Source organism: Streptomyces sp. NPDC056373, assembly GCF_042262425.1.
Lineage (GTDB): Bacteria > Actinomycetota > Actinomycetes > Streptomycetales > Streptomycetaceae > Streptomyces.
Window position 1 is genome coordinate 53,993 of the sequence record NZ_JBHJPX010000023.1, and the last position, 55,126, is coordinate 109,118.

A 55,126-nucleotide genomic window follows, 5' to 3' on the forward strand; every position below is an offset into this window, starting at 1 on the left:
GGCCCCGTCTCATTGTTGCCCGCGGGGCCCCCCGGGGGGCGGGGGGGGGCGCCCCCGCCCCCCCCCCGCCGCCCCCGCCCCCCCCCCCCACGACGAGCTGGTCGGAGGAGCCGAGCTCGGCGACGGCCTGCTGCACGTCGGCACGCCGGGTGGTCAGGGCGAGCACCGGGGACAGGGCGGCCGCCCGCTGCTCGGTGGCGGTGGTGGCCCGGTCCCGTGCCTGTTCGCGTACGAGGAGGGCGAGGGGGATGAGGAAGGACAGGGCCACCATCGAGGTGACGGCCAGTGCGATTCCGGCGAGTGCGCGTCTCATGGCGAGCTGACCAGCTTGATGCCCAGGCCGCGAACTGTGCGTAGATAGCGGGGGTTTCGCGCCTTCTCGCCCATCTTGCGGCGTAGTGCGGAGAGGTGGACATCGACCGTCTGGTCCTCGACGTAGGGCTGCTGCCACACCTCGGCGAGTATGCGCCGGCGTGTGACGACCTGGTCGGCGTGGGCGGCGAGGTAGGCGAGCAGGTCGAACTCGCGGCGGGTCAGCGGAAGTTCCCGGCCGGCCAGGTGCGCGGTGCGCGCCACCGGGTCGATGCGCAGGTCTGCCACCTGCAGAACGGGCGGCCGGGCCGCCTCGACGTCGGCGGGCACCGACCGGCGCAGCACGGCGGCGAGCCGGGCGGCGAGCTGGCCGCCGGAGAACGGCTTGACCAGGTAGTCGTCGGCCCCCGCGTTGAGCAGTCGGATGATCTCGCTCTCGTCGTCGCGGGCGGTCGCGACCAGGACCGGCACGCGGGAGATGCCGCGGATCATGCGCAGCACGTCGAGGCCGTCCAGATCGGGCAGCCCCAGGTCCAGCACGACGATGTCCGGCGGGCTCTGGGTGATCTCGCGCAGCGCCTCGAATCCCTGGTGGGTGGTCCTGACCGCGTAGCCGTGCCCGGTCAGGACATCGATCAGCGCGGCCCGGATGACGGGGTCGTCCTCGACGACAAGTACGCAGGCCATGAGCAGGCACGGTAGCCGGTCCGTCACTATGGTGCCGTGTCCCGCCTCCTTCGCTACCTGATCATATGGCTGGCCTGCACGGCAGCCAGCGTCACCGCGGTCATCCTCACGATCCACTTCGTGGTGGGGTCGACCCGGCCGACCGCGCCGGTCGCGCAGTCGGCGCCGAGTCAGCCCCTGGAGTCCCCGCGGCCCGGCCCCACCTCCGCCCAGGCCTCCCCGAGCCCCTCGGCGAGCAGCCGCAGACCCGGCCCGCCGCCCCGCAGCAGCACGCCGGCGGCAGATCCCCGCCCGACGCCCACGCCGACGCCCACCGCCCGCACCAGCACCCCGCCTCCGGCCGGCGCGGACGACCCGGGTTGCCAGGAAGGCGGCGCCGGCGTCTACACGGTGCCCTCAGAGGGCGGAAAGGCCACCGTGCGGTTCGGCGACGACGCGGTGTGCCTGATCTCCGCGGTGCCCAACCAGGGGTTCACGGTGAGTACGAGCCGGACCCGGGCGCAGACACTCACGGTGACGTTCTCGGCGAGCCATCACCGCTCTGAGATCACCGCCACGACCCAGCCGCAGAGCCGGGCGGGCGTCCGCGAGGTGTCATGGTGACGCCCCTTGTCGAGCTCGTCCCGACTGGTCAGCGGTGGTGCTCGAGGGGTACGGGCTCGGTGTCCGGCCGAAGGGCGGCGTGTGCAGACGTGAAGTGGTCGTACGCCACCTGCGCCGCGGCGAGGACCTGGGCGTAGATCTGGTCCATGTACGGGCCGGCGCAGACGGTCGAGGACCAGTGGTGGTGGTAGAAGAGGTTGCTCTCACTGGGGCGTTCGTTGATCACCTCGGCGAACAGCCAGCCGGCGAGACGTGCGGCGTTCTTCCAGGTGGTATCGCCGACCGTCCAGTTGGGCGCGAGGGTCGCGTTCGCCATTTCGATGCTGATCGAGCCCTGGTTGCCGGTCGTGTTGCCGACGGCCCAGGCGTACTCGTGCACCTTGACGTACTGAGCGACGGCGCCGGCGGCGTCCACGTCGAAGTGGGCCGAAGCCGGACGTACCTTCCAGACCTCGAGCACACCCTGGTGCGAAAGCCTGCCGGCGTTGTGGTGCAGTGTGACCGACGTCTTCTTGTACGACGTGTGCGTGACGTGGCCCGTCGCGCTGAGCTCGTCGATGAAATCCGCGACGGGGTAGTCGTACGGGATGGTGGCGGTGGCTCGGGGGCCGGTCTGGGCGTTGCCCCCGGTGGAGTCGAAGAAGTCGCTCTCCGGAAGGTCGTCAAGGTTGTCGGTGCCGGGTCCATCGCCGGTGTCGGGTCTCTCGATGGCCGCCCTCACGTCGTCGTCGTAGTTCTCGGACATGACGCCGTCCTTTCAGTTACGCGACTTCGCCTGACAGGTAATCCCGGTGTCCGGGCTCAACCAGGAGGAGACACGCCACGACGGTCGTGAACCGGGCCGGGTACGGCCCGTGCATGCGAGTCTCCTCCCGGGCGCGGCCGGAGATGACGAACGCAAGTCTGGTCGCCTCACAGACTGGTGAGGGGCCGTTCAAGGGCATCTATTTCCAGATTCGCCCTGCGTACAAACCCTGTCAACTCGGGTCGGGCGTGGGTTCGCGACGCCCAGCGCCCCCGGCCGCACGCGCCCCTCCGCGTGCCTCGGCGAGGGCTCGCTCCCTGCTGTCGGTGTCACCAAGGCCCCCGCTTCAGCGGAGGCTCCGTCTTCCCCTCATCCTCCGGCGAAGCCGGACCCGGTCAAGGGCCTTTCGGGCACATCCATGGGCGGGCGCCGCGGCTGGGCCGGTGACCTCTACTTGAGGCTGCCCATGAGGATTCCGCTGCGCCAGTACTTCTGGAGGGCGAACACGAAGACTGCGAGCGGGATGATCGACAGCAGGGAGCCGGTCAGGACGAGCGTGTTCATGTCGCGGGAGTTCTGAGCCTGTTGCACCCAGGAGAAGAGCCCCAGGGTCACCGGGAAGGTGTGCTCGCCGTTGAGCATGAACAGGGGCAGGAAGAAGTTGTTCCAGATGCCGACGAAGTCGAGCATGAAGATGGTGATGCCGCCCGTGCTCATCAACCGCAGCGCGATCGACGCGAAGATCCGCGCCTCGCCCGCCCCGTCGATGCGGGCCGCCTCCATGAGTTCGGCGGGTACCGAGGTGTCGGCGTAGACCTTGCCGAGGTAGACCCCGAACGGGTTGATGAAACAGGGGATCAGCACCGCCCAGATGGTGTTGGTGAGGTGGATGTCGGCGAACACCAGGTAGAGCGGGAATGCCAGCAGGGTGCTCGGCAGCAGGGAGGCACCGACGATGACACCGAAGAGGGCGCCCCGGCCGCGGAAGCCGAACTTGGCCAGGCCGTATCCGGCGGCGAGGGAGATCAGCGTGGAGCCGGCCGCGCCGAGGGTGGAACAGAGGACCGAGTTGAGGATCCAGCGGCCGAACACGCCGTCGTGGTACTCCCAGACCGCCCGCATGTTGCCGGCGAAGTGGTTCCCGGAGAACCACAGACCGAAGGTGGAGTACAGGTCCGGCTGGTTCTTCGTCGAGGCCACCAGCAGGAACCAGGTCGGGGCGAGGGAGTACAGCAGGAAGACGATCAGAAGGGCGGTGGTGAGGGCGACCGCGCGCCTGCTGGGGCGCGCACCGCCCCCGGAGGCGACACTGCTCATGACATCTTCCTGTTCGTGACGCGGTAGAAGACGAACGCCAGGATGCCGGTGATCGCGGCCAGGACCAGCGACTCGGCGGCGGCGTACTGGTAGTCGCCGGTCTTGAAGGCGCGGTCGAAGATCTCCAGCATCGGTGTGAAGTCCGTGCCGATGGACTCGGGCGCGACGTACCGCAGGAACAGCGGCTCGTAGAACAGCTGGAGACGTCCGATCAGGGAGAACATGCCGGTCATCACCAGGATCCCGGTGATGTTCGGCACCTTGATCGACCAGGCGATCCGCCACTCCTTCGCCCCGTCCAGCCGCGCCGCCTCGGAAGGCCGCGTCAGGGTGGACACGAGTGGCTCCAGGTTGGGTACGTCGGCGGGGTGTGTGCCGGGGAGCTGCCAGGTGGAGGTGGTCATCAGGACGGTCTTGCCGAGGTCCCAGGTCTTGAAGACGCCGGGGGCGGCGTAGGAGGCGTTGGAGGCGAGGTTGCCGTCGATCAGTTGCTGGACGACATCGCCCGCCTTGAGCGCCTCGGGCGAGGTGAAGTCGATCACCCAGTGGTCTCCGTCGATCTTGTACCACTGGGCGCCGGCCTGCCAGGAAAGGTCGACCAGGGTGCTGGGGTCCTCGCCCGCCATGTAGAAGATCTTGACGTTCTTGTTCTTCTTCTGCGCGGCCCTGCCCGCCGCGATGACGTCGTCCCAGGTGGTGGGGGCCTTGATGCCGTACTTCTGGAACAGGTCGGCCCGGTAGGCCGTGAACAGCGGCGAGGAGCCGGTGGGGATGCCGTAGGTGGCACCGCCGGGGCTGACCGCGTTCCAGGCGGGGACCGTGTAGCGGGGCTTGTACGGGGCGGCGACCTCGGTGATGTCGGTGAGCAGCCCGTCGGCGGCGAAGGTCGCCAGGTTCATCCCGTCCATCTTCGACAGGCACGGTGCGTCGCCCGATGTGATCGCGGCGCGCAGCTTCTGGTAGACGGTGTCGCCGGCCGCGTTGACGAAGGTCACCTGGGTCTCGCCACCATGCGGGTCCCCTACGAGGAGCTGGGAAGGACCGCTGTGCGCCTCTCGCTCGACCGGGAGGAGAGCATCGCGGGCGACAACCACGTGGTGCTGAGCACCCAGCTGGTCATCCGGGAATCGGTACGGCCACGCAAGTGACCACGCCCCGAAGCGACGCCCCGTCCACAGCAGCGAGGTCCCTCTGATGTCGTGGGCTGAAGCCGCTCTCGGCCGAGCCTCTTCCCGGCTTCGGTGGTGTGGCCTCCGCTCGGCGACCAACGCGGTGCGCCACGCCGGGACGCCATGACGTGGTCGTGGGCTCCTTCGCCGGGGCGGTCATCGCTGCCCAGGGGCTCAACGCGCCGGCCTACGCGGCGTCGTGGATGACGAGCTTGAACTCGGCGAGGGTCAGCAGACGCGGGGCGGCGTCGTTGTGCGTGACACGGAGCGCGAGCGGAGTACCGGGGACGACGAAGACGCCATGGTTCTTGACGTAGTACTGGCCCCCGGGCGTCGGCGTGCGGTGCTCGGTCGCCGTGGTGTCGTTGGGGGTCTGGGTCAGGCCCAGCGGGTCACGGACGTACTGGTCGCGCAGCTCCGTGTAACCGGCCGAGCCGCTGGCGGGCTCCCACTGGATCATCGCGTGCAGATGGCCCCAACCGGCCTTGGACGGCCAGATCAGGCCGCTCCGGTCGTCCGTCGACCAGTCACTCACCACGTAGCCGTCGGGCTGGACGGCCTGGTGCATCTCGAACCGGTCCGTCGGCTCCGCCGTCCCGAAGGCAAACCGGACGATCTTGTACGTGGCCCCCGGCGAGATCAGCTGAGGTGTATCGACCTTGAGAGAGCAGACCTGCACTCCGGCCGCAACGCCGTCATCCGTAGACATGGTTCAGCACTGCCCGCGGCCGGCCGACGGTATGCCTACGCCGCTGCCTGTCTGCGAAGACCGCCGGGGTTTCATCCCGCTGTGGTCGGCAGGGCTGAACCGGACGAAGTCAGACCGCGGCATCACCCTGCGACTCGGACCCGTTCCGGCTGCCGTGTCCGCGGACCGCCCTGCGGAATGCGATCGGGGACTGTCCCGTGCGGTGCATGAAGTACTTGCTGAACTGGGAGGGGTTGACGAAGCCGAGCTGGTCCGAGATCTGGGCCGCGCTCCGGTCGCCGTGGGCCAGCAGACGCTTCGCCTCCAGCTCGACCCGGCGGTCGACGAACTCCTTCGCACTGAGCCCGGCGCTTGCCGCCGTCGCCCGGGAGAGGGTGCGCGCCGAGTAGCCGAGCATGCGGGCGTAGTCCTCCACTCTCCGAGTGCGGGTGAAGTCCCGTTCGACCGCGTCCCGGAACCGCAGGTACGTCTCGCCCCGTTCCGGCGGAGGGCCGTCGGCCGGGGCGGTGAGGTGGGCGAGCCGCAGCAGGAGGACCGCCAGCAGGTGACGCAGGGCCTCCCTGTGGATCTCCAGTGGCAGCCGTCCGAGCGCCTGGAACTCGTGGCGCAAGTGCTCCGACGCCATGATCAAGGCCTGGGCGTCGTCGGCCTCCGGCGTGGTGACGACGGGTGCGTGCGGGTCGTCGACGAGAGCGGCCGTCGCGGTGGCCGCGTCCAGTACGTCCTGCCGGAAGAGGATCAGCATGCCCTCGGCCCGGTCGACGTCGCCCCACTGGTGCACCTGTCCCGGACGCACCCACAGCCAGGAGCCCGGCCGCAGCACGTGACCATGGAAGTCGACGGTTTGCCGGAGGTTGCCGGTCGTGAGGGTGAGCAGGTGGTGGAAGCCGGGACGCTGAGGGCGGGCCAGAGTGCTCCCTGGAACGCGACGGCGCAGTTCGGCAAGGGACATGACCTCGACGCCCGCGGGGGTTCCCGCGGGCGCGGCGAAGGGGATTTCAGGGATCCCCTTCGACGAACCGTGTCGGATTTTGGCCATCATCAGTCAGAAGTTTATCGGTATTTATGCAGGTGTGGCCCTACGTTGGTCGTAGAGGCGAGGAACGGGCTTGTCTCTCGTGACGGAAACCGGAAAGGACGGCGAAGGGTGATGGTGCCGGTGGGTGATGACCTCCAACGTCGATGCCCTCTTCGCCCGCAGCGGTTTCGCAACGGACCGGATCTTCACCCCCCGCCCAGGGCGCGCATCGACCGGATCGGCCTCTGACGGGCCCCGGTGGAGCGTCCTGGTCACCACCGGAAGGAGACACACACATCATGTCCGAGCTGCCGATGGGATCCGCGGGTTCCGCGGGATACACGAGCCCTCCGGGATCCGCGAACCCTGCTGGTTCTGAGGGGAGCGTTCCCCTGGTCGCCGTCACCGGCTCCACCGGCCGTCTCGGTGGGCGCGTCGCCCGCCGTCTCGCCGAGCGGGGCATGCCGCAGCGACTGGTGGTCCGCCGCCCCGACCGTGCCCCGCGGCTCCCCGGTGCGGTGGCCGTGCGCGGCGACTACGCCGACCGGGCCGCGGTGCTCGAGGCCCTCGCGGGCATCCGGACCGTGTTCATGGTGTCCGCCTCCGAGAGCGCCGAACGGCTCGCCCAGCACAAGGCGTTCGTGGACGCCGCCGCGGAGGCGGGGGTCCGGCATATCGTCTACGTTTCCTTCTACGGCGCCGGTCCGGAGGCCACCTTCACTCTGGCGCGCGACCACTTCCACACCGAGCAGCACATCCGGGCCAGCGGCCTGGCGTACACCTTCCTCCGGGACAGCTTCTACGCGGAGTTCGTCCCCGACCTCGTCGGCGAGGACGACGTCATCCGCGGCCCGGCCGGACAGGGACGTGCCGCGTTCGTCGGCCAGGACGACATCGCCGACGCGGCCACCACGGTGCTCTCCCGCCCGGACGACCACGCGGGCCTCGCCTACGACCTGACCGGGCCCGAGTCCCTGACGCTGGACGAGGCGGCCGTGATCCTTTCCGAGCAGCTCGGACGCACCGTCACCTACCAGCCGGAGACGATCGAGGAGGCCTATGCCTCCCGCGCCTCCTACGGCGTTCCGCCGTGGCAGCTGGAGGCCTGGGTGTCCACCTACACGGCCATCGCGTCCGGTGAACTCGACGGTGTCAGCGACGCGGTGCCCCGCCTCACCGGCCGCTCAGCCACGTCCCTCGCCGACGTCGTACGCACCACCCGGGGCTGAACCGCGCCACCCCGGAAGTGAAGGTGTCGGTTTTTGAACATCACAGGTCGCCCGAGGCGTCGGTCCGCCTCACCGTTCAGGCCTAGTTTGAACATACCGCCGCTGACCGTCGGCGGATCCCGCGCTGGTCCTCCAGCGCACGTGCACAAGCGAGGAAGACCGTCATGAGCAACGCGAAGAACACCGTTCTCCAGGCCGTCGCCGAACTGTTCGGCGACAAGGATCCATCCGCCGTGAACCGTTGGGTGGCCGCGGGCTACACGCAGCACAGCGCCCTCGCCGCCGACGGCCCCGAAGCCCTGCGCGAACTCGTCGCCGGCCTCGGTGACGACTTCCGCTACGAGGGCGCCCGGGTCATCGCCGACGGCGACCTGGTAGTCCTGCACGGCACGTACCGCGGCTTCGGGCCCGACCCGCTCGTCGGCTTCGACATCTTCCGCGTCGACGCCGACGGCAAGCTGGCAGAGCACTGGGACGCCCTCACTCCGCGAGTGGCGGACACCGTGTCCGGCCGCTCCCAGACCGACGGCCCTGCCGCTGTCACCGAGACCGTCAGGACCGAAGCCAACCGCGCCCTGGTGGCCGAGTTCGCCGAGAGGGTCTTCGTCGGCGCCGACTACTCGGTGCTGACCGACTACATCTCCCCCGAGTCCTACCACCAGCACAACCCCGAGGCCGCCGACGGCCTCGACGGCTTCGGCGCGGCCGCGGCCCGGTGGGCCGAGCAGGGCAAGAACCTCGTCTACAAGAAGGTCCACAAAGTCATCGCCGAGGGCGAGTTCGTCCTGACGCAGTCCGAGGGCGAGTTCGGCGTGCCGGTCGCCTACTACGACCTGTTCCGCGTGGCAGACGGCAAGATCGTCGAGCACTGGGACGTCGTTGCGCCGGTTCCGGCCGAACTGCCCCACGGCAACGGGCTGTTCTGAGAGGTTCGCCCCCGGCCGGGCGCAGAGGACGCACACGTGCGAAGGGCGCTGCGCCCGCTCAACGCCGATGCGGCCGTATCCCGACCGGGGCTGCCGGCGGATACGGCGGATACGGCGGATACGGCGGATACGGCGGATACGGCGGATACGGCGGATACGGCGGATACGGCGAGGAACGCTGCCAGCATGGCCGCGGCAACGGCCCGCCGGGGTCTTCGCGCTGTGGCCGGAGGAGGCGAGTGCCCGCGCGTCGTCGGCCCGGGGCGTCGGACCGGCTCGAAGCCTGCCCCGGCCGTTTCGACCGCATCGTGTTCGCCGCTTTCGGGGAGGACGACGCACTGGCCTGCCGGCAGGCTCTCGGCGACGGCACTCGGCGTTGATCCGATGGCCGCCGTCGCAGCTGTGGGTGCTCGTTCATCGGCACCCGAACGGGGGACGCTCGGCGGTCGACCGCATCCGGTAGCGCTCCGGTGGGCGAAATCTCATCGCCCGTACGCATGCCCCACCCCGGCGGAAGGCTCCCTGCCATGTCCACCCCGCACTGGCTCTTCGGTGACCAGCTCGGCCCGCATTTCCTCACTCCCGCCGGTGAGCTGGGCCCCCGGCACGGGGCGCCTGTGGTGATGATCGAGGCGAAGTCGGTCTTCCGGCGCAGGCGTTTTCACCGCGCCAAAGCCCATCTGGTGCTCTCGGCGATGCGGCACCGCGCGGCGGAGCTGGGTGAGCGGGTGACGTACGTGCGGGCGGAGACCTACTCCGAGGGTCTGCGCCGGGCGGTGGGCGATGCCCGGGTGACCGTGTGTCACCCCACCTCGTTCGCGGCGCTGCGGCTGGTGCGGTCCTTGCCGGGAGTGCGGGTGCTGCCCGCCCGAGGCTTCCTCGTCACGCACGAGGAGTTCGCCGAATGGGCGGGGGAGCTCGGTGGGCGGCGGCTGCTCCAGGAGAACTTCTACCGCTGGGTGCGGGAGCGGCACGACCTGCTGATGGACGGCGGCAGCCCGGCCGGGGGCCGGTTCAACCACGACCACGCCAACCGTGAGCCGCCGCCGCGCGGTGCCACCGCGCTGGAGGTGCCCGGGCCCTACCGGCCGCGGGAGGACGACATCGACGCCGAGGTGCGTCAGGACCTCGACCGGTGGGAGCGTGAGGACGGGGTACGGTTCGTCGGGCGGGACGGCCCCCGCCGCTTCCCGGCCACCCGGCGCGAGGCCCTGTCGGCGCTGCGCCGCTTCGTGGCGCACCGGCTGTCCGCCTTCGGACCGTACGAGGACGCGATGCTGGCCGGCGACCCGGTGATGGCCCACAGTCTGCTGTCGTCCTCGATGAATCTGGGGCTGCTGCACCCCGCCGAGTGCGTGGAACGCGCCGAGCGCGCCTGGCGGCAGGGCACCGTCCCGGTGAACAGCGCCGAGGGGTTCGTCCGGCAGGTCGCCGGCTGGCGGGAGTACGTCTGGCACCTGTACTGGCATTTCGGCGAGGACTACCGGCACGGCAACGCTCTCGGGCACACGCGGGAACTGCCGGCCTACTTCGGCGAACTCGACGCGGACGCGGTCACCGCGCGCTGTCTGGCCGAGGCGCTCGCCCAGGTCCGGGACACCGGGTGGACGCACCACATTCCCCGTCTGATGGTGCTGGGCAGCCACGCGCTGCAGCGCGGGTGGGATCCGGCCGCCGTCACCGACTGGTTCCACCGCTGCTTCGTCGACGGCTATGACTGGGTGATGGTGCCCAACGTGGTCGGCATGTCCCAGTACGCGGACGGCGGGCGGATGACCACCAAGCCGTACACCTCCGGAGGCGCCTACATCCACCGCATGAGCGATCTGTGCGACGGCTGCGCCTTCCGGCCGACCGACCGCACGGGCCCGCGCGCGTGCCCTTTCACCTCCGGGTACTGGGCTTTTCTGCACCGTCACCGGCACCGGTTGTCCGGCAACGCCCGCATGCGGCGCGCGGTACAGAATCTTGACCGGCTCGGCGACCTCGACGAAGTGCTGCGTCAGGAGCGGCGCCGAGAGGACGAGGAGCCGTGACGGGGCCGGGGCGATGGGTCCGCGGCGACGGCACGGACAGGCGTTGCCCTGACATGTGTCAGGAGCTCGGCAACCGCTCCCCCGCTAGGTTCTGACCACGGCGCTTGCCGTAGGTCAGCGCCTTCACTTTTCGAGACGAGGGGGATTCATGAGTCACTCCATGAACCGCAGGGCGCTGCTGAGGTCGGCCGGTTCCGCGGCGGTGGCGGGATCGCTGGGTGCGTTGGGTGTCACGGCGCTCGCCACACCCGCGCAGGCCGCACCCGCAACGATCAACACCGACCAGGTGATGGCCACCACCGATCGCGTGACCCATGCCCCGAACCAGCGCGGAACGATCGGCATCGAACTCCGCTCCGGCTACTACAACGGCTACCAGTACGGCTGGGGCCGGCTCGTCGGCTCCGGCTGGGACCTGCGTGGCTGGATCTGGCTGGACATCAGCAGGGACGGCGGCAGAAGCTGGTCCTTCGCCGACGGCACCTATCTGTCGGACGGCACCGGCTACGCGCACACGTCCGGCTGGCTCACCCAGTCCGACGCGAACTATGTGTTCCGGGCCAGCTACGACCCCAACTTCAGGGCCGTCAACCCGTACCTCCAGAGCGGAATCTGGTAGGAGCGGCCCGGCCGGCTCGGGATCGGCGGCGAGGTCGTGGCCGCCGGTCCGGTTCGGGCTTCCGCAGCGTCGTGGGGCCCGAGTTCGAGGGCACTCGTCAGGGCCGAGGTTTCCTGTGGAAACCTGAACCTGATCGTCGAGGGAGCCCGGCATGCCCACCGCCCCGCGCATCGCACTCGACTCGCCCGCGGCCGTCGACGGGCGTCATATCCGTGCGGTGACCTTCCAGTCCGTACGGATGGAGTACCTGCGGCGCGTGCTCGGGGAGCTGAGCCTCACGGCGGACGGCGGCCGGGCGCTCGTGGTCGGCAGCGGGCGTGGCCTTCTCGCCCGCGGTCTCGCCCGGCTCGGGTTCGAGGCCGTGGGAGCCGATCCGTCCCCCGCCGCGACAGCCCTGGCGCTGGGCGCGGACGGCGGACCCGGCGTCACGTACCTGACGACGCCCGCGGAGGAACTCGACCTCCCGGACCGTTCTTTCGACCTGGTGTACTGCGCCGACACCCTCGAGATCACCGAACGGCCGGATGCGGTCCTCAGGGAGGCCGCACGCGTGCTGCGCCCCGGCGGTGCTCTCGTCTACGACACGGTGAACCGCACCCCCGTGTCCCGCCTCGTCTACCTCGGCGCCTTCCAGACCTTCCCCAGCACACGGATCATGCCCCGGCGCCGCTACGCCGCTCACCGGCTGCGCCGCCCCGTCGAGCTGGCCGAGTCCCTGGACAGGGCAGGGATGTCGGCGAAGGACGTCTCGTCCTTCAAGCCGCGCGACGTACGCAGTCTGGTGCGCGCGACGCGTGGGCGCCGGCGAGGCACGCTGACCGATGATCAACTGCCGGAGCTGGTCGGAATGGTGCTCGAGCCGGAGAACCGCCCGCTCGTGACGTACCTGGGGTACGCGGTCCGCCGGGCATGAGCCACGCTCCCGGGCCCTCGAAGGTTCATGGCACGAAAGCGCAGCGGTCAGGGCACCGGCGAGCGGAAGCGCCTGAGTACGCGTACTCAAACCGTCCGGGCATTCCGCCCCTGCTGCCCGCGGGCCGGTCGTGGCCACACTGGACCCCCTGTCCCCGTCCGAAGAGGTTCCGATGGCCCGTGCCCTCAGTCTGCGTTCCGCCACAGCCGGCGACATGTCCTGGATTCACGAACTGCGCCACCGCGTCTACGCCGAGGAGTTGGGGCAGCACGTGCCCAATGCCGAGGGGCGGCTGGTCGACGGGCTGGACGGCGACAACGTCTACCTGGTCGCGGAACGGGGTGCGGATCGTGTCGGGTTCGTGAGCGTGACGCCGCCATGGGCCGGCAGGTACGGGCTGGACAAGTACCTGACCCGGGCGGAGCTCCCGCTCCTCGACGAGGCCGACGTCTTCGAGGTGCGGCTGCTCACCGTCGAGCCCGACGCACGGGCAGGCGCGGCAGGCGCACTGCTGATGTACGCGGCGCTGCGCTGGATCGCCTCCCGGGGCGGGCGGCGGGTGGTGGCGATGGGCCGTGCCGACCTGCTCGGCATGTACAGGGCGGCGGGTCTGCGTCCCGTCGGCCGTACCGTCCGCAGCGGGGCGGTCGACTTCGACGTGCTGACGGGGGAAGTGGCTGAGCTGTCGCGGTGTGCCGCAGGCCGGCATGCTGCGACCCTGGCCCGGCTGGCGGCCGGAGTGGACTGGCAGTTGGACACGCCGTTCGCACCCCGGCCGGACGGTTGCGAGCACGGAGGGGCCTCGTTCGCCGCTGTGGGCACGGATTTCCGCACTCTTGGACGGCGTCACGAGGTGGTGACGGCCGACGTGCTCGACGCCTGGTTCGCACCGGCCCCCGGGGCGCGCGCCGCGCTCGCCGAGGACGTGGGGTGGGTCGCCCGCACCTCACCGCCGACCGGTGCGGAGGGTCTGCTCGCGGAGCTCGCCGCGGTCCGCGGCCTGCCCCCGGGGACGCTCGCGGTCGGTGCCGGTTCCTCCGACCTGATCTTCCGGGCCTTCGGCCGGTGGCTGACATCGACGAGCCGGGTCCTGCTGATGGACCCCGGATACGGCGAGTACGCCCATGTCACGGAGCGGGTGATCGGCTGCCGCGTGGACCGGTTTCGGCTGCGGCGCGACGAAGGCTGGCGCATCGATCCGGTCCGGCTGTCGGCGGCCGTCGCCGAGGGAGCGTACGACCTTGTGGTCGTGGTCAATCCGAACAACCCGACCGGCCGTCACGCACCGGCCGCCGAGCTGCGCGAGGTGATCACCGCCGCCCCGGCCCGGACGCGGTGGTGGATCGACGAGGCGTACCTCGGCTACGTCGATCCCGCCGAGTCGCTCGCCCCGTTCGCCGCGCGGGACCCGCGCGTGATGGTCTGCACCTCGATGTCGAAGACGTATGCCCTGTCCGGTGTGCGGGCCGCGTACCTGGTGGCCGAGCCGGGTACGGCGGCGGAGCTGAACCGGTGGACGCCGCCCTGGGCGGTGGGGCTTCCGGCCCAGCTGGCGGCCGTGGCGGCACTGCGCGACCCCGCGTACTACGCAACCGCCCTGCGGCGCACGCACGAACTGCGCCGTCGGCTCGCCGCCGACCTGGCCGCGGAGGACGCCTCGGTCACGGTCGAGGAATCGGTGGCCAACTTCCTGTCCCTGACCCTGCCAAGGGGCGGACCGAGCGCCGCCGCTCTGGTAGCGGAGTGCCGGCACCACGGTGTGTACCTGCGGGACCTGTCACCACTGTCGACGGCCTACGAGGGCCGCACGGTGCGCGTCGCGGTCCGCGACACCGGCGAGAACGCCCGCATCGTGGACGCCTACCGGGCCGCCCTCGGTGAACTGCGGGCGCGTCCCGCCGTGGTGCCGGGCGTCGGGGCGGCACGGTGACCTCAGTGGCCGCGCTGGCGCCGTGGCTGGGCGGCGCGCTGCTGATGAGCGGCGTGGCCGTGGGGGCGGCGCGGCGGCGGGAGTTGCTGGTCCGGTGGTGTGCGTGGGCCGTGGGTGTGCCGCTGGTGACCGCCGCGTTCTGGTGGGGGCGGCCCGGGATCGCCCTCCTCGCCGGAGTCGTCGCGGTGGTCGCGGTGCTGGAGTTCGGGGCGCTGGCCCGACTCCCCCGCGTCGACCGGGCCGTGCTCGCCGGGGCCGTCACCGCGTTGATCGTCGCCGCGGCGTGGACGCCGGACCAGGTCTGGCGGGTGGGCGCGGTCGCGGTGCTCGCTCTGGTCGCCCTACCGCTGGTGGCCGGCGATGCCGAGGACGGACTGCGACGGCTCGGCACCGGTCTGCTCGGCTTGGTCTGGCTGGGCGTGCTGGCCGTGCTGGCGCCGTTGGGGACGCTCGGGCTGGCGCTCTTCGCCGCGGTGTCGATCGCCGACGTGGTGGCCTATTTCGCGGGCAGCCGGCTGGGCGGCCCCCGGTTGTCACCACTGTCCCCGGCCAAGCGGTGGAGCGGAACGCTGTGCGGGGCGGCGGCGGGCCTCGCCGTACTCGCGCTGCTGTCGGCATGGAGCTGGCCTGCGGCTGCCGCGGTGGCCGTCGGCGGGCCGGCGGGCGATCTGGTGGAGTCCCTCGTCAAGCGCGGTGCCGGGGTCAAGGACTCGGGCCGGTGGCTGGCGGGAGCGGGAGGGCTGCTGGACCGGATCGACTCACTTGTGGGGGCGTTGGCGGTGGCCGTGGTGCTGGGGTGAGCCGAGGGGGACAGGTCAAGGCTGAGGATTCGGCCAGGTGACCGCCCCATACTCTGCCGGGGTGGATGTGGAGCCGGTTTGTCCGTGCACCCCTGCGGAATTGTCCGAGATCCGTAACGGAGGGATCCCGCAGCCGTCGTCCCTCGTCCTGTCAGGTGGCCGCAAGGTGGCCGGGGTCGGGCGAGGAACTTCGAGGAAGCGGGGCGGACATGGCGCGGCACGGTGGTGGGCGGGGCTGGTACGGCAAGGTCGTCGGGGCGGCGCTCGGGGTGACGGTGCTCGCCACCGGCGCGTCGGTGTGGACCGCGCAGGCCGGCGCCACCGGTACGCCGGCACCGAATGCATCGGCGTCCGCCTCACCCGCCGGTGACACCGAGCCGGTGGCCGTCGGCATCGCGCACGCCTCGGACAAGGGGGCGCGTGGCGTCAACATCACCATCGACGACGGCCCCGACCCCGTGTGGACCCCTCAAGTGCTGGACGTGCTGCGAGAGTACGGGGTGAAGGCCACGTTCTGCATGGTGGGGACGCAGGCGCAGGCGCACCCGGACCTCGTGAAGAAGGTCGTCGCGGACGGGCATCGGCTGTGCGACCACACCGTGTCGCACGACACCTCCATGGACAAGAAATCCGAGGCCTACCAGTCGAGGCAGATCCTCGACGCCGAACGCATGATCACCAAGGCGTCCGGAGGTGTCCGGCCGATGTACTACCGGGCGCCCGGCGGAGCGTTCACCCCGTACAGCCGCAAGTTCGCCGCGTCCCGGGGGATGCGGCCGCTGGGCTGGAACGTGGACACGAAGGACTTCGAGCGGCCCGGCACGGACACCATCGTCGCCACCGTGGAGCGGGAACTGCCCAACGGGCCGACGCTTCTCTTCCACGACGCCGGCGGCGACCGGTCCCAGACCGTCGAGGCGCTGCGGCGGATCCTCCCCTGGCTCAAGGACCAGGGCTACTCCTGCGGCTTCCCGGTGCGTTGAGTGGGCCCTGCTCGCACGGGCCGTGGCCGGTGAGCCCGTCAGTACGGGGCGCCTCCACGTTTCGCGAAGCGCCCCCTGGGAGGTGCTTCACGCCGCTCGGGCGTTGTCCCGCTGCAGCGCCGCGCGCAACCAGTCGTCCGCGGAGCCCGGGGTCGGCTGCGGGTGGGTGCCGGGCGGGGTGAGGACGATGGTGGCGAGTTCCCAGTACTTATCCAGCCGTGCCTCGGCCGCCAGACGGGTCGCCAGCACGCGGCGGAACTCGTCGGTGTCACGGCTGCGGTAGGCACCGGCGTACGCCGCGACGTAGGCGTCCAGAGCCTCGCCCGGTTGCGGGTCCTTGGTCCGGCGCAGGTGTGGTGCTGCGAGTTCGAAGGCTTCTATGAGGCCCGCGTACAGCAGGACGGCACCGTCGGCCCCTGCTACGCGGTGTACCTCCGGCTGGGGCTGCCGACCCCCCGGGCAGGGAGCCGTCGTCATCGCATGCAGCCGGGCGAAGGCGAGCACCTGGGACGCGTGCGGTTCGTCGGGCGGCTGGGGAACGGCCGCCTCCAGGAATGCCGCGGTTGCCCGGCGTGGCATCCGTGCCGGCAGCCAGGCGCGCCAGAACCTGGCCAGCGGTGCGGTGCTGGGTGGGGTGTTCAGCGAGCTGAGCAGCCTCAGCCGGCCGGCGCGCTGAGCCGGCGGGCAGTCCCGCACCAGTTGGAGTGCCGCTTCCCTCCAGCGCAGTGCCTTCAGCTCACTGCCGAGTTCACGCAGGCGGCTGTCGAGGGCGCCCTCCAGTGCCCGGCCTGCCGCCTCCTCGTCCTCGAGGATGCGGCGTACCTCGGGCAGGGGCAGGTCGAGGGTGCGCAGGGAGCGGATCAACTGGAGTCGCTCCAGTGCCTGGTGGCCGTAGCGGCGGTGTCCGCCACTGGTGCGGGCGGCTTCGGGCAGCAGGCCCTGGTCGGAATAGAAGCGGACGGTCTTCACGGTGGCACCGGCACGCTCGGCGAGCTCCCCGATGCTCCACAACACCTCATGTGAAGTGAACAGTTGAACCTCCCTCAGGGGGAGTTCCTACGGTACCGGTGCGCGGGCCGGCGGACGCCGTTGCCCGCGGACGACGGCGTACGCGACCGGCGCGCCGTCACGGACGAGTCCGGGAGGGCTTTGTGCAGGTGTTCATCATGGTGGCGGGTGTCTTCACCGGGGCTCATGTCTGGCAGGAGACGGCCGCGCGACTGGTCACAGCGGGCACCACGGTGCGCGCGGTCCCGCTGACGGGCGTCGACCCGGCCCGCCCCGCCATGCCGGCGGACGTCGGTCTGGAGACGCACATCGAGGACGTGATCGCGGCCATCGACGCGGTGGACGTGACGTCCGGGCAGGAGATCGTGCTCGTGGGTCACGACTACGGGATCCATCCGGTGCTCGGCGCCGCCGACCGGCGGGCGGAGCGCATCGCCCGCGTCGTGTACCTGGACAGCGGGATGCCGCAGAACGGTGTTCCGGCGCTGGCCGCCGTGCCGGATCAGGCGCTGCGCGCGCAGCTGGCCGAACGTGCAGAGGCAGGCGAGCGGGAGGGCGTGCTTGCGCCACCGGCTCACGACGAGTGGGAACGCTGGGGCAGCACCGATGGTGTCGACGAGGCGTCCCTGGAGCGGCTGACCGCCCTGGCGGCGCCGCAGCCGCTGGGCACCCTGCTGCAGCCGTTGCGGCTGACCGGAGCGGTCGCCGCGGTTCCCTTCACCGGCGTGCTGTGCACCGGGAACGGCGCCAGTATCGGTCTGGTGCAGAGGCTCGTCGACTTCGGTGACCCCGCGCTGGCGGCCCTGACCCAGCCTCAGGTCACCTTCTTCGACCTTCCCACCGGGCACTGGCCGATGCTGTCATGTCCCGCCGCACTGGCAGACGTCCTGCTGCGGGCCGCGGCCGGTGAGGGGCATCGCCTGCGGCCGGTCGGCGGCGATGCGCCGCCGCCCGCCCATCTGCGCCCGTTCCCGTTGGACGTCCCCGAGCTGCCTCGCGACCGCCAGGGCCGAGTGGATCTGTACGTTCCCGACGGCGAAGGTCCGCGACCGGCCGTGGTGTTCGTGCACGGCGGACCGGTCCCCGCCGGAGCGCGGCCGAGTCCGCGTGAGTGGCCGACCCTGGTGGGCTACGCCCGCCTGGCCGCCGCCGAAGGCGTGATCGGCGCAGCCCTCGACCACAGTCTTCACGACATCGCGGACTACGAACGCGCCGCCGCGGACATCGCCGCCGCGGTGGAACTCGTGCGGGCCGACGCCCGGGTGGACGCCGACCGGATCGCCCTGTGGTTCTTCTCGGGCGCCGGCCCCCTCACCACGGACTGGCTGACCCGGCCTCCCGCGTGGCTGCGCTGCCTGGCCGCCTCCTATCCCATCCTGGCTCCCTTTCCCTCATGGGGAATGGCAGGCAGCCGCTTTCACCCTGTCAGGGCCGTCGAAGAAGCGGGGCCTCTGCCTGTCGTCCTCGTCCGTGCCGGGCGGGAGGCTCCCGAGATCGCCGCGACCGTCGAAGCGTTCGTGACCGCGGCCGAGAAGTGCGCAGCGCGACTCGAAGTGGTCGATGTCCCCAACGGCCACCATGGGTTCGAAACCATCGACGCGCCCGAGGAGACGGTCCCGGCCCTGCGGCATGCGATGCGCTCGGTGGTCTCGCACCTGACGGAGTGAGGTCCCGCCCGCAGGGATGGGCCGACCCGCCGGCCGTGGACTCGGCCGCATCTGCGGTCTTCCCCCGGAACGATGGTGGCGCTGACTCCACCCCCCATCAGGGGGTGGACGTCATTATGCCGGCGGAGAAAGCTCAGGATACTGAGCGTCATGACCAAATCGATGGCTCTGCAGATGGACCTGCCGACGCGAGGAGCACGAGAGCAGCGGAACAGGGGAAGTGATTTTTCCGAATTGTCTCGGCGGATATCCGAGGCCGGACTTCTCCGGCGCCGCCCCCTGTATTACACCGTCCGTTTCGGACTGGTCGCCCTGGCGCTCGCGGGGTGCGTCGGCGCGTTTGTCGCACTGGGGGACAGCTGGGGCCAGATGTTCGTCGCCGTCGCCCTGGCCGTGGTCTTCGGTCAGCTCGGGCTGGCCGCCCACGACCTCGCGCACCGACAGGTCTTCTCCCGTCGACGGCCGAGCGAGGCGGGGGGACTGCTGGTCGCCGACCTGCTGCTGGGCATGAGCTACGGGTGGTGGATGAACAAGCACACCCGGCACCACGCCAACCCCAACCACGAGGGGAAGGACCCGGACGTCTCGCCGGACATTCTCGTCTGGTCGCACCGACAGGCGCGCACGGCCCGGGGTCTGCCGCGTTTCGTCGGAAAGCACCAGGCCGCGCTCTTCTTTCCGCTGTTGACCCTGGAAGGGCTGAATCTCAGCTTCAGCAGCTTTCGGGCTCTGAAGAGTCCGTCGATGAAGAGGCCCGGACTCGAAGGCACGCTCCTCGTGGCGCATTTCGTGGTGTACTTCGGCGGCCTTTTCACGGTCCTTTCCCCCGTCAAGGCACTCCTTTTCCTCGCCGTCCACCAGGGCCTGTTCGGGATCTATCTCGGTTCGGTGTTCGCGCCCAACCACAAGGGGATGCCGATGATCGAGGAGGGAAGCAGGCTGGACTTCCTGCGCCGCCAGGTTCTCACCTCGCGCAACGTACGGGGCGGCGCACTGGTCGACGCCTTCATGGGCGGGCTCAACTACCAGATCGAGCACCACCTCTTCCCCAGCATGCCGACACCCGCGCTCGCCAGGGCCCAGGTCATCACCGAGCGGTACTGCGAGGAGTTGGGCATCCCGTACCACCAGACGGGACTGATCGCCTCGCACCGGGAGGCGCTGCGCCACCTCAGGAGCGTAGGCGAGCCGCTGCGCGCGCCGGCGGAGGGCTGATCCGGCGGACCGGCCCGGCGGAGGGCTGACTAGCGCTGCTCACCCGCCGGTATGAGGCGAGATCGCCCGTGGACCCCGAAGTGGCCTGGGCCTGGCACCGGATCGTCACGAGCCGTGGCCTCGTTCGGGTGGACGGGCTTGCGTCCGAGGTCGGATGGAGCCGTGAGCGGCTGTGGTCCCGGTTCCGGTCGCAGCTCGGCCTGCCGCCCGAACGCGCCGTGAAACTGGTCCGCTTCGACCACGCCGCCCACCGCCTGGTCGCTGGTGAGGGCGCGGCCCGCGTCGCGGCCGACACCGGTTACGCCGACCAGTCCCACCTCCATCGGGACGTCAAGGCGTTCACCGGGGCGACCCTCGCCACCCTGGTCGGCGAGCCGTTCCTCGCTGTCGACGACATCGCGTGGCCCGGGTGTCCTCCACAGGGCCGACGATCCTCCGGCCAGCGAGATCCTCAGGTGGCACGGACGCCCCGCGTCCATGTGAACCGTGTTCGCGGCTGCGGCCGTACGGCGGGCCGGCCCGGGCGCCGGAGCGGTCGTGGCGTGGAACAGTGGAGACGAGGAGACTCGGCGCCCTGGAGGGTGCGGGCCGGATGAAGGAGGCCGGGATGCGTCCCCCTGTTCTGGCGGGCATCGACGGGTCCGAGTGTGCGGCGGCAGCGGCCGGGTGGGCGGCGCGGGAGGCCGCTCTGCGCGGTGTCCCGCTACGGCTTCTGCGGGTGGCTCCGCGGCTCTCCGGGCCCACGGCCGCGGGTCCGGCGCTGGAACGCCTGCACCTGATGGGCGCCCGGGTGCTTCAGCGGACGGTCGAAGATCTCGCCGCCCGCCACCCGGACCTCGAAGTGACGGGCGGGCAGGCGGACGAGCCGCCCACCGTCGCTCTCCTCCGCGCGGCACGCGATGCGGGACTCCTCGTCGTGGGCACGCGTGGAACAGGCGGTTTCCAGGATCTGGTGGTCGGCTCGGTCGCCCTGCGGACGGCGGCGGCGGCCCCCTGCCCCGTCGTGCTCGTCCCCCGCCCCACCAGCACCTTCGCCGACTCCACGGCTGCGCCCCGTGGCACGGGCACGATCGTGCTGGGCTTCGACGCCCACCGGCCGGCCGGTGAGGCGGCCGACTTCGCGTTCAGCACCGCCGACGCACGCACGGCCCGCCTGCGCGTGGTGCAGGCCTGGGCCCTCCCCGCGGAATCGGTCTCCCCGCGCTCCTTCGTGGTGACGGAGGAAGACCGCGCCACCTGGGAGGACCAGGAGGTGCTGGGGCTCTCCGACGCACTGCGTGCATGGCAGGAGAAGTACCCGCGGGTGACGGTGTCCACCGATCTCATGCTGCTCCATGCCGCGGAGGCGCTCCTGAACGCCTCCCGGAGAGCGGACCTGCTCGTGGTGGGCCGCCGCACCGACACGAGGGCGGCGGAGGGCCGGCTGGGCCCGGTCGCGCATGCCGTGCTGCACCATGCCCGCTGTCCGGTCGCGGTCGTACCGCACGGAGACTGACGACTCAGCCGAAGAACACCTCGAACTCGTCGTACAGCGACGGCTCCACCACCTTGTTCTCCGCCGTGGCGTCCACCAGGGGCACACGGACGATGCGTGTGCTCTCGAGGGCGACCATGCAGCCGAAGTCGCCGTCCTTGACGGCCTCGATCGCGTGCAGCCCGAAGCGGGTCGCCAGCCACCGGTCGAAGGCACTCGGAGTGCCACCGCGCTGGATGTGCCCCAGCACCGTGGTGCGGGCGTCCTTCTCGGTGCGTGCCGAGATCTCCTGGGCCAGCCATTCACCGATCCCGGAGAGTCGTACATGACCGAACTCGTCCAGCGACTGGTCCTTGACGATCAGCTGCCCTTCCTTGGGGACGGCGCCTTCCGCCACGACGACGATCGGTGCGTAGTTGATCTGGAACCGGCTCTTCACCTGCTCACAGACCTGCCCGATGTCGAAGGGCCGCTCCGGGATGAGGATCACGTTGGCCCCGCCTGCGATGCCGGCGTGCAGGGCGATCCAGCCGGAGTGCCGTCCCATCACCTCCACGACAAGGGCTCGCATGTGTGACTCGGCGGTGGTGTGGAGACGGTCGATGGCCTCCGTCGCGATACCGACGGCGGTGTCGAAGCCGAAGGTGTAGTCGGTGCCCGTGACGTCGTTGTCGATGGTCTTCGGTACGCCCACCAGGTGGATCCCCTGCCGGCTGAGCTCCATGGCCGCCCCCAGCGTGTCCTCTCCGCCGATGACGACGAGCGCGTCCACGTCGTGCGCGGCGAGGGTCTCCCGTACGCGCTCCAGCCCGTTCTCGTGCTTGAACGGATTCGTCCGGGAGGAGCCGAGGATGGTCCCTCCCCGGGGGAGGATCCCCCGGACGCCGGCGATGTCCAGGGGGACGACATCGTTCTTGAGCAGACCCAGCCAGCCGTCGCGGACCCCGACGAAGTCGAACGAGTAGTCCTGGACGCCCTTGCGCACGACACTGCGGATCACGGCGTTGAGGCCGGGGCAGTCACCGCCACCGGTCAGCACTCCGACCTTCATGGGCCTTCTTCCCTCCGCCGCGCACACCTGCGTGCCGGCGGCCCTTGTGCCGGCCGGGCGCACCGGGGCACAGGAACCGCCGCCTCGCTTACAGCGTCCCTCTGTTTCGTCCACGAGTGCCACTCGAAGGACGTCCCGCCGGGGGCGGGACGAAGGTTTCGCCGTAGTCCGCCCGGGACGGGAGGAAGATTTCGCCGTTGTCGTGAGCATCCCGCCGTGCGTCAGGACGTCCCGATGTCGCGAAGTCGCGCCGTGGTGACGGGCGTGCTGTCCTGATGGAGTACGCAGGGAGTACGCCGATGCGGCATTTCCGGACTTCCGTCCTCGTCTCCGCGCGGTCGCCCGCACCCACCGGGCCGGGCGGGGGGTTGCTGCCGGTGCGGGAGTTCGCGGTCGCCTGGTCGCTGGTCGTCCTGGTCACGGTGCCCGCCTGGGTGCTGACCGTCGGGCAGGCGCGGGGCATGGGCGTCGAGCCCGGCACGATGGGGCTGGCGCTGCCCCTGTTCCTTCTGCTCTGGGTGGCGATGACGGCGGCCATGATGCTGCCGTCCATGGCGCCGGTGGCCCTCACCTGGGTACGGGGACTCGGGCGCCGGTCGTCCGGGTGGAGCCGGGCGGGGCACATCGTCGAGTTCGCGGGCGGGTATCTGCTGGTGTGGACGGCCTTCGGGCTGCTCGCCTACGTCGCTCTGGCCTTCACCGGTGACCTGGTGGCCGATCATCCGGCGGCGGGACGCTGGATCGGAGCGGTGGCCTTCCTGCTGGCGGGGCTGTACCAGCTGGGTCCTCTCAAGGACGTCTGTCTGCGGCACTGCCGTGACCCCATGGGCCAGCTGGTGCGTTACGCCGGGTTCCGGCAGCCGGCCCGCGATCTGCGGGTGGGCCTCCACCACGGCTGCTACTGCGTGGGTTGCTGCGCGGGGCTGATGGTCGTCCTCGTGCCGCTCGGAGTCATGAACGTGGCCGCGATGGCCGGGCTGGCGGTGGTGATCTTCGTGGAAAAGCTGTGGTCGCGGGGGCCCTTGCTCGCGGGAGTGGTGGGTGTGGTCTTCCTGGTCCTCGCCGTCCTTGCGCCGTTCCAGGACTGGCTGCTGCCGGGGCTGCGGGAATCCGCGCCTTCGATGAGCGACATGTGAGTACCTGCGGCAAGCTGGAGGAGAGGCCGCCTCGCGATCCGCGTGCGGGCTCGGGACGTGCGGTCTCGCCACTCCGACGGAGCTCCTTTCGGGCTCGACCGGGAGGGATGCGAGATGACGGAACAGGTCAGCGACGGGACCGGCTGGCATCTGGTGGGCGACTGGTTCGACGTGTGCAAGTGCGCCATACCGTGCCCCTGCACGTTCGCGCAGCCCCCGACCTACGGTGACTGCGAAGGTGTGCTGGTCTGGCACATTCGTGAGGGCAACTACGGCGACGTACGCCTGGACGATCTCAACGTTCTGATGCTCGGCGTCTTCGTGGGCAACGTCTGGGCCGGCGAGCACAGCGACGCGTACGCCGCGGTCTTCCTGGACGAACGCGCCGACGACCGGCAGCGCGCCGCACTCGGGACCGTCTTCGGCGGCCAGGCAGGAGGCTGGCCGGCACGGTTCGGGGAGATGCTCCGGCCCGAGATGCGCGGCATGGACTTCGCACCGATCCGTGTGGAGATCGACGAGGACCTCGCCACCTGGAGGGCGGAGATCCCCGGCCGGGTCACGGCCAGCGCCGAAGCACTCGCCGGCCCGACGACGCCCGAGGGCGCCCGCGTCCAGGTCCACAACGCCCCGGGCGCCGAGGTAGGGCCGGGGCAGGTCGCCACCTGGGGACGGGCCACCGCGGACCGCGCCGACGCCTTCGGCTTCTCCTGGGAACGCTCGGGAAAGTCGAGCAAGTACTTCCCCTTCGACTGGACCGGGCCCGACTGAGCGCGAACGGTGCGGCGGAAGCCCGGTTCCCGTTCCAGCGCTCCGGGCTGTCCGAGACGCAAACCAGTGGCATTACTTGACGGCGCGATCACTTGACGGCGCGATCAGATGTAACAGAAGCTGTTACATCAAGGAGGGGTGATGGCGGCGAACAGTCGATTGACCATCGCGACGCACGCGCTGGCCTGGCTTGCGCTGGCACGGCGTCGCGGCCGGGAAGTGCTCACCTCGGATCAGGTCGCGGCCAGCGTCAACACCAATCCCGTGATCATCCGGCGCAGCCTCGGCGACCTGCGGCGGGCCGGGCTCGTGGACGTCCGACACGGCGCCGGTGCGGGCTGGAGCCTGGCGCGAGAGCCGGAGGAGATCACCCTGCTCGAGGTGTATGACGCCGTCGATGCGCAACCGCCGTTCGGCCTGCATCACGCCGAGCCGAATCCGGAGTGTCCGGTCGGCCGTGGCATCCGGCCGGCCCTCAGCGGGGCGTACGGCCGTGTCGAGCAGGCCATGCGGCGGGAACTGGCGGGCACGTCGATCGCCGATGTCCTGCGCGAGACGCTGGCCAACCAGCCCAGAGGCCGGTAGCGGGACAACCGCCGTACCGCATGTTGTGACAAAGACTGTTTCAGCATCCAAGGGGAGCAAGTCCTGTGAAAGCCTTACGGTGTCCGGTCGTCGAACTGCGGCAGTACACGCTGCACTCAGGACAGCGAGACGTACTGCTCGATCTGTTCGACCGGGAGTTCGTCGAGTCCCAGGAGGCAGTGGGCGCGACCGTCCTGGGGCAGTTCCGGGACCTGGACGACCCCGACCGCTTCGTCTGGCTCCGTGGCTTCGAAGACATGACGCGCCGGGCCGAAGCCCTGGAGAGCTTCTACGGCGGACTGGTCTGGAAGGCACACCGCGAGGTGGCGAACGCGACGATGATCGACTCCGATGACGTGCTGCTGCTGCGGCCCGCCTCGGCACACGGCGGCTTCCCCGTGCCGGAAGGCGCCCGGCCGGCCCCCGGTGAGCCGGCGTCATCGCCGCCGTCGCTCGTCCTGGCGACGATCTGGTACGGCCACGGCGTGTTCGACGCACCGTTCGTCGAGTTCTTCGAGCAGCGCGTGCGGCCCGTGCTGGCCGAGACCGGCTGCGAGCCACTGGCGTACCTGCAGTCGGAGCACGCCCCGAACACCTTCCCGGCGCTGCCGGTTCGGACCGGCGAGGAGGCGTTCGTATGGTTCGCGCGCTTCACCGGCGAGCGCAGCGTCGACGACCACCAAAATCGCCTGCAGCATTCGGAACGTTGGCGCGAGGAGGTGCTTCCGACGCTTTCGCAGCGTTGGGCCAGGGCACCGCAGCACCTGCGGCTGGCGCCCACCGAACGGTCGGTGCTGCGGTGAGTCTCACGGGCACAGGGGGGCCTGTTGATCACTCCGACCTCGGCGGGGTCGCGGAGGTACGGGCCTCGGTCTTGCGGGCGGCATCGCCCGGCCCGTCGCGGTGGCACGGCGTGAGCGGGCGCAGGCGCCCCGGGTGGGTGTCGACGAGGGCGCCCGTGTGGGTGCCGCCCGTGCGGCCATGAGCGGGGCAGTGCGTGCCCCGTACAGTTGAATGACGAGAGCCTCTTCCCCCCTCGCGCCCATCCGTACGGGAGCACTCATGCACCACCCGTCCGGCTTCCCGGACGACGACCCCGACGCACTGTTCGGGCTCGACGCCCTCTCCCCCGGTCCCGCCGCCGACGCGCCCTGCGCGTTCCGGGCCTCGGCCGTGGTGGGCCGGCTGCTGCCCGTGCGGGAGATCTATGCCGAGCCCGCGGCTGCCGCGTCCCCGCGCGGGAGGCAGATCAGTGCCCGGTTCCCCGACGCCCGGATGACCATGGTCGACTCCCACTGGCGCATCCCCGGGCTGCACGGCAACCAGGGCAACATCGAGCGCTGGGTGCGCATCAAGGGGGAAACGCTGGTGCTGGGAGAGAAGAAGACCCTCACCACTCGTCCCAACGGCCGGTCCGCGGACTGGATCGCTCCCGGCGCCTCCAACGGTTGCGCCATGGCCTGCGCCTACTGCTACGTGCCCCGGCGCAAGGGGTACGCCAACCCCGTCACCGTCTTCACCAACATCGACAGGATCATCGCCCACCTCGCCCGGCACGTGGCGCGGCAGGGGCCAAAGCCCGAGCCGAACCAGTGCGACCCCGAGGCGTGGGTGTACGACATCGGGGAGAACGGCGACTGCTCCGTGGATGCGCTGATCTGCGACAACACCGCGGACCTGGTGCACGCCTTCCGGCAGTGGCCCACGGCGAAAGCGTCCTTCGCCACCAAGTTCGTCAACCCCGACCTGCTGGCCCTCGACCCGCGAGGCCGCACCCGCATCCGGTTCTCGCTGATGCCGCCGGACGACGCCCGGCTGCTCGATGTGCGCACCTCATCCGTCGCCGAGCGGATCGGCGCCGCCGCGGACTTTCTGGACGCGGGGTACGAGGTGCACTTCAACCTCTCCCCCGTGGTCGTCCGCCCCGGCTGGCAGGACGCCTGGGCGGAGCTGCTGATCCACCTGGACGACGTCCTGCCCCGGCGGGTGACGGAGCAGGCCGCCGCAGAGGTGATCATGCTGACCCACAACCAGGAGCTGCACGGGGTCAACCTCGGTTGGCATCCCCGCGCCGAGGAGGCCCTGTGGCGGCCGGAACTCCAACAGGCCAAGCGCTCGGAGAACGGCGCGCTGAACCTCCGCTACCGCAACAGCGTCAAGGGTGAGGCCGTGCAGGCACTGCGCGCCCTGATCGACCGCCACGCACCGTGGCTGCGAGTGCGGTACGCCTTCTGAGCGGCGAGCGGAACCAGTGAGGCGGCCGTCCGGGCCAACGACCGAGACGCCGGACCCCGCCACACCGCGTGCTCACCAGGAGTCGGCGATCAGCTTCCTCACCTCGGGAGGCAATGCGCTGCCGGAGTGGACCGCGACGAACTTCACGTCGTCGGGTGCGTCTCCGACGGCGATGGCCACGGTGGGCGAGATGCCGTCCACGGCGTAGGCGGTTTCCGTGGTGGACGGCTCCTCGCCCGCGTTCCGGCCGCCGGTGTCGTCACAGGGCGGCTGGGTCGCTGTGCCCAGTTCGTTGCCGACGGTGAAGTCCACATTGGCGACATCCCGGTAGGTGCGCCCTTCGTAGGTCACCACGTAGACGCACGACGCCGCGGCCTCCCCGCTGTCCTCCTCCGGCTCGCAGGCGGAAACCGCCGCCGCTGCCGCTGCCGTCAGCAGTACGAGCACGGATCGCTCGGCCCAGCGCATGATCAGACCTCCAGGTTCGAATCCTCAACCGACGTGTCCGAGCCTCAAGACGAGTCCGGGCTCATCAAGACCGACGCAGCGGAGGTCCCTTTCGTTCGGGTGAAACCTGCCGGAGATCCTTTTCGTCGGGAGGGCCTGGACGCACCTCTCGGGGCCGGGGCCCGTGCGGAGGGCCCCGGCCCCGAGAGGTCGGGCTCACACGCGGTCGGCCGCGATCAGGACGTACTGGAAGGAGCCGTCCCGGTAGGACTCGATGAACGCCTTCTCGATCCCGGTGACCAGCGAGGACGTGGCCCGCAGCTCCCAGTAGGGCAGCGTGTCCGGGGTGAGGTCGACGATGGTCTGCGGCACGAGCCGGTTGTCGGCCATGGCGCGCAGATACTCGCGGCGGGAGTGGATGTTGCACTCGAAGTGGGCGTTGATCTGGGAGACCCACTTCGACGGCTGGCCGTAGCGGGGGTTCCAGCAGCCGGTGATCGTCACGTACCGGCCGCCCACCTTGAGGAAGCGGGAGTGCTCGGCGAACAGGTCGTGCAGGTCCACGTACATCGTCGACTCGTTGTTCCACGAGGCGGTGACGCTGCCCTTGTCGAAGGGCGTGTCGAGCATGTTGCAGACGCGGGAGCGGACGTGGTCCTCGATCCGCAGTTCCCGTGCGCGCCGGTTGCCGAAGTCGGCCTGGGTGGCGGACAGCGTGACGCCCTCCACCTTGCAGCCGAAGCGGCGGTGGGCCATGACCATGGACCCGCCGCGCCCGCAGCCGGCGTCGACGAGGGTGTCGTCGGGCCCGACCGTGCCGAGGTGGTCCATGAGGAACTCCGCCTGGGCCGACTCCAGCCGGTGCAGCTCCGCGATGAGCTTCTTCTCGTACTCGCTGTGGGCCGGGTCGCCGAGCGCGGCGTGGTCCACGGCGCCGATGCCGTAGTGGTGGTGGTAGAGCCCGTCCACGTCACCGAGACGGAGGTTGACCGGCCGCGCCTCGTTGTTCCAGTAGCGGGCGATGTCCCCCTGGTACGGCGTCACCGGGGCAGGGATCTTCGCGGAGAGGGTGGAGGTCGTTTCAGTGGTCACAGAGATGTCCGTTCCTTACCAGAAGTCGGGCAGGGTGTAGCGGTAGGTGTTGGTGCGGTGCCAGTCGTGGTTGCCGTCGACCCACGCGGCCACGCCCTTGAGGAAACGCAGCACGGGGGGCAGGGGGCAGGCTTTCGCGAGGTCGGCCGCGGCGGCCTCGAAGGCGTGCTGGAGTTCGTTGTGGACCTCCACGGCCTTCAGGTAGGCGTCGCGTTCGCAGAGCTGCTCGCGTTCGGCGATCACCACGGGCAGGTTCAGGTGGCGGCCGGGGCTGTCGAGTTCCTTCGTGTACGAGTAGAGGTCGTTGACGATGGTGGTCGCGTTGCCCGCGAGGGCGATGACCCGCTGCATGTCCGGCCGGGCGTGCAGGTCCGCGGGCAGTTCGTAGCCGCCGACGGTGTCGGTGATCGTGGGACAGGGGCGGAAGTTGTTGAACTGGCGCATCGCCAGGTACTCCCACACCTCCGGGACGTGCTCGGTCTGTGCCCAGGCGGCCTCGGCGAGGTAGCCCATGTGCAGCCGGGCCATGTCGTGCCGGAAGCGGTCGGCCTGGGAGTCCGTGGCCGCGCGGACGAAGTGGTCCATCGCGCTGCGGTACGCCCGGCGCGGGGCGTCCGAGGTGAGCGACTCGTGCCAGGCCGGCGTGTACTCCGCGGTGCTGTGGAAGTGGTCGAGTGCGGTGTGCGCGAGCAGGAGGCGCCCGCCGAGTCCGACGGGTGACCCTCCGTGGTCCTCGCAGTAGCAGTCGTCCAGCGCGTTCTCCGCGACCATCAGCCGCGTGGCGAGCATCAGGTGGTCGACCGTCGGTGCGTCGGGATGGCAGGCGACCATGTACCGGCCGACGGAGAAGCCGTCGAACTGCCCCTCCCACTCCTCGGGGTAGAGCTGGACCTCGTCCTCGGCCCAGAGCTTGATCCGGCGGCTCACCTCCGCGACGCGTACGGGGTCCGGCTCCGGGACGGGATGGTGGTAGAGGCCGGGTACGGCTTGCCCCTCGGCGGGCTCCGCGGGGGCGGGGGACGGCGGCTGAGAGGGCGCGGGTGTGAACCGGCTCGCCGCGGAGAGCCAACTCGTGCCCGGTCCGGTCGGTCCGCGCAGGATCCGCTGGAGGGCGGAACCGGCCGCGGCCGTGTCAGACGCGACCGGTACGGCGGAAGCGACCGCGGCCACCCCGGACGAGGCCGGTACGGCAGGGCCGACGGCGGCCGTGTCAGGTGCGGCCGAAGCGGCGGAGGGGGCCGTCGAGGTCGGTGGCGTCGGTGGGCCGGGGATCGTCACCGGCGGATGCAGTGCGGCCAGAAAGTGCCGGGCGGTCGGCGTGATCTGACGGTCGGGGGGCGACGCGGTGGGGGCGTCCGGCAGGGCGGCGGGCGATTCTGGACGTTGCTCGGGCGGGGAAGTTCCGAGGGGCCCGGAGTCGGGCATCGGCAGCTCCTTGCTGCGGTGGGGTGGGCGCTCGAAGGCAGGTGGCGGCGACAGGCATGCCCCTGCCGCGGATCAGGGCTTCACCGTGGCCTGGGCGCGATCTGCACGTTCTCCATCACTCCGAGGGCGTCGGGCAGGAGCACCGCGGCGGAGTAGTAGGTGCTGACGAGATAGGAGATGATCGCCTGTTCGTTGATGCCCATGAACCGCACGGAGAGCCCCGGTTCGTACTCGTCCGGCAGTCCGGTCTGCCACAGGCCGATGACGCCCTGGTTCTTCTCGCCGGTGCGCATCGCGATGATGGAGCTGGTCTGCTCCTTGCTGATCGGGATCTTGTTGCAGGGCAGGATCGGGACACCGCGCCAGGCGGGGACGGACTGCCCGCCGAGGTCGACATGGTCGGGGTAGAGGCCGCAGGCGTTGAAGCCGCGTCCGATGGCGGCGATGGTCCTGGGATGGGCGAGGAACATCTTGGTGCCGCGCCGGCGGCAGAGCAGGTCGTCCATGTCGTCCGGGGTCGGCGGGCCGGAGCGGGGCTGGATGCGCTGCTTGAAGTCGGCGTTGTGCAGGAGCCCGAAGTCGCGGTTGTTGATCAGCTCGTGTTCCTGGCGCTCGCGCAACGCCTCCACCGTCAGCCGGAGTTGCTCCTCGCTCTGGTTCATCGGGCCGTTGTAGAGGTCGGCGACCCGGGTGTGGATCCTCAGAACGGTCTGTGCGACGGAGAGCTCGTACTCGCGCGGCCGCAGTTCGTAGTCGACGAAGGTGCCGGGCAGTTCGGCTTCGCCGACGTGGCCGGCCGACAGGGCGATCTCGGCCTCGCCGTGCTTGTTCTGGCGCAGCCGCGAGCGGGAGCTGAACCGGTCGACGTGCGCCTGAAGGCTTGGGGCGGAGGCCAGAACCGCGCTGAAGTCGGCGCGGGTGAGGGTGAGGAGGGTGCCGGAGGTCTCGGCGGTGGTCGTGCAGTCGTGGCGGGCGCCGGAGTCCAGCAGGGCGCTCTCACCGAAGTGGTCGCCGTCCGCGAGCACCCCGACGGCGATCTCCGCGCCGTACTTGCCCTCGGAGGTCCGGCTGACCCGGCCGTGGGCGATCAGGTGGAGACGGTCCGCGGGACTGCCGCTTTCGGCGAGGACTTCCCCGGCCGCGAAGTCGCGCTGTGTGCAGCGGTCGGCGAGGGCGGTGAGGACGTCTGTGTCGTCGAAGCCGCGCAGCAGGGCCAGTTCCCCGAGCTCCCGGGGGATCACCCGGACCGTGGCGCCTTCCTGGACGAACTCGATGTGCCCGTCGCCGAGGGTGTGGCGCAGCCGCCGGTTGACCCGGTAGGCGCCGCCGCCGGCCTCGACCCAGGGCAGCATCCGCAGCAGCCAGCGGGAGGTGATCTCCTGCATCTGCGGGGCGGACTTGGTGGTGGTGGCGAGGTTGCGGGCGGCGGCCGTGCTCAGGGACTGCTGCGGCGGGTCGGACGTGGTGCGGGCTTCCGGGATGCTGTCGACGGTCATCGAGGGCAGGTGCTCCTTGCACGACGGGTCGTCCGGTGCGTACGGGTGCGCCGACCGGGAGACAGGGAGGAGTGGGCAACGAGCGGGAAGGATCACGGGAATCCCTCCACCTGCAGAAAGCTAGCCGCTGAGAGGCCCGCATCCACCAGCGAGACGAGATGCTTACCTCGAAGCGGTGACAATCACTTGAATGCGGTTTATCGGTCCGCCACGTGTCATCGCCCGGTGCCGCTCGGGAGGTTCACGGCGTTCCGGGCAGCCGAACCGTGACGAGGAGGCCGCCGGCGGGGCGGGCGAGAAGGTCGAGGGTTCCGTCGTGAGCGCGGACGACGCTGTGCACGATGGCGAGGCCGAGGCCGACACCGGCGTGCTCGCCGGTGCGTACGCGTTGCGTGGCGCGCTGGAAGGGCTCGGTGAGGGTCGGCAGCAGTTCCGCCGGAACGGGACGGCCGGTGTTCTCCACCCGCAGCACGCTCGTGTCGTGCCGGGTCTCGGTGTGGACCGTCACGGTGCCCCCGGTGGGGAGGTTGTGGACGATCGCGTTCTGCAGGAGATTCGTCACCATCCGCAGCAGGAGCTCCGCGGAGCCGCTGGTCCGGGCCGCTCCGCCGGTGACGTCGAGCGTGATGCCTCGGTGTTCGGCGAGACCGAGCAGGGTTTCCGCGGCCTCTTCGGCGATCAGGGAGAGGTCGACGCTCTCGCGGGCGGGGTTCCCACGGTCGCTGCGGCCGAGCAGCAGCAGGGCCTCGGTGAGGGCGATCGCACGGGTGTTGACGGCCTGCAGGCGGTCGAAGAGTTCGTCCTGGTTCCGCCGCGCGGGGTCTTTCCTGGCGAGGTCGAGCAGTGTCTGTGAGATGGCCAGTGGGGTGCGCAGTTCGTGGGAGGCGTTCGCGGCGAACCTCCGTTGCTCGGCGACATGCGACTCGAGTTGTCCGAGCATCGTGTCGAACGTGTCGGCGAGTTCGCGGAATTCGTCCTGGCGGCCCTCCATGCGGATCCGGTGGGACAGCGATCCGTTCCCGGCCGTGCGTGCCGCGGCCGTGATCCGGGTGAGCGGCGCGAGCATCCGGCCGGCGAGGATCCATCCCCCGACGAGCCCGAACACCAGCAGGAAGCACATGGCGAGGGCCGCGGCCGGGGCGAAGGTGCGCACCAGCAGGTAGCGGTTGGGTGAGGTGCCCAGCAGGCCCTGGGAGTTGTCGGGTACGTAGCGCAGGATGAACCCCCACACCACGGCCAGCAGGAGCGCGCCGGCGACGGCGAGGAATCCGGCGTAGCTGAGGGTGAGTTTCAGTCGGACGCTGAGTCCTGGACGTCTAGGCATGGGGACCGCCGGGGCGGGCGGTGCCGGTGCCGGTGTCGATGCGGTAGCCCACCCCGGGCACGGTGGCGATGAGCCAGGGTTCGCCGAGCCGCTTGCGCAGGGCGGAGACGGTGATGCGGACGGCGTTGGTGAAGGGATCGGCGTTCTCGTCCCAGGCCCGCTCCAGCACCTCCTCGCTGCTGACGACCCCGCCCTCGGCGGCGACGAGGACTTCGAGCACGGCGAACTGTTTACGGGTGAGGGCGACGTAGCGTCCGTCGCGGAAGACCTCCCGGCGGAAGGGGTCCAGACGCAGGCCCGCGAGCTCGCGCACCGGGGGCCGGACGTACGCGCGCCTGCGGTCGAGCGCCCGTAGCCGCAGGACCAGCTCCCGCAGTTCGAACGGCTTGGTGAGGTAGTCGTCGGCGCCGAGTTCGAACCCGGACGCCTTGTCGTCGATCCGGTCGGCGGCGGTCAGCATGAGGATCGGGATGCCGCTGCCGGAGGCGACGATGTGCCGGGCGACCTCGTCGCCGGAGGGGCCGGGGATGTCGCGATCGAGGATCGCGAGGTCGTACGTGTTGACGCTCAGCAGGTGCAGCGCCGAGTCGCCGTCGCCGGCGATGTCGGCGGCGATCGCCTCGAGCCGCAGGCCGTCACGGACGGCTTCGGCCAGGTACGGCTCGTCCTCCACGATCAGTACACGCATGCCGGAAGCCTAGGCAGCACCGCATACCGCCGGTGTATGCAAAGACGTACGCATCCGGACGGGCTTCAGCCGACCGGTGCCGGGGCCGGGCTCGGCCTGCCGGACCGCGCTCGTGCCCCGGTGTGCCACCAGCGGCGCGAGGCCAGCCCCGCCAGTGCGGCGCCGACGGCGTTGACGAGTACGTCGTCCACGGAGGACACCCGGTCCAGCCGCAGTACGTACTGTGCGGTTTCGACCAGGACCGAACAGCCCGCCCCGAGCGCCAGCACCCGCGGCACGGATGCCAGCGCCGCGCACCGCGTCGGGGCGAAGAAGCCCAGTGCCGCGAAGACCAGGAGATTGCCGGCGATCCCGAACGGGCCCATCGTGATCAGGTCCCGCAGCGGTATCAGGCTCACCCGGCCGGGGACGGTGCCGGCCCCTGCGCCCGGCATGAGGATCATCCAGACGAACGGCACCGTCCCGTGGACCATGCCCACGTCGGCCACCGACTTCCGCCAGGCCCCCGTGACGCCGGCGGCACGCCGGTGCCGCGCCAGCATCCACACCACCAGCACGGCCAACGGCAGCGTGCCCAGAGTCATGAGCACGACGCCGTTGAACGTGTCGAGGCAGCCGTGCCATCGACCGGCCATGCACGTCGGGGCAGCCATCATCAGGGGCCGCCGCACGACGTACACGGCACCCGCCAGGGCGAGGATCCCAACGGTGGAGAACACGATCGCGCGTGTGCGGCGGGGCGGTGGGGGCTGGAATGCGTTGTGGGCCATGCCCCCATTGCAGGGGGAGGATCGTTGCGGTGGCGTTTCCGTTTTTCGATACGCCGGCGATACACCGTGGCGGGCGGGGACCGCTTCTCCCCCAGTGACCGGAACTGCTCCGTCGCGGCGGAGGGAGCGCTAGGGTCGGTCCCTGTGATCGTATGGCTCAACGGCACTCATGGCGCAGGCAAGACGACGACCAGCGCACTTGTGCAGAAGCTGATTCCTGATTCGCGGGTGTTCGACGCCGAGAAGGTCGGCGAGACACTCATGGACATCACGCCCGCGCTGCCGGGGCCCGGCACGGACAACTTCCAGGACTGGCCGCCGTGGCGGCCGCTGGTGGTCGAGACGGCCCGCCGCGTACTCGACTACACCGGCGGCACCCTGGTGATCCCCATGACCGTCCTGGTCGAGCAGTACTGGCGGGAGATCAGCGCCGGGCTCGCTCAACACGCCATCGAGGTGCGGCACTTCGTCCTCCATGCCGACCAGGACACCCTCCGCGGGCGCATCGAGGGGGAACATGTCGTCCCCTCCCCGTTCCGTCTCAGACATCTAGCGCCCTACGCCGAGGCGGCACGCACGTGGCTGCACAGCGCGGCCGAGGTCGTCGACACCACGCACCTCACGCCCGACCAGGCAGCTCGGCGCATCGCAGAGGCCGTCGGGGCACACCGCCCCTGATCGGTCGGCCCCGCTCGGCCAAGGGCAGGAGCGGATACCCGGTGGAACCGGCACAGGGCGGTCGGTCCACCGCCCCGCTGCACTCGGCGGTCAGTCCACTGTCCCGCTCCAGTTGATGGTCAGTCCACGGCCCTGCGCGCGTCCCGCCTCGGCGGCCGGGCGGCGTGTGGACGGATCCAGCGCATTGGGTCCGACCGCGGCCCGCGACGCCTCGTCCGGTTCGACGACCGCGACCTGGGCGCCGCGCGCCCGCAACTCCTCGATGGAGCGCTCCACCGGCACGTCGCTGGGGAACGGCTCGACGGCACCCATCGGCACGATCACGAGGACGCGCGAGGCGCCGGCGGCGTGGTCTGCGTTGGCGGCGGAACGCACACCGCCGTCGACGTACCGGCGTCCGTCGATCGTCACGGGCGGCCAGACACCCGGAACGGCGCAACTCGCCGCGACGGCGTCGACCAGGCTCACGCCGGAGTCGTTGTCGAACACCCGCTGTTGCCCGCTCTCGGCGTCCACCGCCACGATCCGGACGGTGCGCGCGGACCATTCGTGCGACGGCAGCCGCGACTCGATGACCGCGCGGCGCCGGGACTCCGGCACGGTCCGGGCGCGGAGCGCCAGCTGTCCGACCGCGCGCCGCATCTCACGCGCGCCGGCCGCGCCGTCCAGTGCGGCGCCCAGCTGCGCGGCGAACGCGTCCAGATCCATCTCGGCCATGATCTCGGCAGCCTGCAGGGCGGGATCGGCCTGGCGGGCGTACAGCTCCTCCAGGGGCAGTCCGCTGCCCAGTTGTGCTGCGACGACCGACCCGGCGGAGGTGCCCACGATCACGTCGGCTCCGGTCACGTCCTGCCCGGCGTCCGCCAGGCCCGCCAGCAGCCCCGTGATCCAGGCGATGCCCCCGACTCCACCACCGCCCAGTACCAACGCGTCCGTCATGTCCGCCCCTTGCGTTGTGAGTGATTCGCCGAGGATCACGATCCCAGGACCGCAGCAGTACGAGCAATGACGACCCTGATGGCGCCGGGCCGGGCCCGTCAGGCTTCTTCGGCCGGTGCACCGTCCGGCAGGTGCGGCTGGGGCGCGTCGCCCGAAGGCGTGGCGGACGGCCGGGCAGATGCCGCTGCGTCGGGCCCCGTGCGAGGCGCGCGCGGGTCCGGGTCGATCCGCCCTGGTACAGCCGCCGTTACGGCAGGCTCGAAGCCGGAGGCACTGGAGGCATCGGCGGGGTCGGTCAGGGCGATGCGGGCCGTGATGCGCTTGCCGACCGCCTCCCGGTCGACGGACAGGCCCTCCGACACGGCCTTGACGATCTCCAGGCCGTGGCCGCCGATCCTGCCGGGGTCCGCGGCCCGGGCCGCCGGGACCTCGGGATCGCTGTCCCATACGACCACTTCCACGGTGCCGGCGGTCAGGCCCAGCTCCACCAGGACGGGGCCCGGCGCGTACTTGCAGGCGTTGGTGACCAGTTCGCTGACCACGAGCTGGGTGAGGTCCCTCGCGCGCGCGGTCATCAGCAGGCCGTACTCCTCGCCCGCCTGGTCGAGGAAGGCCGCCGCGTGCTGGCGTGCGTCTGCGATACAGCCGTCGTCACCGCCCAGGGCGAAGCCGACGCGCACCAAGTGCTCGTCGCGTGCTGTACAGCCGTCACCGTCGGTATCATCTGCCACTGGCCTCGCCTCACTCCCCCGTTTCGCGCGCGACTACCCCGCTGGCAGGCATGCATGCCGCTCGGGTGATGTTCGAAACAATCCCGTGGGTGCATCCGGGCGGTCGGTGGGGCAGAATCATCCGCGCACGTCCTGAACCGGTGACAAGCCTAAATCGCAGTCGAGGAGACCGTGGCCCACATCGAACCAGCGGACCGGCCAGAACGGCTCTCCGTCGAACACCGCACGGTCCAGGGCATCCGTGTCGTGACACTGCGGGGCGAAATCGACCACGACGTCCAGGATGTGCTGCGGCAGGCCCTGCAGGCCGAGGGCGGGGCGGTGCCGCCGCGGATAGTCGCCGATCTCAACGCGGTGACATTCATGGACTCCAGCGGTATCAACGTCTTCGTCGCGGCCTACCAGCAGCTGAGCGACGCGGATGGTTGGGTGCGCATCGCCGGGGCCCAGGACTCCGTCCTGCGCGTCCTGCAACTGGTCGGCGTCGACACGCTCATCCCCTGCCACCCCACGACCGAGCAAGCCCTGACCGGCTGACCGCTGCCTGCGGGCGCGCCGCCGAACAGCCCGTCGAGGCGTAAGGCGCCGCACTGCCGCGCCCTGCCTCCGGTGCCGGCTCAGGCGAGTGCCTGCGCCCCGTGGAGTGTGCCGACCGTGGCGACGAGAGCGCCCGGCAGGAGACGGGGAAATCGCTCCGGCAGGCGGCGTTGGAAGCTGGCGCGCCCGGGCAGCCGCCGGTCAGCGGTACCGCGTTTTGGCGCCATGCTGTGACCGAGGAGAGGCCTAGACCCCTTCCCGAACCCGGGCTAGGCTCTGCCGGGCGTATCCGAGAGCGCTCTCAAGCTCTGCTGTTCCACCCCACCTGTTGGAACAACGAAGGGGCATCCCTTGAGACGCACCACCGTCCTGCGCACCGGACTGTCCGCGCTCCTCCTGCTCGGCACCTGGGCGACCGCGAGCGTCCTGCCGGCCTCCGCCGTGGACACTCCCGTGCGATCCGGCCGGGCACCGGCCTCCCCCGAGCTCCTCTCCGCGATGCAGCGCGACTTGGGGCTGACCCGGGACGAGGCCGAAGCGCGCCTGGTCGCCGAGAAGAACGCGACGGACGTCGAACGCAAGGCGCGGAAGGCCGCGGGCTCGGCCTACGGCGGCTCCTGGTTCGACGTCCGCAGTGGCAGACTCACCGTCGCCGTCACCCGCGCCGCGCAGACCGGAGCGGTCCGCGCGACCGGAGCGACCGTACGCCTGGTGCGGTACGACGCACGGCGCCTCGACGCGGCGAAGAAGAGCATCGACGCGTTGTCCGCCCCCGCCGGAGTCGCGAGTTGGCACGTCGATCCGAAGGCCAACAAGGTCGTCGTCGGTATCGTCGAGTCGCACCGGGACGACAACGATGTCCGGGACTTCCTCTCCCGAGCCCGCCAGGCCGGACCCGTGGCGGTGCGGCAGGCTCCGGCGGCACCGCGTACCTTGGCCGCCGGCACCGTGGGCGGCGACCCGTTCTACACCGGCAACGTCCGCTGTTCCATAGGCTTCTCCGTGCGCGGCGGCTCGTCACCGCCGGGCACTGCGGCTCGCCGAGCGCGGCGGTCTACGGCTGGGACCGGTCGTACGTCGGCAATTTCCAGGGGTCGTCGTTCCCGGGCGACGACTACGCCTGGGTGAGCGTGGGCAGCGGCTGGTGGACCGTACCGGTGGTGCTGGGCTGGGGCACGATCCCCGACCGGCTCGTCCGCGGCTCCGCCGAAGCGCCGGTGGGTGCCTCGGTCTGCCGTTCCGGTTCCACCACCCACTGGCACTGCGGCACCGTGCTGGCGAAGAACGAAACGGTGAACTACCGCGAGGGCGCCGTGCACCAGATGACCAAGACGAGCGTCTGCGCCGAGCCGGGTGACTCCGGCGGCTCCTTCATCAGCGGCGACCAGGCCCAGGGCGTCACCTCGGGCGGCTGGGGCAACTGCTCCGGTGGCGGCGAGACCTGGCATCAGCCGGTCAACGAGATCCTCAACCGGTACGGGCTGACGCTGCATACCGCCTGACCCTCACCAGCACGCCGAGCGGGCCCCGGTACGACGACGGTCACCGGAGCCCGCTCGGACCGCCCGGCGTCCTCCAGGGGTCTGCGGCTCCGTCAAAGGCGTTCGATGATGGTCACGTTGGCCTGGCCGCCGCCCTCGCACATCGTCTGCAGCCCGTAGCGGCCGCCGGTGCGTTCCAGTTCGTGCAGGAGCGTGGTCATGAGCCGGGTGCCGGTGGCGCCGAGTGGATGGCCGAGGGCGATCGCCCCACCGTTGGCGTTGACCTTCTCCGGGTCGGCGCCGGTCTCCTTCAGCCAGGCCAGCACCACCGAGGCGAAGGCCTCGTTGATCTCGACCAGGTCGATCTCGTCGAGCGTCATCCCGGACTTCTTCAGGGCGTACGCGGTGGCCGGGATCGGGGCGGTCAGCATGCGGATCGGGTCCTCGCCGCGTACCGAGAGGTGGTGGACGCGGGCCCTGGGGGTCAGGCCGTGCTCCCGTACGGCACGCTCCGAGGCGATGAGCACGGCCGAGGCGCCGTCGGAGATCTGGGAGGAGAGGGCGGCGGTGAGCCGGCCGCCTTCCACCAGCGGCTGCAGTCCCGCCATCTTCTCCCGGCTGGTGTCGCGGCGCGGTCCCTCGTCGTGGACGACGTCGCCGTACGCGACGGTCTCCCTGTCGAAGCGGCCCTCGTCGACGGCCCGGATCGCCCGCTGGTGCGAGCGGAACGCGAAGCCCTCCATGGCCTCGCGGGTGATGTCCCACTTGCGGGCGATCTCCTCGGCACCGAGGAACTGGTTGACCGGGCGGTCGCCGTAGCGGGCCCGCCAGCCCGCCGAGCCGGCGAACGGGCCCTCGGTCAGGCCCAGCGGGGCGGCGGCCTGCCGGGTGGCGAAGGCAATGGGGATCTGCGACATGTTCTGCACGCCACCGGCGACGACCAGGTCCTGGGTGCCGGACAGGACGCCCTGCGCCGCGAAGTGCAGGGCCTGTTGCGAGGAGCCGCACTGGCGGTCGACGGTCACACCGGGTACCTCCTCGGGCAGTCCGGCGGCCAGCCAGCAGGTGCGCGCTATGTCCCCGGCCTGTGGGCCGACCGTGTCGAGGCAGCCGAACACCACGTCCTCGACGGCGGCCGGGTCGGCGCCGGAGCGCTCCATCAACGCGGTCAGCACGTGCGCACCGAGGTCGGCCGGGTGGACGGCGGACAGTCCCCCGCCCCTTCGGCCGACCGGGGTGCGCACCGCTTCGACGATGTAGGCCTCGGCCATGGCGTCTCCTTGTCTGGGCCTGCGGATGCAGGACTGCCTATGAGTCGTGCAGTGCGAGGCCCTCCAGCACCATCGACAGGTACTGGCGGGCGATCTCCTCGGGGCTGTGCCGGCCGCCCGGCCGGTACCAGGACGCGGCGACCCAGACCGTGTCGCGCACGAAGCGGTAGGTGAGCCGTACGTCCAGGTCGGGTCGGAAGACCTTGGCGGCCACTCCGCGCTCCAGCGTGCCCAGCCACGCCTTCTCGAACTTCTGCTGCGACTCGACGAGATACGCGAAGTGCGGCTGGGTCCCGAGGTGCCTGGACTCCTTCTGGTAGATGGCGACCGCGTCCAGGTGCCGGTCGATCTCCCGGAAGGACTCCGTGACGAGGGCCTCCAGGGTTTCCCTCGGGCCGAGCCCGGCGCCGAGCACCGCGTCGTACCGGGCCCAGAGCTCGTCCAGGAAGCCGGAGAGGATCTCGTCCAGCATCGACTCCTTTGAGTCGAAGTGGTAATAGAGGCTGCCCGCCAGCATCCCCGCCGCGTCCGCGATCTTGCGGACGGTCGTGGCGTTGTAGCCCTGCGCGGCGAACACCCGGGCCGCGATGGCCAGGAGTTCCTCGCGCCGCTCGGGCGGGCTCACCGTGGACTTCTTGTGGTCGCTGTTGCTGCTTTTCGGCACGGGACCATTCTCGCCTCACGGGTGCTGGCTGCTGACCGACAGGACCTCGCCGGTCAGGTACGACGCGTAGCCGCTGGCCAGGAACACGATCACGTTGGCCACCTCCCACGGTTCGGCACAGCGCCCGAAGGCCTCCCGTCCGGTCAGTTCCTTCAGCAGTTCGGGGGTGGTGACCTTGGACAGGTGCGGGTGCAGGGCCAGGCTCGGGGAGACGGCGTTCACCCGCACGCCGTACGCGGCGGCCTCCACCGCGGCACAGCGGGTGAGGGCCATGACACCGGCTTTCGCGGCGGCGTAGTGGGCCTGGCCCTGCTGTGCGCGCCAGCCGGCCACCGAGGCGTTGTTGACGACGACGCCGCCGGCGCCCGCGGCCTTCATTCGGCGCAGTGCGGCTCGGGTGCAGCGGAAGGTGCCGTTGAGAGTGACGTCGAGGACCCTGTTCCACTGTTCGTCGGTCATGTCGACGACATCGGCGGTACCGCCGAGGCCGGCGTTGTTGACCAGGATGTCGAGGCTGCCGTGGTGTCGCTCGGCGTGCTCGAACAGCGCGGTGACCTGGTCCTCGTCCGTGACGTCGCACCGCAGTGCGGTGACGCGGTCGGCGCCGAACTCGGCCACCAGTACCGCCTCGGACTCCTTCAGACGGCGGGCGTGGGCGTCGGAGATCACGACCCGTGCGCCCTCCTCCAGCAGCCGGCGGGCGGTCGCGCCGCCGATGCCGGTGCCCGCGGCGGCGGTGACGACGGCCGCGCGGCCGGTGAGCAGGTGGTGGCCGGGCAGGTACGGCGGTGGGGCCGCGGTCATGGCCTACCTCCTCGGGCAGCGTGCCGCCGACGCCGGTGTCCGTTTCACCGGCTCTGGCGCAGGGGCGACTCTCGACGGCCGACGACCCGTACGTTAACCTACCAAACACTTGTTAGGGAAGGAGGAGGCGATGTCCACTGCCCGCACCGCGCCCCCGGACCCCGTCCGCTACGAGCGCCGCGGCGCCGTCGCCCTGGTGACGATGGACCGGCCCGAGTACCGCAACGCCCAGAACTCCGCGATGACCTACGCGCTGGACCGGGCCTTCTACCGCGCGGCGGACGACGACGGGGTGAAGGTGGTGATCCTCGCCGGAGCGGGGCAGCACTTCTCCGCCGGCCACGACATCGGCACTCCTGAGCGGGACGCACACCTGCCTTTCGACCGAAAAGCGGGACTCTGGTGGGACCACTCGCAGCAGGCGGGGGCCGAGAGCCGCTTCGCCCGCGAGTCCGAGGTGTACCTGGGCATGTGCCGACGGTGGCGCGAACTGCCCAAACCGGTCATCGCCTCCGTGCAGGGCGCGTGCGTGGCCGGCGGGCTGATGCTGGCATGGGTGTGCGATCTCATCGTCGCCTCCGAGGACGCCTTCTTCGCCGACCCCGTGGTGCGCATGGGGATCCCGGGCGTCGAGTACTTCGCCCACCCGTGGGTGATGCCGCCGCGGATCGCCAAGGAGTTCCTCTACACCGGCGACCGGATGAGCGCACGGCGCGCCTACGAGATCGGCATGGTCAACCGGGTCGTATCCCGTGAGGAACTCACCGAGCGCACGCTGGAACTGGCGGAGCGGATCGCGGCGATGCCCCGGATGGGGCTGGCCTTGACGAAGCGCGCCGTCAATCAGGCGGAGGACCTCCAAGGCCTGCATTCGGGGCTGGATTCGGCCTTCGGGTTGCACCATCTCGCCCACGCCCACAACGCCGAGACGAGCGACGACTCGCTGGGCGGGATGGACGTGCGCGCGATGAAGGAGGCGCGCCGCTGATGGATCTCGACTTCACCGCCGCCGAGGACGCCTTCCGGGCGCAGGCGAGGGACTGGCTCGCCGCCCGTGTGCCGTCCGTCCCGCTGCCGTCGCTGGAGACCGCGGAGGGCTTCGCCGCCCACCGGGAATGGGAGGGCACGCTGTTCGGCCACCGCTGGTCGGTGGTCTCCTGGCCCGAGGAGTTCGGTGGCCGCGGTTCCTCCCTGCTGGAGTGGCTGATCTTCGAGGAGGAGTACTACCGGGCCGCCGCTCCCGGCCGGGTCTCCCAGAACGGCATCAGCCTCCTCGCCCCCACGCTCTTCGAGCACGGCACCGAAGAGCAGCGTGCGCGGGTGCTGCCGTCCATGGCGAGCGGTGAGGTGATCTGGGCGCAGGCCTGGTCGGAGCCGGAGGCGGGGTCCGACCTGGCCGCGCTGCGGTCCACCGCCGTGCGGACGGAGGGTGGCTGGCGCATCAGTGGCCAGAAGACGTGGTCGTCCCGGGCAGCCTTCGCCGATCGGGCGTTCGGCCTGTTCCGCAGCGATCCGGACGCCGACCGGCCGCACCGGGGTCTGACGTATCTGATGTTTCCACTGGACACGGACGGCGTGACCGTACGGCCCATCGGGCGGCTGGACGGCAAGCCCGCCTTCGCCGAACTGTTCCTCGACGACGTCTTCGTGCCGGACGAGGACGTCATCGGGGAGCCGGGGCAGGGCTGGAGGGTCGCGATGAGCACCAGCGGCAACGAACGCGGGCTGACCCTGCGCAGCCCCGGCCGCTTCACCGCCGCGGCCGACCGGCTGACCGAACTGTGGCGCTCCACCACGGACCCCGGCTCCCCAGCGGCCCTGACCTCCGGTTCCGGTCCCGGCCCCGGCTCCCATGACCCCGCGTTGCTCGACCGGGTCGCCGACGCGGTGATCGGCGCTCGGGCCTACCAGTTGTTCACCTACGCCCACGCCTCACGCATCGCCGCCGGTGGATCGATCGGTGCCGAGTCCAGCCTCAACAAGGTCTTCTGGTCCGAGCTGGACATCGCCCTGCACGAGACCGCCCTCGACCTGCTCGGTGCCCGCGGCGAGTTGTCCGACGAGTCCGCCGAGGCGCCGGCGCACGGCAGGTGGGCCGAGGGGTACACCTTTTCCCTGGCGGGGCCGATCTACGCCGGCACCAACGAGATCCAGCGGGACATCATCGCCGAGCGGCTGCTCGGCCTGCCGAAGGGGCGCCGGTGACGCGGTGATGCGCTTCCTCCTCGACGACGAGCAGCGGGAGTTCGCCCGCACGCTGCACGGCATTCTGGGATCCGCCGGGACACCCGGCGTCGTACGGTCCTGGGCGGCAGGCGACCACGGGCCCGGACGCGCCCTGTGGGCCAGGCTCGCCGAGGCCGGTGTCTTCGCCCTCGCCGTTCCGCCGGAGCACGAGGGTCTGGGGCCGCTGCCCGTCGAACTCACCGTCGCCTGCGGCGAACTGGGCCGTCATGCCGTGCCCGGTCCGCTGGCCGAGACGGCCGCCGCCGGGGTCCTGCTGGGCCGGCTCGGGGGCGACGCGGCGCATGCCTGGCTCCCACAGTTCGCGTCGGGCAAGGCAATGGCGTCCCTGTGCGTCCTGTCGCCCGGGGGCAGCCCGTACGCGCTGGATGCCGACGCCGCCGACGCGGTGTTCGTCGTGGACGGCGACACCCTGCGGCTCGCGGCCTCGCACGGTCCGGTGCAGTCGTCGGCCGACCCGGCGCGGCGGCTGGCCCGACCGCGGGGCGGAGCCGTTCTCGCGCAGGGACCCGCGGTGACGGCGGCCGCCGCGCACGCCACCGACGTCGCGGCACTGGTCACCGCCGCGCAGGCCCTCGGACTGGGAAGGTCGCTGCTGGAACGCACGGTGGAGTACGTGCGGCAGCGCACCCAGTTCGGGACGACCGTCGGCTCGTTCCAGGCGGTCAAGCACCGCTTGGCGGACACGCTCATCGCCCTGGAGTTCGCCCGGCCTCTGGTCCATGCCGCCGCCCTGGCCCTGGCGGCGGAGGATCCGGCGGCAGGCCGGGAGATCGCCGCCGCGAAGGTGTCGGCCTGCGAGGCGGCGTACGGGGCGGCCCGTACCGCCCTGCAACTCCACGGCGCTGTCGGCTACACCGAGGAACTGGATCTGTCCCTGTGGATCCGCAAGGCCCGCCCCTTGCGCACCGCCTGGGGCACTCCGGCCGCATGCCGAGCCCGGGTACTGGCGGACTGACCGGTGGGGTGAGGTCGGCGGCGGATCGGCGCGAACCGCGAACGCCGGGAGGCCTCACTCGGCGGTCGGCAGCATGGCGAGCGTGGCGCGTGCCTCCGTCATGATCCCTTCGACGAGTTCGGCGCAGGACGGCAGATCGTCGATCAGCCCTCCGACCTGGCCGCAGGCCATCACGCCGAGGTCGGTGCGGCCGTCGACCATCGCCGCCTTGAGGAGCATCGGGGTGTTGGCGGCCAGGAGGACCTGGCTCCAGGTCAGTTCCTTGCCGTGTTTCATGGCCAGGCCGTCGCGTACCAGGCCGGCCCAGCTCATGCCGGACTCTCGCTTGAAGGCGGAGGCGTGCCGGAGGGCGCGCAGCAGGGAGGCCGTACGGCCGGAGCGCTCCAGCGCGTCCACCAGGTCGCTGCGCAGCATCCGATGGGGCAGGCCGTCGACCTTGGTGGTGACGGTGACGTCCTGGACGCCCGCCGCGAGGTAGCGGGCCTTGACGGTGTCGGGGACGGTGCTGTCCGAGGTGAGCAGGAAGCGGGTTCCCATGGCGATGCCGGCGGCGCCGTAGGCAAGGGCCGCGACCAGTCCGCGTCCGTCGCGGAAGCCGCCGGCGGCGATCACGGGGATGTCGACGGCGTCCACGACCTGTGGCAGCAGCACGGTGGTGGCGACGCTGCCGGTGTGGCCACCGCCCTCGCCGCCCTGCACCAGTACGGCGTCGGCGCCCCAGGCCGCGACCTTCTCGGCGTGCCGCCGGGCGCCCACGGTGGGGATGACGACCACCCCGGCGTCCTTCAGACGGGCGATCAGTTCCGGCCGGGGCGCGAGCGCGAACGAGGCGACCTTCACGCCCTCGTCGAGGATGATGCGCACCCTCTCCCCCGCGTCCGAGGCATCGGCCCGCAGGTTGACCCCGAAGGGCGCGTCGGTGCGGGCCCTGACCTCGCGCACGGCCGAGCGGAGCTGCTCGGGGGTCATGGTGGCGGAAGCGAGGACGCCCAGGGCTCCCGCGTCGGCGGCGGCGGAGACCAGGCGGGGGCCGGCCACCCACCCCATGCCGGTCTGGACGAGGGGGGTGCGCACTCCGACGAGTTCGGTGAGGGCCGTGGCGATCGCGGTGTCGCTCATGCGGGCACCTCACGGTCGCGGGCGCCCGCCGGGTCGATGGCCTCGCGGATCAGGCGCAGCTCCTCGGTGGTGGGCTCGCGGGTGTACGGCACCTCGTCCGGGACGGTGAGGGCGAAACCGGTGGCCGCGCGAACCTGTTCGATAGTGACCCCCGGGTGCAGCGAGCGCAGCCGCATCGAGTGGTCCGGGGTGGCGAAGTCGAAGACGCCCAGGTTGCTGACCACTTCGGGGACGTGGTGAAAACGGGTGGCCGACGGACCGGCCTCGGCCGCACGGTCGTAGCCGACTCCGCACACCATGTCGACCTGCTCCACGAAGACGCGCGGGGAGTGCTTCGGCACCCAGTAACTGGTCGGATTGTTGAGGGTGTTGATGGGCGCGCCACGAACACCCAGGAGCTGTCGGGCGGGACGGGACCAGTCGCCGATGCAGGAGATGTTCTGGTTGCCGTGGCGGTCGATCTGGCCGGCCCCCATCATCACGTGCCGCCGTCCCGTGGCCACGAGGGCCAGGTGCTGCCGGTAGGGCAGCCAGCCCTCCACCACCTGGGCCCGGGCGCCGAGCGCCGGGACGTCGCCGATCAGCAGCGCCTCGCCGTCGGTGAGCATCAGGTCGGGCGCGAACGTCAGCTTCGCCAGCCGGGCGCCGATGGTGGGGACGGTGCCCATGGGGCCGGCCAGGACCTCCCCGGCGTGGCGCCAGACCTCCGCGCAGGCCACGGCGCAGTACTCGGCGCGCGTCGTCTGGTTCGTCGTGGGACTGCTCACGCCCGCTCCTCGTGGAATGCCGCCACCGCGGCCTGGTACGTCGCCTCGTCCGAGGAGAGGTAGCGATCCGTGAACGCCTGCCAGGCCTCCGGGTCCCGGGCGGCAACGGCATAGGCGCGCTGGAAGGCCTCGTCGCGGTCGTGGTCGGGTGCGCAGGAGGTGAAGTGCGCGCCGTGGGGTGTCTGGACGACCCCGGTGACGAACGCCCGTTTGACGAGCAGTGTCTGCGGGGCCGCGTCCTCGATCAGGTCGGCCGTGTCGACGAGCTGTTCGCAGGAGACGTACGCGGCGTCGGCCGCCTGGCAGAACAGGTCGTCGAAGTACGGGTCGGGCCCCAGGTACTGGGCGTTGCCCCGTGCGTCCGCACGGTTGAGGTGCACCAGCGCCGCGTCCAGGCGCAGCGCGGGGACCGCGACGAACTCCTCACCGTCCTCGTAGGGGGAAATGACCGTGCGCAGGTGTGGATTGACCCTCATCACGTCGGAGCCGAGTCCGGCTCGGACCGGCAGGAAGGGCAGCCGCTGGGCGGCGGCGGTCAGGCCCCACATGAACATCGCCTCGTCCAGCTCGACCAGGTCGAAGGCGCCGCGCTGCCGTGCCGCGGTGAAGTGCGGTTCCAGGGGGACGGAGTCGAGGGTGGCGAAGGCCGCGACGAGTTTTCGGATGCGTCCGGCTGCCGCGAGCAGGCCGACGTCCGGGCCGCCGTAGCTGACGACGGTGAGGTCGGTGACGTCCGAGCGCAGCAGAGCACGGACCAGTGCCATCGGCTTGCGCCGGGAACCCCAGCCACCGATCCCGATCGTCATGCCGCTGCGCAGGCGCGCGACGACCTCGTCGGCGGTCATCGTCTTGTCGCTCACCGAGATTCCCCCTCGGACGGCTTGGACGACACAAATGCTTCCCGGTATCTGTCCGAGATGCCGCTGAGGTTGGCCTCGAACGTGAAGCCCTGCTCGAAGCGGTAGCTGCGGCGGACGTCCACGGGGTCGATGCCGTTGATCGAGGCCTTGGCGAAGCGGATGAGGAGCCCGTCCTTGGCGGCGATCTCCCTGGCCAGATCCATGGCCGTGGCGTGCAGCTGTTCGCGCGGGACGACCCGCCACACCGAGCCGTGGCGGTGGAGTTCCTCGGCCGTCACGGTACGCGAGGTGTAGTAGAGCGTTCGCATCAGGTGCTGCGGGACCAGCCGGGCCAGGTGGGTGGCGGCGCCGAGCGCGCCCCGGTCCAGCTCGGGCAGCCCGAAGGTCGCGTCGTCGCTCGCCACGATCGAGTCGGCGTTGCCGACCAGTCCGATGCCGCCGCCCACGCAGAATCCCTGCACCGCGGCGACCACGGGGACCTCGCAGTCGTAGACCGCGTTGAACGCCTCGTAGCAGCCGCGGTTGGTGCCGACGAGCGCCGTGTACCCCTCGGTGCGCTGCATCTCCTTGATGTCGGCGCCCGCGTTGAATCCGCGCCCTTCCGCGGTGAGGACGACGCAGCGCACAGCGGGATCGGATCCGGCGTCCAGCACCGCGGCGGCCAGGTCGTACCAGCCCTGGACGGGGAGGGCGTTGACCGGTGGGAAGTCGACGGTGATGACGGCGATGCCCTCTTCGGGGCTTGCGGTGGAGACACCCATGGGCGGATCAGCTACCTTTCCACCAAACGTTTGTTAGGTGTGAAGGTAGCAGCGGAGTACGCCTCGCGGGAGGTCCCCCATGGCAACGATCACCGATCTGAGCGGACGGGTGGCGGTGGTCACCGGCGGAACCAGGGGCGTGGGCGTGGGCATCGCGCGGGCCCTGCTGGAGGCCGGGGCCACGGTGGTGACCTGCGCCCGGCGCCCCGCGGACCGACCCGTCGAAGCGGCCGGGCGCACCGCCCGGTTCTTCCCCCTCGACCTGCGCGACGCTGACGCCGTCGGTGCCTTCTTCACTCGCGTGCGGGGCGAGTACGGCGGGCTGGACGTGCTCGTCAACAACGCCGGGGGCACGCCGTACCGGATGCTCGGGGAGGGCGCTGCCGAACGGCACTTCCGGGTCGTCGAGTTGAACCTGCTGGCCCCTCTGACCGCCTCTCTCGCCGCCTACGAGCAGATGCGCACCCGGCCCGGCGGCGGTTCGATCGTCATGATCGGCAGCGTCAGCGGCAGCCGTCCCTCCCCGGGCTCGGCGGCCTACGGCGCGGCCAAGGCGGGGCTGGAGCAGCTGGCCCGCAGCATGGCCGTGGAGTGGGCCCCGAAGGTACGGGTCAACACCCTGGTCCTCGGGATGGTGCGCACCGAGCTGTCGCATCTGCACTACGGCGACGAGGACGGCCTCGCGGCCGTCGGCCGCACCGTGCCGCTGGGCCGGCTCGCCGACCCGGCGGAGGTGGGCGACGCCTGTGTCTTCCTCGCCTCCGAGCGCGCCGCGTACATCAGCGGTGCGAGTCTGCTCGTCCACGGCGGCGGCGAACGCCCGGCCTATCTCGGCGCCGCCACCACCGGCAACTGACCCGGTGAGCCCACCCGTTCCCCGACTTTCCAGACTTCCCGGCGAAGGGACCCAGAGCATGTCCGGACTGTGCAGCGAACGTGTCGCGATCGTCACCGGGGCGGGGCGCGGACTCGGCCGGGCGCACGCCCTCGCGCTCGCCGCCGAGGGCGCGAAGGTCGTGGTGAACGACCTCGGTGCCGGCCTCGACGGGACCGGTACCGAGGCGGGGCCCGCCCGGCTCGTCGCCGACGAGATCGTCGCCCGCGGCGGGCAGGCGGTCGCCCACGGCGGGGACATCGCCACGACGGAGGGTGCGGCCTCGTTGATCCGCACCGCCGTCGAGACCTACGGCCGCCTCGACACACTGGTGAACAACGCCGGATTCCTGCGCGACCGCATGCTGGTGAACCTCGACGAGGACGACTGGGACGCCGTCATCCGCGTCCATCTCAAGGGGCACTTCCTGCCGCTGAAGCACGCGGCGTCCCACTGGCGCGCGGAGGCCAAGGCGGGCCGTGTCCCCGTGGCCCGGGTCGTCAACACCAGTAGTGGGGCGGGGCTGTTGGGCAGTGTCGGCCAAGGCGGCTACTCCGCGGCCAAGGCCGGGATCCTCGGGCTGACCCTGGTCGCCGCCGCCGAGATGGGCCGTTACGGCGTCCTGGTCAACGCCATCGCGCCCGCGGCGCGCACCCGGATGACCGAGGTCACGTTCGCCGAGACCATGGCGGCCCCCGACAGCGGATTCGACGCCATGGCTCCGGAGAACGTCTCCCCGCTCGTCGTGTGGCTCGGCTCCGCGGCCTGCGCCGGGGTGACGGGGCGGGTCTTCGAGGCGGCGGGCGGCCGCATCACGGTCATGGAGGGCTGGCGCCCCGGCCCCACGGCGGACAAGGGCGCCCGTTGGTCCCCGTCCGAGGCCGGGGAGGCCGCACTGAAACTCCTGGCGGAGGCGGCGGCTCCCGGGCCGGTGTACGGAGCGGGGTGAACACACTGGTACTCGCCGAGCACCCCGAGTGCCATCACCGGGGCCGCCTTGGGCAGGGCGAAGGCGTACCACGTGCCGGCGGAGTCGCCCACGGGCCTCGGTCGTGGCCCCACGGGCTCACGCCTGACGCCCCCCGTGCCCCACGGCTGGTGAGATTCGGGGCGCGTGCCTGCCCTCGCTATGCCGGGCAGGCGTCCCGCTCGCTCCACTCCCGGATCAGTGCGACGGTGCGCTCCGGCTGTTCCTCGTGGAGGTAGTGGCCGGTGCCGGCCCAGTACTGAACGGAGGAGCCGGCCGCGGCGGGGACACCGTGCTCCCAGTCCGCCGCCTCCCTCGAGGTCCAGACGGTGAGCGCGGATTGCACGCGCAGGCGCAGATACGCCTCGCTGGAGGGGCGAATGCCGACGGCCCCGGAGTCGGTGTACATGCCCGCGTACGCCTGCGCGATCACATGGCCGGGAGTGCCGAGCATGGTGCGGATGTGCGCGGTGCGCAGGCCCGACGGCGCGTTCGGGGAGAAGGCTCCGGCGATGAACGCCGCGGCGGTCCGGGCGCCGTGCCGCCGGTAGTCGGCCAGACGGCCGGGGATCTGCTCGACCTCGGTGCCGTGGGCTCCGTGCGCCGGGTCGAGGGCGATGACGGACCGTACGGTGTGCGGGTGCCGGACGGCCAGCAGATTGACGACCTGACCGCCCATGGAGTGGCCGACGGCGACGACGGGTCCCGTGCCGAGTGCCTGGATCAGGGCGGCGAGGTCATCGGCCATCTCGGCCGGGGTGTTCCCTTCGTCGGGCACCGCGGAGAGGCCGTGTCCGCGCAGGTCGGGGACGAGAATCCGGAAGGCGTCCGCCAGTGCCTCGGCGTGCGGCGACCACTCACGGCCGTCGCCGCCCCAGCCGTGTACCAGGAGGACGGCCGGGGCCTGTGGCGGACCCAGGGCGGTGCAGAAGAGGCGGGGACGGCCGGGGACGAGGGCGGCGGTGTCGAGCAGCGTCATCGGCCGTCCTCCTGCACCGTGCGACAGGCGGCGTGGGCGAAGTCGGCGTACACGCCGGCCCCGTCGAGGTCCTGCACCCGCGGGCCGGGCATGGCTCCGGTGACGCCGAAGACCTTGAGGCGGCCGGCATGGATGTCGTCGGCGTGTTCGCACCCGAAGGTGGACGTCGCGATGCAGTGGTCCTCGCCGGCCCTCAGGATCGCCGGGTCCGGTTCAGAACCGCCCAGGACGGCGTTGTGGATCACCCTTTGCTCCGCTCGTGTGCTCACTTGAGGCTGCCCCTCAGGATTCCCCTGCGCCAGTACTTCCGCAGGGCGAACGTGAAGTCCGCCGGCGGGACGATGGACAGCAGCGATCCGGTGAGGACGTGGCTGCCCGGGCCGGTGGACAGCGCATCAGCCGCCGGGTGACGGCTCCGGCAGCGTCTCGGGTTCTGTGGCGGGGGCGTCGGGGTGACGGCGCTCGTTTCGCCACGAAGCCGCCCAGGAGAGTACCGCGCCGCCCAGGGCGTAGGCGCCGAGCACCCAGAGCGCGGACGTGACGGCATGGCCCGAGAAGTAGACCGTGTTGCGGACCAGCGTGGTACCGGCACCCGGCGGCAGGGCCTGTCCGATCGCGCTCCAGAACGCGGGGAGCAGCGGTGCCGGGTAGACGCCGCCGGAGCTCGGATTGCCCAGCACCACGAAAAGCAGGATGACCACGCCGGTGCCCAGCAGGCCCAGCAGGGTCTGCAGGGCGAGCGCGGTGGCCGCCGAGGCGAGGACGACCAGGGTGCCGATGCCGCTCAGCGCCCAGAAATGACCGTCGAGCGCGCCGAACACCGGCCCCACGACGGCCGCTCCGGCGATTCCGGACACAACCGCGTACAACGCGAGTACGGCGAGGCGGATCAGGGTGCGCTGCCGGTTGGCCGGGCGGGAACCCGCTGCCATCCCCATGATCGTGGCCGTCAGATAGCCGCCGATCACCCAGCCCACCACCAGGTAGAAGGAGGTCATGCCCCGTCCGTCCCCGGCGTTCGGGGGACGGATGTCGGAGACGGTGATCTGCCGTTTCTGCGCCGTCTCGATCTTCTGGGCGATCTGTGTGGCGGTCTGCGACACCGAGGGCCCACCCGCGGAAGCGACCAGGAGGGTGTCTTTCGTGCCGGTCGCGTCGAAGAGGAAGGCGGCATCCGTCCTCCTCGTGAGCACCCACTGCCGGGCCGTCTCGGCGCTCGGTGCCGCCGTCGCCTCGACCGGGTCGTCGGACAGTGCGTCGAGCTGGGCGACGATCTTCGCGGAAGCCTGCTGTGGAGCGGCGACCGCCACGGCTATCCGGTGGGGTGTGGGCGAGTGAAAGGCCCCGACGTAGGAGACGATGAAGGCGAGCTGTACGAGCAGGCCGCCGAGCACGAGCCCGAAGGCCCGGAGCGTGACGGCGTCCTTGAACTCGGCTGCGAAAACAGGCGACTTGGCGTCGCGCTCGGTCGGCGATTCGCCCGAAGTCGGGCTGGAGGGTGCTTTCACCGGCGAATGATCGCACACGGACGTGAATGCCTTGCTCCGCTTACTCCGGGTGTTCCGCCTGCTCCGGGTGTTCCGCTTCCTCCGGCTGCTCCGGCCACCGCGCCGGCTCGGGCCACTCCTACCCGAACAGGCGCCGCTGGATCTCCCGGCGGTAGTCCTCCAGCGTCCTGTCGAGGTGCACCGCCGTGGCCTCGGCCGCCTCGTCCGGCCGGCCGTCGCGGATGGCCCGGTAGATGGCCTCGTGCTCCTCCACCGCGGCCGCGGTTCCGTCGCCGAACGTGTCGTGGATCCCGATGGCGCTGGACTGCCGCTGCAGGCGTCGCGCGTCGCGCACCGCGCTGACCAGGAAGGTGTTGTGCGAGGCGGCGGCCACACCGGTGTGGAAGTCGTCGTCCGCCTGGTTGAACACATCGACCTGGCCGTGCGTGAACCCGTGCCTGCACTGCTGCATGGCGACTTCGATGGTCCGCAGCTCGGCGGGCGTGGCACGGGTGGCCGCCAGACTGCTGGCGGCCATCTCCTGCACCCTGCGGAACTCGAACAGCATCAGGACGTGATCGATGTCGACGGGGCGGAAGAAGCCGCCCCAGCGGCTCGTGATGAGCATGCCCTCGTCGTCCGCGACGAACAGTCCGCGTCCCTTGTGCGCCCGGACCCGGCCGAGGGCGGACAGGATTTTCACGGCCTCCCGCACGACCGCCCTGCTGGTGTTCAGCGTCTGGGCCAGGTCGTTCTCCGTCGGCAGCCGGTCGCCCGGCGTCAGGCGCTCCTCGGCGATGAACTCGAGGATCCGCTCGGCCACCACTTCGTAGCCGGGCCGGTAGTCACGCCGCTCCTCGCCCGAGCCGCTCACCGCCGCGGCAGCGGTGGTCGAGGCCTGCGCGGGCAGGGCCAGTTCGGTCGCGGGCGTGTCGTTCATCTGTCATGCCTCCGGGTGACTGCGCCGACAGCGACTGATCGCTGTCGAGCCGCGCTCATCGTACCCTCACCCAACAATGAGTCGTACTTATTTGGCAATGGCTCAGCCAGCAAAAAGCTGATGCGCAAATAGGGCATACAGGTCATAACAGGTACGTAATGAAGCCAGTTCGCCGAGATTGTGCTGTGAAATTGGACGAATAGAGCTGCACACACTCTTGACTGCCCGCTGGATAGGGCGCCTAATTTCTTCCGCAACGACCGTGACAGAGCAGTCGTCGCCCCATCCCCGCGCCACCTTCCCGATCTGCTTCGGGGCGCCCGCACACCCAGTGGAGTCCGTTCATGACCCTCAACGAGTCTTCGGCCGGTCAGGTAAGAGTGCCGAGCAAGAGACGTTCTGTGTTGCTGGCCGGCTGCGCGGCCACCGTGCTGCTGACCGTTGCCGCCTGCGGCGGCGGCACAGCGAGCACGACCGAGAAGGACGGCTTCGCCCAGGCGCCCCAGAAGGACGGCGCGTTGACCGTCTGGGTGGACGCGACCCGACTGGCCGCCGCGAAGCAGTACCAGCAGCTGCACCCGGACGTGAAGCTCAGCATCGTCAGCTACGACGGCAACGCCAACGGCTCGAACTACCTCCAGACGAAGGTCCAGCTCTTCAACCGCACCCACAAGGGCTGGCCGGACGTCGTCTTCAGCTCCCAGAACAACGAGGTCACCTGGGCGGTCGACGCGAACTTCGCCGCGCCGCTCAACAAGGGACTGATCCCGGAGGCGACCCTGGGGAACTTCGCCAAGGGCGCCAACAACGTCTGTACTGTCAACGGCACGCTCTACTGCCTGCGCAACGACCTCTCCCAGGCGGTGCTCTGGTACAACGCGCCGCTGATGAAGAAGTTCGGCTACACGGTGCCGACGACCTGGGAGGAGTACCAGAAGCTCGGCGAGAAGGTCGCCAAGGACCACCCCGGCTACCTGGTGGGTGACGCGGGCGACTCCTTCACGCCCGAGATCTACCTGTGGGCGAGCAAGTGCGGCGCCAACCACATCACCGGCCCCAAGGCCGTGTCGGTCAACACCTCCAGCGAGGCCTGCACCAAGATGGCCAAGCTCATGGACGTACTCATCAAGAACAAGTCCATGTCCATCAGCGGGGTGTTCAGCACCGACTTCACCAAGAACAAGGCCGACAAGGTCCTGCTCATGCCCGGTCCGGCCTGGTTCGGCGGGGCGGTGTTCAAGGACGGCCTCAAGACCCCGGCGAAGCAGATCGGTGTGGCCCCGATACCCCAGTGGAAGGGCGACACCTCGACGTCCACCGGCAACGTCGGCGGCGGCACCTGGCTGCTCTCCCAGCACTCCGCTCACCTCAAGGCGGCCACCGACTTCCTGAAGTGGGTCACCACCGACAACGCCTACCAGGGCGAGAAGGCGCCCGGCTTCCCGGCCTACGCCCCCGCGGCCGAGAACTGGCTGAAGGCCCAGGACGCCTCCGGCTACTTCAGCGGTGACCTCGGTGCCCTCAAGGACGCCTCCGGACAGGTCTGGCCGGGCTGGGGCTCGGGACAGTTCAGCCAGGAGGCGATCTGGGCCGCGACCGTGAAGCCCGGCATGACCCAGGGCAAGAGCATCGAATCGATGCTGCCGGCCTGGCAGGACTCCATCGTCAAGTACGCCAAGTCCGAC

52 protein-coding genes and 6 pseudogenes (1 of these 58 only partly in view) are annotated in these 55,126 nt (G+C 70.9%); 28 read left to right on the forward strand and 30 right to left on the reverse strand.

Annotation, left to right across the window (positions count from 1 at the left end):
* Window positions 1–313: pseudogene (locus tag ACFCXS_RS35750) on the reverse strand (two-component sensor histidine kinase); the annotation flags it as partial.
* Complete coding sequence (locus ACFCXS_RS35755; protein WP_376647521.1) at window positions 310–999, reverse strand: response regulator transcription factor; 690 nt, start codon at window positions 997–999, stop codon at window positions 310–312. The pseudogene ACFCXS_RS35750 and the gene ACFCXS_RS35755, both read right to left, overlap by 4 nt.
* Window positions 1,000–1,035: 36 nt before the next feature.
* Here ACFCXS_RS35755 and ACFCXS_RS35760 point away from each other — a divergent pair, with 36 nt between their 5' ends.
* Complete coding sequence (locus ACFCXS_RS35760) at window positions 1,036–1,602, forward strand: hypothetical protein (protein ID WP_376647522.1); 567 nt, start codon at window positions 1,036–1,038, stop codon at window positions 1,600–1,602.
* 28 nt (window positions 1,603–1,630) lie between these two features.
* Here ACFCXS_RS35760 and ACFCXS_RS35765 read toward each other — a convergent pair whose 3' ends face one another.
* The 3 genes from ACFCXS_RS35765 to ACFCXS_RS35775 form a co-directional block, all read right to left on the reverse strand.
* Window positions 1,631–2,347: an N-acetylmuramoyl-L-alanine amidase gene (locus tag ACFCXS_RS35765; RefSeq protein ID WP_376647523.1), complete on the reverse strand. Its 717-nt coding sequence runs from the start codon at window positions 2,345–2,347 to the stop codon at window positions 1,631–1,633.
* 450 nt (window positions 2,348–2,797) lie between these two features.
* Entirely contained in the window at window positions 2,798–3,664 is an 867-nt protein-coding gene (locus ACFCXS_RS35770; protein ID WP_376647524.1) for a carbohydrate ABC transporter permease, read from the reverse strand.
* The gene (locus ACFCXS_RS35775) at window positions 3,661–4,659 is read right to left on the reverse strand and encodes an extracellular solute-binding protein (RefSeq protein ID WP_376647525.1); all 999 of its coding nucleotides are present in this window, start codon (window positions 4,657–4,659) and stop codon (window positions 3,661–3,663) included. Before ACFCXS_RS35775 ends, ACFCXS_RS35770 begins: the two co-directional genes overlap by 4 nt.
* Window positions 4,660–4,665: 6 nt before the next feature.
* Here ACFCXS_RS35775 and ACFCXS_RS35780 point away from each other — a divergent pair.
* Window positions 4,666–4,812 (forward strand): annotated as a pseudogene (locus tag ACFCXS_RS35780) (substrate-binding domain-containing protein); the annotation flags it as partial.
* Window positions 4,813–5,020: 208 nt separating this feature from the next.
* On the opposite strand, the gene ACFCXS_RS35785 reads toward ACFCXS_RS35780, so the two are convergent.
* Complete coding sequence (locus ACFCXS_RS35785) at window positions 5,021–5,542, reverse strand: hypothetical protein (protein WP_376647526.1); 522 nt, start codon at window positions 5,540–5,542, stop codon at window positions 5,021–5,023.
* A gap of 109 nt (window positions 5,543–5,651) precedes the next feature.
* A complete protein-coding gene (locus tag ACFCXS_RS35790) occupies window positions 5,652–6,584 on the reverse strand; it encodes a helix-turn-helix domain-containing protein (protein WP_376647527.1) in 933 nt (310 codons plus the stop codon).
* A 275-nt stretch (window positions 6,585–6,859) separates the two neighbouring features.
* Between ACFCXS_RS35790 and ACFCXS_RS35795 the strand changes: the two genes are divergently transcribed.
* The 8 genes from ACFCXS_RS35795 (at window position 6,860) to ACFCXS_RS35830 (ending at window position 15,996) form a co-directional block, all read left to right on the forward strand.
* Window positions 6,860–7,789 (forward strand): SDR family oxidoreductase, encoded by a 930-nt coding sequence (locus ACFCXS_RS35795; RefSeq protein WP_376647528.1) that lies wholly within the window; start codon window positions 6,860–6,862, stop codon window positions 7,787–7,789.
* 164 nt (window positions 7,790–7,953) lie between these two features.
* Window positions 7,954–8,715 carry a nuclear transport factor 2 family protein gene (locus tag ACFCXS_RS35800; RefSeq protein ID WP_376647529.1) on the forward strand — a complete coding sequence of 254 codons (762 nt, stop codon included), beginning with the start codon at window positions 7,954–7,956 and terminating at the stop codon, window positions 8,713–8,715.
* 527 nt (window positions 8,716–9,242) lie between these two features.
* The gene (locus tag ACFCXS_RS35805) at window positions 9,243–10,751 is read left to right on the forward strand and encodes a cryptochrome/photolyase family protein (protein WP_376647530.1); all 1,509 of its coding nucleotides are present in this window, start codon (window positions 9,243–9,245) and stop codon (window positions 10,749–10,751) included.
* A 148-nt stretch (window positions 10,752–10,899) separates the two neighbouring features.
* The gene (locus ACFCXS_RS35810) at window positions 10,900–11,370 is read left to right on the forward strand and encodes a hypothetical protein (protein WP_376647531.1); all 471 of its coding nucleotides are present in this window, start codon (window positions 10,900–10,902) and stop codon (window positions 11,368–11,370) included.
* A gap of 151 nt (window positions 11,371–11,521) precedes the next feature.
* Window positions 11,522–12,283: a class I SAM-dependent methyltransferase gene (locus ACFCXS_RS35815; RefSeq protein ID WP_376647532.1), complete on the forward strand. Its 762-nt coding sequence runs from the start codon at window positions 11,522–11,524 to the stop codon at window positions 12,281–12,283.
* A gap of 172 nt (window positions 12,284–12,455) precedes the next feature.
* Complete coding sequence (locus ACFCXS_RS35820) at window positions 12,456–14,213, forward strand: aminotransferase class I/II-fold pyridoxal phosphate-dependent enzyme (protein WP_376647533.1); 1,758 nt, start codon at window positions 12,456–12,458, stop codon at window positions 14,211–14,213.
* Window positions 14,210–15,013 carry a phosphatidate cytidylyltransferase gene (locus ACFCXS_RS35825; RefSeq protein WP_376647534.1) on the forward strand — a complete coding sequence of 268 codons (804 nt, stop codon included), beginning with the start codon at window positions 14,210–14,212 and terminating at the stop codon, window positions 15,011–15,013. The genes ACFCXS_RS35820 and ACFCXS_RS35825 overlap by 4 nt, the downstream gene beginning before the upstream one ends.
* A 209-nt stretch (window positions 15,014–15,222) precedes the next feature.
* On the forward strand, window positions 15,223–15,996 hold the full coding sequence (locus tag ACFCXS_RS35830) for a polysaccharide deacetylase family protein (RefSeq protein ID WP_376647535.1): 774 nt from the start codon (window positions 15,223–15,225) through the stop codon (window positions 15,994–15,996).
* Between the two features lie 87 nt (window positions 15,997–16,083).
* On the opposite strand, the gene ACFCXS_RS35835 is transcribed toward ACFCXS_RS35830, so the two are convergent.
* Entirely contained in the window at window positions 16,084–17,028 is a 945-nt protein-coding gene (locus ACFCXS_RS35835) for a MerR family transcriptional regulator (protein WP_376647583.1), read from the reverse strand.
* A gap of 119 nt (window positions 17,029–17,147) precedes the next feature.
* Between ACFCXS_RS35835 and ACFCXS_RS35840 the strand changes: the two genes are divergently transcribed.
* The 4 genes and pseudogenes from ACFCXS_RS35840 to ACFCXS_RS35855 all read left to right on the forward strand — a co-directional run bounded on the left by ACFCXS_RS35840 (window position 17,148) and on the right by ACFCXS_RS35855 (window position 21,381).
* The gene (locus ACFCXS_RS35840) at window positions 17,148–18,671 is read left to right on the forward strand and encodes an alpha/beta hydrolase (protein ID WP_376647536.1); all 1,524 of its coding nucleotides are present in this window, start codon (window positions 17,148–17,150) and stop codon (window positions 18,669–18,671) included.
* Window positions 18,672–18,821: 150 nt separating this feature from the next.
* Window positions 18,822–19,886, forward strand: a complete 1,065-nt coding sequence (locus ACFCXS_RS35845) for a fatty acid desaturase family protein (protein WP_376647537.1) — start codon at window positions 18,822–18,824, stop codon at window positions 19,884–19,886.
* Between the two features lie 32 nt (window positions 19,887–19,918).
* A pseudogene (locus tag ACFCXS_RS35850) lies at window positions 19,919–20,482 on the forward strand (helix-turn-helix domain-containing protein); the annotation flags it as partial.
* An 11-nt stretch (window positions 20,483–20,493) separates the two neighbouring features.
* Window positions 20,494–21,381, forward strand: a complete 888-nt coding sequence (locus ACFCXS_RS35855; RefSeq protein ID WP_376647538.1) for a universal stress protein — start codon at window positions 20,494–20,496, stop codon at window positions 21,379–21,381.
* A gap of 4 nt (window positions 21,382–21,385) precedes the next feature.
* Here ACFCXS_RS35855 and ACFCXS_RS35860 read toward each other — a convergent pair whose 3' ends face one another.
* Window positions 21,386–22,411, reverse strand: coding sequence for a 6-phosphofructokinase (locus ACFCXS_RS35860; RefSeq protein WP_376647539.1), 1,026 nt, complete (start codon window positions 22,409–22,411; stop codon window positions 21,386–21,388).
* A 299-nt stretch (window positions 22,412–22,710) separates the two neighbouring features.
* Between ACFCXS_RS35860 and ACFCXS_RS35865 the strand changes: the two genes are divergently transcribed.
* The 5 genes from ACFCXS_RS35865 to ACFCXS_RS35885 all read left to right on the forward strand — a co-directional run bounded on the left by ACFCXS_RS35865 (window position 22,711) and on the right by ACFCXS_RS35885 (window position 27,138).
* The gene (locus tag ACFCXS_RS35865) at window positions 22,711–23,547 is read left to right on the forward strand and encodes a DUF2182 domain-containing protein (RefSeq protein WP_376647540.1); all 837 of its coding nucleotides are present in this window, start codon (window positions 22,711–22,713) and stop codon (window positions 23,545–23,547) included.
* Between the two features lie 114 nt (window positions 23,548–23,661).
* Entirely contained in the window at window positions 23,662–24,318 is a 657-nt protein-coding gene (locus ACFCXS_RS35870; protein ID WP_376647541.1) for a DUF1326 domain-containing protein, read from the forward strand.
* A 141-nt stretch (window positions 24,319–24,459) separates the two neighbouring features.
* Window positions 24,460–24,903, forward strand: coding sequence for an Rrf2 family transcriptional regulator (locus tag ACFCXS_RS35875; protein ID WP_376647542.1), 444 nt, complete (start codon window positions 24,460–24,462; stop codon window positions 24,901–24,903).
* Between the two features lie 65 nt (window positions 24,904–24,968).
* A complete protein-coding gene (locus tag ACFCXS_RS35880; RefSeq protein ID WP_376647543.1) occupies window positions 24,969–25,706 on the forward strand; it encodes an NIPSNAP family protein in 738 nt (245 codons plus the stop codon).
* Window positions 25,707–25,965: 259 nt separating this feature from the next.
* Entirely contained in the window at window positions 25,966–27,138 is a 1,173-nt protein-coding gene (locus ACFCXS_RS35885; RefSeq protein WP_376647544.1) for a spore photoproduct lyase family protein, read from the forward strand.
* 72 nt (window positions 27,139–27,210) lie between these two features.
* Here ACFCXS_RS35885 and ACFCXS_RS35890 read toward each other — a convergent pair whose 3' ends face one another.
* The 7 genes from ACFCXS_RS35890 to ACFCXS_RS35920 all read right to left on the reverse strand — a co-directional run bounded on the left by ACFCXS_RS35890 (window position 27,211) and on the right by ACFCXS_RS35920 (window position 34,380).
* Complete coding sequence (locus ACFCXS_RS35890; RefSeq protein ID WP_376647545.1) at window positions 27,211–27,606, reverse strand: DUF6281 family protein; 396 nt, start codon at window positions 27,604–27,606, stop codon at window positions 27,211–27,213.
* A 195-nt stretch (window positions 27,607–27,801) separates the two neighbouring features.
* A complete protein-coding gene (locus ACFCXS_RS35895) occupies window positions 27,802–28,677 on the reverse strand; it encodes a geranyl diphosphate 2-C-methyltransferase (RefSeq protein WP_376647546.1) in 876 nt (291 codons plus the stop codon).
* 15 nt (window positions 28,678–28,692) lie between these two features.
* Window positions 28,693–30,102 carry a family 2 encapsulin nanocompartment cargo protein terpene cyclase gene (locus ACFCXS_RS35900; RefSeq protein ID WP_376647547.1) on the reverse strand — a complete coding sequence of 470 codons (1,410 nt, stop codon included), beginning with the start codon at window positions 30,100–30,102 and terminating at the stop codon, window positions 28,693–28,695.
* An 80-nt stretch (window positions 30,103–30,182) separates the two neighbouring features.
* Window positions 30,183–31,598, reverse strand: a complete 1,416-nt coding sequence (locus ACFCXS_RS35905; protein WP_376647548.1) for a family 2B encapsulin nanocompartment shell protein — start codon at window positions 31,596–31,598, stop codon at window positions 30,183–30,185.
* A 241-nt stretch (window positions 31,599–31,839) separates the two neighbouring features.
* Window positions 31,840–32,922: a sensor histidine kinase gene (locus ACFCXS_RS35910; RefSeq protein WP_376647549.1), complete on the reverse strand. Its 1,083-nt coding sequence runs from the start codon at window positions 32,920–32,922 to the stop codon at window positions 31,840–31,842.
* On the reverse strand, window positions 32,915–33,610 hold the full coding sequence (locus ACFCXS_RS35915) for a response regulator transcription factor (protein WP_376647550.1): 696 nt from the start codon (window positions 33,608–33,610) through the stop codon (window positions 32,915–32,917). Before ACFCXS_RS35915 ends, ACFCXS_RS35910 begins: the two co-directional genes overlap by 8 nt.
* Before the next feature lie 65 nt (window positions 33,611–33,675).
* Entirely contained in the window at window positions 33,676–34,380 is a 705-nt protein-coding gene (locus ACFCXS_RS35920; RefSeq protein WP_376647551.1) for a VanZ family protein, read from the reverse strand.
* 144 nt (window positions 34,381–34,524) lie between these two features.
* Between ACFCXS_RS35920 and ACFCXS_RS35925 the strand changes: the two genes are divergently transcribed.
* The gene (locus ACFCXS_RS35925) at window positions 34,525–35,058 is read left to right on the forward strand and encodes an ATP-binding protein (RefSeq protein WP_376647552.1); all 534 of its coding nucleotides are present in this window, start codon (window positions 34,525–34,527) and stop codon (window positions 35,056–35,058) included.
* Window positions 35,059–35,148: 90 nt separating this feature from the next.
* On the opposite strand, the gene ACFCXS_RS35930 is transcribed toward ACFCXS_RS35925, so the two are convergent.
* Together ACFCXS_RS35930 and ACFCXS_RS35935 are read right to left on the reverse strand one after the other, a co-directional pair.
* Window positions 35,149–35,997, reverse strand: a complete 849-nt coding sequence (locus ACFCXS_RS35930; protein WP_376647553.1) for a patatin-like phospholipase family protein — start codon at window positions 35,995–35,997, stop codon at window positions 35,149–35,151.
* 278 nt (window positions 35,998–36,275) lie between these two features.
* Window positions 36,276–36,728 (reverse strand): annotated as a pseudogene (locus ACFCXS_RS35935) (ATP-binding protein); the annotation flags it as partial.
* A 171-nt stretch (window positions 36,729–36,899) separates the two neighbouring features.
* Between ACFCXS_RS35935 and ACFCXS_RS35940 the strand changes: the two are divergent.
* Complete coding sequence (locus ACFCXS_RS35940; RefSeq protein WP_376647554.1) at window positions 36,900–37,265, forward strand: STAS domain-containing protein; 366 nt, start codon at window positions 36,900–36,902, stop codon at window positions 37,263–37,265.
* A 351-nt stretch (window positions 37,266–37,616) separates the two neighbouring features.
* Window positions 37,617–38,767, forward strand: a pseudogene (locus ACFCXS_RS35945) (S1 family peptidase).
* A 92-nt stretch (window positions 38,768–38,859) separates the two neighbouring features.
* On the opposite strand, the gene ACFCXS_RS35950 reads toward ACFCXS_RS35945, so the two are convergent.
* From ACFCXS_RS35950 to ACFCXS_RS35960, 3 genes are read right to left on the reverse strand one after another with little or no spacing between them, the layout of a single operon-like run.
* A complete protein-coding gene (locus ACFCXS_RS35950; protein ID WP_376647555.1) occupies window positions 38,860–40,017 on the reverse strand; it encodes an acetyl-CoA C-acetyltransferase in 1,158 nt (385 codons plus the stop codon).
* Window positions 40,018–40,054: 37 nt separating this feature from the next.
* On the reverse strand, window positions 40,055–40,681 hold the full coding sequence (locus tag ACFCXS_RS35955) for a TetR/AcrR family transcriptional regulator (RefSeq protein WP_376647556.1): 627 nt from the start codon (window positions 40,679–40,681) through the stop codon (window positions 40,055–40,057).
* 15 nt (window positions 40,682–40,696) lie between these two features.
* A complete protein-coding gene (locus ACFCXS_RS35960; RefSeq protein WP_376647557.1) occupies window positions 40,697–41,485 on the reverse strand; it encodes an SDR family oxidoreductase in 789 nt (262 codons plus the stop codon).
* 130 nt (window positions 41,486–41,615) lie between these two features.
* Here ACFCXS_RS35960 and ACFCXS_RS35965 point away from each other — a divergent pair, with 130 nt between their 5' ends.
* From ACFCXS_RS35965 to ACFCXS_RS35975, 3 genes are read left to right on the forward strand one after another with little or no spacing between them, the layout of a single operon-like run.
* Complete coding sequence (locus tag ACFCXS_RS35965) at window positions 41,616–42,473, forward strand: enoyl-CoA hydratase (protein WP_376647558.1); 858 nt, start codon at window positions 41,616–41,618, stop codon at window positions 42,471–42,473.
* Window positions 42,473–43,690: an acyl-CoA dehydrogenase family protein gene (locus ACFCXS_RS35970; RefSeq protein WP_376647559.1), complete on the forward strand. Its 1,218-nt coding sequence runs from the start codon at window positions 42,473–42,475 to the stop codon at window positions 43,688–43,690. The genes ACFCXS_RS35965 and ACFCXS_RS35970 overlap by 1 nt, the downstream gene beginning before the upstream one ends.
* Before the next feature lie 7 nt (window positions 43,691–43,697).
* Window positions 43,698–44,687 carry an acyl-CoA dehydrogenase family protein gene (locus tag ACFCXS_RS35975; RefSeq protein WP_376647584.1) on the forward strand — a complete coding sequence of 330 codons (990 nt, stop codon included), beginning with the start codon at window positions 43,698–43,700 and terminating at the stop codon, window positions 44,685–44,687.
* 54 nt (window positions 44,688–44,741) lie between these two features.
* Here ACFCXS_RS35975 and ACFCXS_RS35980 read toward each other — a convergent pair whose 3' ends face one another.
* From ACFCXS_RS35980 to ACFCXS_RS35995, 4 genes are read right to left on the reverse strand one after another with little or no spacing between them, the layout of a single operon-like run.
* Entirely contained in the window at window positions 44,742–45,806 is a 1,065-nt protein-coding gene (locus tag ACFCXS_RS35980; RefSeq protein ID WP_376647560.1) for an NAD(P)H-dependent flavin oxidoreductase, read from the reverse strand.
* Window positions 45,803–46,573 carry a CoA-transferase subunit beta gene (locus tag ACFCXS_RS35985; RefSeq protein WP_376647561.1) on the reverse strand — a complete coding sequence of 257 codons (771 nt, stop codon included), beginning with the start codon at window positions 46,571–46,573 and terminating at the stop codon, window positions 45,803–45,805. The genes ACFCXS_RS35980 and ACFCXS_RS35985 overlap by 4 nt, the downstream gene beginning before the upstream one ends.
* Window positions 46,570–47,433, reverse strand: coding sequence for a CoA transferase subunit A (locus tag ACFCXS_RS35990; protein WP_376647562.1), 864 nt, complete (start codon window positions 47,431–47,433; stop codon window positions 46,570–46,572). Before ACFCXS_RS35990 ends, ACFCXS_RS35985 begins: the two co-directional genes overlap by 4 nt.
* A complete protein-coding gene (locus ACFCXS_RS35995) occupies window positions 47,430–48,194 on the reverse strand; it encodes an enoyl-CoA hydratase family protein (protein WP_376647563.1) in 765 nt (254 codons plus the stop codon). Before ACFCXS_RS35995 ends, ACFCXS_RS35990 begins: the two co-directional genes overlap by 4 nt.
* A gap of 79 nt (window positions 48,195–48,273) precedes the next feature.
* Here ACFCXS_RS35995 and ACFCXS_RS36000 point away from each other — a divergent pair, with 79 nt between their 5' ends.
* The gene (locus ACFCXS_RS36000; protein WP_376647564.1) at window positions 48,274–49,050 is read left to right on the forward strand and encodes an SDR family oxidoreductase; all 777 of its coding nucleotides are present in this window, start codon (window positions 48,274–48,276) and stop codon (window positions 49,048–49,050) included.
* 58 nt (window positions 49,051–49,108) lie between these two features.
* Window positions 49,109–50,017 (forward strand): SDR family oxidoreductase, encoded by a 909-nt coding sequence (locus ACFCXS_RS36005; RefSeq protein WP_376647565.1) that lies wholly within the window; start codon window positions 49,109–49,111, stop codon window positions 50,015–50,017.
* Between the two features lie 178 nt (window positions 50,018–50,195).
* Here the strand turns inward: ACFCXS_RS36005 and ACFCXS_RS36010 are convergent, their stop codons facing one another.
* From ACFCXS_RS36010 to ACFCXS_RS36030, 5 genes and pseudogenes are all read right to left on the reverse strand, one after another.
* Window positions 50,196–51,014, reverse strand: a complete 819-nt coding sequence (locus tag ACFCXS_RS36010) for an alpha/beta fold hydrolase (RefSeq protein WP_376647566.1) — start codon at window positions 51,012–51,014, stop codon at window positions 50,196–50,198.
* Entirely contained in the window at window positions 51,011–51,283 is a 273-nt protein-coding gene (locus ACFCXS_RS36015) for a hypothetical protein (protein WP_376647567.1), read from the reverse strand. The genes ACFCXS_RS36010 and ACFCXS_RS36015 overlap by 4 nt, the downstream gene beginning before the upstream one ends.
* Window positions 51,280–51,381 (reverse strand): annotated as a pseudogene (locus tag ACFCXS_RS36020) (carbohydrate ABC transporter permease); the annotation flags it as partial. The pseudogene ACFCXS_RS36020 and the gene ACFCXS_RS36015, both read right to left, overlap by 4 nt.
* Window positions 51,382–51,409: 28 nt before the next feature.
* Window positions 51,410–52,522, reverse strand: coding sequence for a DUF3533 domain-containing protein (locus tag ACFCXS_RS36025; protein ID WP_376647568.1), 1,113 nt, complete (start codon window positions 52,520–52,522; stop codon window positions 51,410–51,412).
* 118 nt (window positions 52,523–52,640) lie between these two features.
* Window positions 52,641–53,441: a FadR/GntR family transcriptional regulator gene (locus ACFCXS_RS36030; protein ID WP_376647569.1), complete on the reverse strand. Its 801-nt coding sequence runs from the start codon at window positions 53,439–53,441 to the stop codon at window positions 52,641–52,643.
* A gap of 344 nt (window positions 53,442–53,785) precedes the next feature.
* Between ACFCXS_RS36030 and ACFCXS_RS36035 the strand changes: the two genes are divergently transcribed.
* Window positions 53,786–55,126 carry the 5' portion of an ABC transporter substrate-binding protein gene (locus ACFCXS_RS36035; RefSeq protein WP_376647570.1) on the forward strand. 21 nt of this gene lie beyond the right edge of the window, so the window shows 1,341 of its 1,362 coding nt (coding positions 1–1,341); the start codon lies at window positions 53,786–53,788; its stop codon lies off the right edge, out of view.

Bases quoted from the DNA above. Each gene is read 5' to 3' on its own strand.
- ACFCXS_RS35785 (WP_376647526.1), bottom strand. From the start codon at position 5,542: ATGTCTACGGATGACGGCGTTGCGGCCGGAGTGCAGGTCTGCTCTCTC.
- ACFCXS_RS36010 (WP_376647566.1), bottom strand. From the start codon at position 51,014: ATGACGCTGCTCGACACCGCCGCCCTCGTCCCCGGCCGTCCCCGCCTC.
- ACFCXS_RS35790 (WP_376647527.1), bottom strand. From the start codon at position 6,584: ATGATGGCCAAAATCCGACACGGTTCGTCGAAGGGGATCCCTGAAATC.
- ACFCXS_RS35965 (WP_376647558.1), top strand. From the start codon at position 41,616: ATGTCCACTGCCCGCACCGCGCCCCCGGACCCCGTCCGCTACGAGCGC.
- ACFCXS_RS35820 (WP_376647533.1), top strand. From the start codon at position 12,456: ATGGCCCGTGCCCTCAGTCTGCGTTCCGCCACAGCCGGCGACATGTCC.
- ACFCXS_RS35970 (WP_376647559.1), top strand. From the start codon at position 42,473: ATGGATCTCGACTTCACCGCCGCCGAGGACGCCTTCCGGGCGCAGGCG.
- ACFCXS_RS35975 (WP_376647584.1), top strand. From the start codon at position 43,698: ATGCGCTTCCTCCTCGACGACGAGCAGCGGGAGTTCGCCCGCACGCTG.
- ACFCXS_RS35885 (WP_376647544.1), top strand. From the start codon at position 25,966: ATGCACCACCCGTCCGGCTTCCCGGACGACGACCCCGACGCACTGTTC.
- ACFCXS_RS35830 (WP_376647535.1), top strand. From the start codon at position 15,223: ATGGCGCGGCACGGTGGTGGGCGGGGCTGGTACGGCAAGGTCGTCGGG.
- ACFCXS_RS35920 (WP_376647551.1), bottom strand. From the start codon at position 34,380: ATGGCCCACAACGCATTCCAGCCCCCACCGCCCCGCCGCACACGCGCG.
- ACFCXS_RS35915 (WP_376647550.1), bottom strand. From the start codon at position 33,610: ATGCGTGTACTGATCGTGGAGGACGAGCCGTACCTGGCCGAAGCCGTC.
- ACFCXS_RS35860 (WP_376647539.1), bottom strand. From the start codon at position 22,411: ATGAAGGTCGGAGTGCTGACCGGTGGCGGTGACTGCCCCGGCCTCAAC.
- ACFCXS_RS36000 (WP_376647564.1), top strand. From the start codon at position 48,274: ATGGCAACGATCACCGATCTGAGCGGACGGGTGGCGGTGGTCACCGGC.
- ACFCXS_RS35875 (WP_376647542.1), top strand. From the start codon at position 24,460: ATGGCGGCGAACAGTCGATTGACCATCGCGACGCACGCGCTGGCCTGG.
- ACFCXS_RS35865 (WP_376647540.1), top strand. From the start codon at position 22,711: ATGCGGCATTTCCGGACTTCCGTCCTCGTCTCCGCGCGGTCGCCCGCA.
- ACFCXS_RS35855 (WP_376647538.1), top strand. From the start codon at position 20,494: ATGCGTCCCCCTGTTCTGGCGGGCATCGACGGGTCCGAGTGTGCGGCG.
- ACFCXS_RS35995 (WP_376647563.1), bottom strand. From the start codon at position 48,194: ATGGGTGTCTCCACCGCAAGCCCCGAAGAGGGCATCGCCGTCATCACC.
- ACFCXS_RS36005 (WP_376647565.1), top strand. From the start codon at position 49,109: ATGTCCGGACTGTGCAGCGAACGTGTCGCGATCGTCACCGGGGCGGGG.
- ACFCXS_RS35770 (WP_376647524.1), bottom strand. From the start codon at position 3,664: ATGAGCAGTGTCGCCTCCGGGGGCGGTGCGCGCCCCAGCAGGCGCGCG.
- ACFCXS_RS35800 (WP_376647529.1), top strand. From the start codon at position 7,954: ATGAGCAACGCGAAGAACACCGTTCTCCAGGCCGTCGCCGAACTGTTC.
- ACFCXS_RS35810 (WP_376647531.1), top strand. From the start codon at position 10,900: ATGAGTCACTCCATGAACCGCAGGGCGCTGCTGAGGTCGGCCGGTTCC.
- ACFCXS_RS35960 (WP_376647557.1), bottom strand. From the start codon at position 41,485: ATGACCGCGGCCCCACCGCCGTACCTGCCCGGCCACCACCTGCTCACC.
- ACFCXS_RS35765 (WP_376647523.1), bottom strand. From the start codon at position 2,347: ATGTCCGAGAACTACGACGACGACGTGAGGGCGGCCATCGAGAGACCC.
- ACFCXS_RS35795 (WP_376647528.1), top strand. From the start codon at position 6,860: ATGTCCGAGCTGCCGATGGGATCCGCGGGTTCCGCGGGATACACGAGC.
- ACFCXS_RS35845 (WP_376647537.1), top strand. From the start codon at position 18,822: ATGACCAAATCGATGGCTCTGCAGATGGACCTGCCGACGCGAGGAGCA.
- ACFCXS_RS36030 (WP_376647569.1), bottom strand. From the start codon at position 53,441: ATGAACGACACGCCCGCGACCGAACTGGCCCTGCCCGCGCAGGCCTCG.
- ACFCXS_RS35900 (WP_376647547.1), bottom strand. From the start codon at position 30,102: ATGCCCGACTCCGGGCCCCTCGGAACTTCCCCGCCCGAGCAACGTCCA.
- ACFCXS_RS35980 (WP_376647560.1), bottom strand. From the start codon at position 45,806: ATGAGCGACACCGCGATCGCCACGGCCCTCACCGAACTCGTCGGAGTG.
- ACFCXS_RS35930 (WP_376647553.1), bottom strand. From the start codon at position 35,997: ATGACGGACGCGTTGGTACTGGGCGGTGGTGGAGTCGGGGGCATCGCC.
- ACFCXS_RS35905 (WP_376647548.1), bottom strand. From the start codon at position 31,598: ATGACCGTCGACAGCATCCCGGAAGCCCGCACCACGTCCGACCCGCCG.
- ACFCXS_RS35815 (WP_376647532.1), top strand. From the start codon at position 11,522: ATGCCCACCGCCCCGCGCATCGCACTCGACTCGCCCGCGGCCGTCGAC.
- ACFCXS_RS35870 (WP_376647541.1), top strand. From the start codon at position 23,662: ATGACGGAACAGGTCAGCGACGGGACCGGCTGGCATCTGGTGGGCGAC.
- ACFCXS_RS35910 (WP_376647549.1), bottom strand. From the start codon at position 32,922: ATGCCTAGACGTCCAGGACTCAGCGTCCGACTGAAACTCACCCTCAGC.
- ACFCXS_RS35950 (WP_376647555.1), bottom strand. From the start codon at position 40,017: ATGGCCGAGGCCTACATCGTCGAAGCGGTGCGCACCCCGGTCGGCCGA.
- ACFCXS_RS35805 (WP_376647530.1), top strand. From the start codon at position 9,243: ATGTCCACCCCGCACTGGCTCTTCGGTGACCAGCTCGGCCCGCATTTC.
- ACFCXS_RS35890 (WP_376647545.1), bottom strand. From the start codon at position 27,606: ATGCGCTGGGCCGAGCGATCCGTGCTCGTACTGCTGACGGCAGCGGCA.
- ACFCXS_RS35755 (WP_376647521.1), bottom strand. From the start codon at position 999: ATGGCCTGCGTACTTGTCGTCGAGGACGACCCCGTCATCCGGGCCGCG.